General features: G+C 66.0%; 44 protein-coding genes and 3 tRNA genes (1 of these 47 only partly in view). 19 read left to right on the plus strand and 28 right to left on the minus strand.

Annotation, left to right across the window (positions count from 1 at the left end):
* Window positions 1-850, plus strand: the 3' portion of a protein-coding gene (gene mnmH, locus ABIB42_RS13675; protein WP_429248516.1) for a tRNA 2-selenouridine(34) synthase MnmH. Its footprint begins 206 nt before the window's first position; only the last 850 of its 1,056 coding nucleotides appear in the window; its start codon lies off the left edge, out of view; the stop codon is at window positions 848-850.
* Here the strand turns inward: mnmH and ABIB42_RS13680 are convergent, their stop codons facing one another.
* The 12 genes from ABIB42_RS13680 to ABIB42_RS13735 form a co-directional block, all read right to left on the minus strand.
* Window positions 851-1,246: a hypothetical protein gene (locus ABIB42_RS13680; RefSeq protein ID WP_314434854.1), complete on the minus strand. Its 396-nt coding sequence runs from the start codon at window positions 1,244-1,246 to the stop codon at window positions 851-853.
* Window positions 1,247-1,443: 197 nt separating this feature from the next.
* Window positions 1,444-3,363 (minus strand): SurA N-terminal domain-containing protein, encoded by a 1,920-nt coding sequence (locus tag ABIB42_RS13685; protein WP_429248492.1) that lies wholly within the window; start codon window positions 3,361-3,363, stop codon window positions 1,444-1,446.
* A gap of 272 nt (window positions 3,364-3,635) precedes the next feature.
* Window positions 3,636-3,712 (minus strand) — tRNA-Asp (locus ABIB42_RS13690).
* Between the two features lie 26 nt (window positions 3,713-3,738).
* Window positions 3,739-3,815, minus strand: a tRNA-Asp gene (locus tag ABIB42_RS13695).
* A gap of 82 nt (window positions 3,816-3,897) precedes the next feature.
* Window positions 3,898-4,209, minus strand: a complete 312-nt coding sequence (locus ABIB42_RS13700) for an HU family DNA-binding protein (RefSeq protein WP_162819654.1) — start codon at window positions 4,207-4,209, stop codon at window positions 3,898-3,900.
* 167 nt (window positions 4,210-4,376) lie between these two features.
* Complete coding sequence (lon, locus tag ABIB42_RS13705; RefSeq protein WP_005671142.1) at window positions 4,377-6,791, minus strand: endopeptidase La; 2,415 nt, start codon at window positions 6,789-6,791, stop codon at window positions 4,377-4,379.
* 272 nt (window positions 6,792-7,063) lie between these two features.
* A complete protein-coding gene (clpX, locus tag ABIB42_RS13710) occupies window positions 7,064-8,332 on the minus strand; it encodes an ATP-dependent Clp protease ATP-binding subunit ClpX (RefSeq protein WP_184236437.1) in 1,269 nt (422 codons plus the stop codon).
* 182 nt (window positions 8,333-8,514) lie between these two features.
* Window positions 8,515-9,138, minus strand: coding sequence for an ATP-dependent Clp endopeptidase proteolytic subunit ClpP (gene clpP, locus ABIB42_RS13715; protein WP_005671146.1), 624 nt, complete (start codon window positions 9,136-9,138; stop codon window positions 8,515-8,517).
* A gap of 70 nt (window positions 9,139-9,208) precedes the next feature.
* Window positions 9,209-10,549, minus strand: a complete 1,341-nt coding sequence (tig, locus tag ABIB42_RS13720; protein WP_005671148.1) for a trigger factor — start codon at window positions 10,547-10,549, stop codon at window positions 9,209-9,211.
* A gap of 31 nt (window positions 10,550-10,580) precedes the next feature.
* Window positions 10,581-10,667 (minus strand) — tRNA-Leu (locus tag ABIB42_RS13725).
* 242 nt (window positions 10,668-10,909) lie between these two features.
* The gene (locus ABIB42_RS13730) at window positions 10,910-13,999 is read right to left on the minus strand and encodes an efflux RND transporter permease subunit (protein WP_429248493.1); all 3,090 of its coding nucleotides are present in this window, start codon (window positions 13,997-13,999) and stop codon (window positions 10,910-10,912) included.
* Window positions 13,996-15,147, minus strand: a complete 1,152-nt coding sequence (locus tag ABIB42_RS13735; RefSeq protein WP_429248494.1) for an efflux RND transporter periplasmic adaptor subunit — start codon at window positions 15,145-15,147, stop codon at window positions 13,996-13,998. Before ABIB42_RS13735 ends, ABIB42_RS13730 begins: the two co-directional genes overlap by 4 nt.
* Before the next feature lie 142 nt (window positions 15,148-15,289).
* Between ABIB42_RS13735 and hpnC the strand changes: the two genes are divergently transcribed.
* The 6 genes from hpnC to ABIB42_RS13765 all read left to right on the plus strand — a co-directional run bounded on the left by hpnC (window position 15,290) and on the right by ABIB42_RS13765 (window position 20,253).
* On the plus strand, window positions 15,290-16,099 hold the full coding sequence (hpnC, locus tag ABIB42_RS13740; protein WP_273029554.1) for a squalene synthase HpnC: 810 nt from the start codon (window positions 15,290-15,292) through the stop codon (window positions 16,097-16,099).
* A gap of 108 nt (window positions 16,100-16,207) precedes the next feature.
* Entirely contained in the window at window positions 16,208-17,041 is an 834-nt protein-coding gene (gene hpnD, locus ABIB42_RS13745) for a presqualene diphosphate synthase HpnD (protein WP_429248495.1), read from the plus strand.
* Window positions 17,028-18,443: a hydroxysqualene dehydroxylase HpnE gene (gene hpnE / locus ABIB42_RS13750; RefSeq protein ID WP_429248496.1), complete on the plus strand. Its 1,416-nt coding sequence runs from the start codon at window positions 17,028-17,030 to the stop codon at window positions 18,441-18,443. Before hpnD ends, hpnE begins: the two co-directional genes overlap by 14 nt.
* Before the next feature lie 31 nt (window positions 18,444-18,474).
* Complete coding sequence (locus tag ABIB42_RS13755) at window positions 18,475-18,624, plus strand: hypothetical protein (protein WP_177185558.1); 150 nt, start codon at window positions 18,475-18,477, stop codon at window positions 18,622-18,624.
* A gap of 17 nt (window positions 18,625-18,641) precedes the next feature.
* Complete coding sequence (locus ABIB42_RS13760) at window positions 18,642-19,439, plus strand: DUF1700 domain-containing protein (protein ID WP_005671164.1); 798 nt, start codon at window positions 18,642-18,644, stop codon at window positions 19,437-19,439.
* A gap of 19 nt (window positions 19,440-19,458) precedes the next feature.
* Entirely contained in the window at window positions 19,459-20,253 is a 795-nt protein-coding gene (locus ABIB42_RS13765; RefSeq protein WP_273029556.1) for a GIN domain-containing protein, read from the plus strand.
* A 172-nt stretch (window positions 20,254-20,425) separates the two neighbouring features.
* On the opposite strand, the gene ABIB42_RS13770 is transcribed toward ABIB42_RS13765, so the two are convergent.
* Window positions 20,426-21,643, minus strand: coding sequence for a YeeE/YedE family protein (locus ABIB42_RS13770; RefSeq protein WP_429248497.1), 1,218 nt, complete (start codon window positions 21,641-21,643; stop codon window positions 20,426-20,428).
* A gap of 86 nt (window positions 21,644-21,729) precedes the next feature.
* Here ABIB42_RS13770 and arfB point away from each other — a divergent pair, with 86 nt between their 5' ends.
* Entirely contained in the window at window positions 21,730-22,125 is a 396-nt protein-coding gene (gene arfB / locus ABIB42_RS13775) for an alternative ribosome rescue aminoacyl-tRNA hydrolase ArfB (protein ID WP_429248498.1), read from the plus strand.
* Between the two features lie 9 nt (window positions 22,126-22,134).
* Here arfB and ABIB42_RS13780 read toward each other — a convergent pair whose 3' ends face one another.
* From ABIB42_RS13780 to ABIB42_RS13800, 5 genes are all read right to left on the minus strand, one after another.
* Window positions 22,135-22,464 (minus strand): hypothetical protein, encoded by a 330-nt coding sequence (locus tag ABIB42_RS13780; protein ID WP_429248499.1) that lies wholly within the window; start codon window positions 22,462-22,464, stop codon window positions 22,135-22,137.
* A gap of 54 nt (window positions 22,465-22,518) precedes the next feature.
* Window positions 22,519-23,700, minus strand: coding sequence for a tetratricopeptide repeat protein (locus ABIB42_RS13785; protein WP_429248500.1), 1,182 nt, complete (start codon window positions 23,698-23,700; stop codon window positions 22,519-22,521).
* A 70-nt stretch (window positions 23,701-23,770) separates the two neighbouring features.
* Complete coding sequence (locus ABIB42_RS13790; RefSeq protein WP_429248501.1) at window positions 23,771-24,886, minus strand: YsnF/AvaK domain-containing protein; 1,116 nt, start codon at window positions 24,884-24,886, stop codon at window positions 23,771-23,773.
* A 24-nt stretch (window positions 24,887-24,910) separates the two neighbouring features.
* Window positions 24,911-25,333 carry a YsnF/AvaK domain-containing protein gene (locus ABIB42_RS13795; protein WP_071363004.1) on the minus strand — a complete coding sequence of 141 codons (423 nt, stop codon included), beginning with the start codon at window positions 25,331-25,333 and terminating at the stop codon, window positions 24,911-24,913.
* Window positions 25,334-25,435: 102 nt separating this feature from the next.
* Complete coding sequence (locus ABIB42_RS13800; protein ID WP_005671182.1) at window positions 25,436-26,686, minus strand: TIGR03862 family flavoprotein; 1,251 nt, start codon at window positions 26,684-26,686, stop codon at window positions 25,436-25,438.
* 137 nt (window positions 26,687-26,823) lie between these two features.
* On the opposite strand from ABIB42_RS13800, the gene ABIB42_RS13805 reads away from it, so the two are divergent.
* From ABIB42_RS13805 to dctP, 5 genes are all read left to right on the plus strand, one after another.
* Window positions 26,824-27,222, plus strand: coding sequence for a hypothetical protein (locus ABIB42_RS13805; protein WP_005671184.1), 399 nt, complete (start codon window positions 26,824-26,826; stop codon window positions 27,220-27,222).
* Window positions 27,219-27,422, plus strand: a complete 204-nt coding sequence (locus ABIB42_RS13810) for a helix-turn-helix transcriptional regulator (protein ID WP_005671186.1) — start codon at window positions 27,219-27,221, stop codon at window positions 27,420-27,422. Before ABIB42_RS13805 ends, ABIB42_RS13810 begins: the two co-directional genes overlap by 4 nt.
* Entirely contained in the window at window positions 27,419-28,384 is a 966-nt protein-coding gene (locus ABIB42_RS13815; RefSeq protein WP_429248502.1) for an alpha/beta fold hydrolase, read from the plus strand. The genes ABIB42_RS13810 and ABIB42_RS13815 overlap by 4 nt, the downstream gene beginning before the upstream one ends.
* Window positions 28,385-28,397: 13 nt before the next feature.
* Window positions 28,398-28,616 (plus strand): hypothetical protein, encoded by a 219-nt coding sequence (locus tag ABIB42_RS13820; protein WP_005671190.1) that lies wholly within the window; start codon window positions 28,398-28,400, stop codon window positions 28,614-28,616.
* A gap of 230 nt (window positions 28,617-28,846) precedes the next feature.
* A complete protein-coding gene (gene dctP, locus ABIB42_RS13825) occupies window positions 28,847-29,887 on the plus strand; it encodes a TRAP transporter substrate-binding protein DctP (protein WP_005671192.1) in 1,041 nt (346 codons plus the stop codon).
* Window positions 29,888-29,918: 31 nt separating this feature from the next.
* Here dctP and moaD read toward each other — a convergent pair whose 3' ends face one another.
* The 6 genes from moaD to ABIB42_RS13855 form a co-directional block, all read right to left on the minus strand.
* Window positions 29,919-30,176, minus strand: coding sequence for a molybdopterin converting factor subunit 1 (moaD, locus tag ABIB42_RS13830; RefSeq protein WP_005671194.1), 258 nt, complete (start codon window positions 30,174-30,176; stop codon window positions 29,919-29,921).
* 7 nt (window positions 30,177-30,183) lie between these two features.
* The gene (locus ABIB42_RS13835) at window positions 30,184-31,443 is read right to left on the minus strand and encodes a molybdopterin molybdotransferase MoeA (protein ID WP_429248503.1); all 1,260 of its coding nucleotides are present in this window, start codon (window positions 31,441-31,443) and stop codon (window positions 30,184-30,186) included.
* Window positions 31,443-32,918 carry a threonine synthase gene (gene thrC, locus ABIB42_RS13840; protein WP_429248504.1) on the minus strand — a complete coding sequence of 492 codons (1,476 nt, stop codon included), beginning with the start codon at window positions 32,916-32,918 and terminating at the stop codon, window positions 31,443-31,445. The genes ABIB42_RS13835 and thrC overlap by 1 nt, the downstream gene beginning before the upstream one ends.
* 153 nt (window positions 32,919-33,071) lie before the next feature.
* Window positions 33,072-34,460 carry an L-serine ammonia-lyase gene (locus ABIB42_RS13845; protein WP_005671200.1) on the minus strand — a complete coding sequence of 463 codons (1,389 nt, stop codon included), beginning with the start codon at window positions 34,458-34,460 and terminating at the stop codon, window positions 33,072-33,074.
* A gap of 89 nt (window positions 34,461-34,549) precedes the next feature.
* Window positions 34,550-35,512, minus strand: coding sequence for an NAD-dependent epimerase/dehydratase family protein (locus ABIB42_RS13850; protein ID WP_184236496.1), 963 nt, complete (start codon window positions 35,510-35,512; stop codon window positions 34,550-34,552).
* A 35-nt stretch (window positions 35,513-35,547) separates the two neighbouring features.
* Entirely contained in the window at window positions 35,548-36,750 is a 1,203-nt protein-coding gene (locus ABIB42_RS13855) for a glycine C-acetyltransferase (RefSeq protein ID WP_005671204.1), read from the minus strand.
* A 236-nt stretch (window positions 36,751-36,986) separates the two neighbouring features.
* Between ABIB42_RS13855 and ABIB42_RS13860 the strand changes: the two genes are divergently transcribed.
* Window positions 36,987-37,562: a helix-turn-helix domain-containing protein gene (locus ABIB42_RS13860; RefSeq protein WP_005671205.1), complete on the plus strand. Its 576-nt coding sequence runs from the start codon at window positions 36,987-36,989 to the stop codon at window positions 37,560-37,562.
* Window positions 37,563-37,669: 107 nt separating this feature from the next.
* Here ABIB42_RS13860 and ABIB42_RS13865 read toward each other — a convergent pair whose 3' ends face one another.
* The 4 genes from ABIB42_RS13865 to ABIB42_RS13880 form a co-directional block, all read right to left on the minus strand.
* The gene (locus tag ABIB42_RS13865) at window positions 37,670-39,838 is read right to left on the minus strand and encodes a prolyl oligopeptidase family serine peptidase (RefSeq protein WP_429248505.1); all 2,169 of its coding nucleotides are present in this window, start codon (window positions 39,836-39,838) and stop codon (window positions 37,670-37,672) included.
* A 212-nt stretch (window positions 39,839-40,050) separates the two neighbouring features.
* The gene (locus ABIB42_RS13870) at window positions 40,051-41,475 is read right to left on the minus strand and encodes a tetratricopeptide repeat protein (RefSeq protein WP_429248506.1); all 1,425 of its coding nucleotides are present in this window, start codon (window positions 41,473-41,475) and stop codon (window positions 40,051-40,053) included.
* 124 nt (window positions 41,476-41,599) lie between these two features.
* A complete protein-coding gene (locus tag ABIB42_RS13875) occupies window positions 41,600-42,265 on the minus strand; it encodes a 3'-5' exonuclease (RefSeq protein ID WP_273029566.1) in 666 nt (221 codons plus the stop codon).
* Between the two features lie 41 nt (window positions 42,266-42,306).
* A complete protein-coding gene (locus ABIB42_RS13880) occupies window positions 42,307-43,572 on the minus strand; it encodes an Hsp70 family protein (RefSeq protein ID WP_429248507.1) in 1,266 nt (421 codons plus the stop codon).
* Between the two features lie 184 nt (window positions 43,573-43,756).
* Between ABIB42_RS13880 and ABIB42_RS13885 the strand changes: the two genes are divergently transcribed.
* The 5 genes from ABIB42_RS13885 (at window position 43,757) to ABIB42_RS13905 (ending at window position 49,043) form a co-directional block, all read left to right on the plus strand.
* Window positions 43,757-44,668, plus strand: a complete 912-nt coding sequence (locus ABIB42_RS13885; protein ID WP_429248508.1) for an isoaspartyl peptidase/L-asparaginase — start codon at window positions 43,757-43,759, stop codon at window positions 44,666-44,668.
* The gene (locus ABIB42_RS13890) at window positions 44,665-45,543 is read left to right on the plus strand and encodes a cyanophycinase (RefSeq protein WP_219863952.1); all 879 of its coding nucleotides are present in this window, start codon (window positions 44,665-44,667) and stop codon (window positions 45,541-45,543) included. Before ABIB42_RS13885 ends, ABIB42_RS13890 begins: the two co-directional genes overlap by 4 nt.
* The gene (gene cphA / locus ABIB42_RS13895; protein WP_429248509.1) at window positions 45,540-48,128 is read left to right on the plus strand and encodes a cyanophycin synthetase; all 2,589 of its coding nucleotides are present in this window, start codon (window positions 45,540-45,542) and stop codon (window positions 48,126-48,128) included. Before ABIB42_RS13890 ends, cphA begins: the two co-directional genes overlap by 4 nt.
* A 148-nt stretch (window positions 48,129-48,276) precedes the next feature.
* The gene (locus ABIB42_RS13900; protein ID WP_005671221.1) at window positions 48,277-48,594 is read left to right on the plus strand and encodes a transposase; all 318 of its coding nucleotides are present in this window, start codon (window positions 48,277-48,279) and stop codon (window positions 48,592-48,594) included.
* Window positions 48,595-48,650: 56 nt separating this feature from the next.
* Complete coding sequence (locus tag ABIB42_RS13905) at window positions 48,651-49,043, plus strand: IS3 family transposase (RefSeq protein WP_429248510.1); 393 nt, start codon at window positions 48,651-48,653, stop codon at window positions 49,041-49,043.
* Window positions 49,044-49,089: the final 46 nt, after the last annotated feature.

Here is a 49,089-nt window from a genome sequence, read left to right on the forward strand (position 1 = left end):
CGCGCCGATCGTCGCCCACAATATCGCGCGCCACATCGAAACGCTGTTCGCCGACAAACCGCGCGACTGGCGTCCGCTGGTGTATTGCTGGCGCGGCGGCAACCGCAGCGGCGCGATGGTGCATATCCTGGCGCGCATCGGCTGGCCGGTGGCGCAGCTCGAAGGCGGCTACAAGGCCTATCGCGCCCACGTGAGCACGGCGCTGGAGAATCCGCCCGAACTGAATTTTCGCGTCGTCTGCGGCACCACCGGCAGCGGCAAGAGCCGCTTGCTCGAAACGCTCGACGGCATCGGCGCCCAGGTGCTCGACCTTGAAAAGCTTGCCGCCCACCGCGGCTCGGTGCTGGGCCACCTGCCGAACGAACCGCAACCGACCCAGAAGATGTTCGAAAGCCTGGTGTGGGACAAGCTGCGCCGCTTCGACCCGAGCAAACCCGTGTTCGTCGAGTCCGAGAGCAAGAAGGTCGGCAACCTGCGCGTGCCGGGCTTGGTGATGGAGCGCATGCGCGCCTCGCCCTGTATCGCCGTCAACCTGTCGCGCCCGAACCGCGTGCGCCTGCTGATGGAAGACTACGAGCACTTCTGCGCCGATCCGTCGGCCCTCAACACCCAGCTCGATCACCTGGTGCAGCTCCACGGCCGCACGCAGATCGATGCCTGGCATGCGATGGCCAACGGCGGCGAAATGGCGGAACTGGTCGACCAGCTGCTGGCGCAGCACTACGATCCGGCCTACCTGCGCTCGATCGACCGCAACTTCGTGCGTTACCCGCAGGCCGACGTCCTGACGCTGGACGACATCGCACCGGACGACTTTCTGCAGGCGGCGCGCCGGCTGCACGCCGCCTAGCTAACTGGGTGCGCGACTGCGGTAGAAGTCGTCGCCGACGATCGCCCGCACCCGCTCGAGATTCCAGTACTCGGTGATGGCGTCGGCCGTGACGATCAATCCCTCGGGAGGGACCGCAGCGCCTGCCTCGCCCTGGAGCTCGAGCTGGATCATTACCTGCGCCCCGGGAGCGCCGGCCTGCCTGACGCAGCGCTGGATCGCCAGGGCGACTTCTGGTGTGAGAAAGGTCTGGGAAGACACGCAGAGCTTCTGGTTGTGGCATCCCCAGTCGTCGTCGACCACCCAGAAGTCAGCGCGCCCGAAAGCGTTTTCGTCGCCGAACCACTTGCAGGTGAGGACCAGGGCGTCATACAGGCGCTGCCAGCCCGGGTCGACCGAGTCCTCGTCGTCGTCCACGTATTTCTCCTTTCGGCGTCAAAGAGTTTGTCTCGTCATCATGGCGCAGCCAATCATGTTATTGACCTTCGACTTTTTGCAGAGTTCCTTCGTACACTATCGTTCGCTGTCAGGACGCGCCTGACCGGGACAGGCCGCCACAACGCAAAAAGCCCGGCTGCTCGCGCAGCCGGGCTTTTTGTCGTCCGACGATCTACTTACTGACTGTCGGTATTGGCGCCGAGTTCAGTCGGCTTGACGTTGATCTTCACCTTGGCCTTGGCCTTGAGCGCTTCGACGTAGTCATACATCTGCTGCTGGCCCACCAGGTTGCCGATCTGGTCGGATTCCTGCTTGCGGCGCGCCGTATCCGGCTGGGCCGGTTGCGACACCTTGCCGATGCGGTAGACGCCATACCCCTGGCCCGGCACCTCGACGCCGACATAGGCCGGCAGCTTGGTCACGTCGGCCTTCAGCACGGCGATCGCCGCGGTCTGGTTGATGGCCGGCTCCTTGGTACGCGACACGCTGACTGGCGCGCCGAAGCCGGTGGCGTCGCCAGACGCCTTGGCGGCATTCAGCTTCGCTTCGCCGGCGGCGCGCGCCAGGCGGCCCGCTTCTTCAAGGGTCACGCGCTGGCGGATCTGCGCTTCGACTTCAGCCAATGGACGCTTGGTGGCCGGACGGAACTCCACCACGCGGCCCGACACCAGCACGCTCGGCGCCACTTCGACCGCTTCGGTATTGCGCTTGTTCTTGATCGCGTCGGCGCTGAACAGGGCGGCCAGGAACTTGGCGTTGTTGATCGGCGAGTCGCCCAGCGCCGGATTCGGCGTGCGGGTCAGGTTGTCGGCGGTCTGGATCTGCAGCTTGAGCTTGTCGGCGACCGGCTTCAGGCTCTCGGACTGGTCATACGCGGTCTCGCTGAACACGCCGGCCAGTTCGGTGTACTTGGCCGCCATCTTCTGCTTCTTGAGGTCGGCGGCGATGTCGCCCTTGGCGTCGTCCAGCGAGCGCTGCGACGACGGCTTGACGCCGGTGACCTTGATGATGTGCCAGCCGAATTCCGACTGCACCAGGCCGCTCGTCTCGCCCTCTTTCAGCGCGTAGATCGAATCCTCGACCGACTTCACGAACAGGCCCTTCTCGACCACGCCCAGGTCGCCGCCCGACTGGGCCGAGCCCGGGTCTTGCGAATTGGCCTTGGCAATGGCGGCGAAGTTGTCCGGATTGGCGCGGACTTCGGCCAGCACCGATTCCGCCTTCTTCTTCGCGGCAGCCTGGTCGGCGGCGCTGGCGTCGCGCGACACCGTGATCAGGATGTGGCTCGCGCTGCGCTGCTCGGGCGTGGTGTAGTTCTTGAGGTTCTTGTTGTAGTAGTCGGTGACTTCGGCGTCGGTTACCTGCACCTGGTTCTCGACGGTCGACGCATCGAACACGACGTACTCGGCCTTTACCTGCTCAGGGATCTGGAACAGTTGCGCGTTCTTGTCGTAGTAGGCCTTGACCATCTCGTCGGTCACTTTCACCTGCGGCAGATAGGTCGACAGCGGGAACAGGACCTCTTGCACTTCGCGTTCCTGATCGTTGATGTCCGACAGGCGGTTGGCCACGGTGCGCGGCGCGAAGGCAGTTGCCTGGATCGAGCCCGACAGCTGCTGCACGGTCAGGTCACGGCGCAGGCGCTGGTCGAACATCTCAGGCGTCATGCCCTGCGCCGCCAGCGCGGCCTTGTAGCCTTCCATGTCGAAGCCACCGTCCGGCAGGCGGAACTGCTGGATGTCCATGATGGTCTTCTGCAGGGTCGCATCGCTCACGCTCATGTGCGCGCGGTTGATCTCGGCGTTGATGGCGCGCTCGGCCACCAGGTTGTTCAGGATCGCCTGCTTGGCTTCCGAGGTCTCGAACAGCTTCTGGTCGAACTGCGCACCCATCATCTGGCGCGCCTGGTCGATCTGGCGGCGCTGCGCGTCTTCCCATTCCTGCTGGGTGATCTTCTGGCCATCGACGGTGGCGACACCGGCGCCGCCATCGTTGCTCTGGTAACTTTCCATCCCCACGAACACGAACGAGGGAACGATCAAGAGCAGCAGGATCCCGTACATCCAGCGCTTGTGGGTCCGAATAAATTCAAACATGGTCAGCCATTCAAGGTTGAGAATGCATTATGAGCCGATCCCAGTAGGTGGGAGTCGCTCCTGGCGCGCCTGGCAAGCGTGGGCAGCGTTGCTCGTCGTTGCATGGCCCGCCATGCGGCCTCCTCGCGCCTTGCCCACGCGTGCCATGCATCGCCATGAGCTTCCCCCCACCTACTGGGATCGGCTCACGCACAAGTTAAAAAAAAAGGCGAACTTGCGTTCGCCCCTTCTTGCGGAGCTACCCTTCAGGGCACTCCATACTACTCGAATTCTGGCGGAGCGGACGGGGCTCGAACCCGCGACCCCCGGCGTGACAGGCCGGTATTCTAACCAACTGAACTACCGCTCCAGACTTTCGTCATCGCGTTTATTTGGTGGCGGAGCGGACGGGGCTCGAACCCGCGACCCCCGGCGTGACAGGCCGGTATTCTAACCAACTGAACTACCGCTCCAGCAAATAAACACTACAACAAGCATCAGGATGGATACGACGTTATCCTGTTGCTTTCTACGCTTGTCATCGCGAAGAAGGCATTAGTTTACAGCATCTTTCAGCGCTTTACCAGCCTTAAATTTCGGAACCTTCGCAGCCTTGATCTTGATGGGTTCCTTGGTGCGTGGATCGCGGCCGGTACGCGCTGCGCGCTCGCCCACGGTGAAGGTGCCGAAACCGACCAGCGTGACGCTGTCGTTCTTCTTCAGGCTTTCGGTGACCGCTTCGATCATGGCGTCGAGTGCACGCGTCGCCGAGGCCTTCGTAATGTCCGCGGACTTCGCGATTTCTTCGATCAGTTCTGTCTTGTTCACTCGTTTCCTCGTTTTCGTTCGTGACGCACACCGCGCCATTGCTGCAAAAGTGCAAGCGCATATTAAACAAGGGCAACATAGGGATGTCAAGCGAGGCGGGTCGAGGACGGCTTCGGTCGATCGGCAACGGCGCCCGTCAATACAGGCGGTGCGGGCAAAAAAACAGGCGCCGCATGGGCGCCTGATTCATGAACTACGCGACGTGCTTAGTGCTTGACCACTTCGCCCTGCCCTTCGCTCGGGGCCGGCGCCACGGCGACCGCAGGCACATCGGACAGCGCTTCCGGCTGGCGTTCCAGCGCCACCTCGAGGACCTTTTCGATCCAGCGCACCGGCACGATCTCGAGCTTGTTCTTGACGTTGTCCGGGATCTCGGCCAGGTCCTTCACGTTCTGCTCGGGGATCAGGACCGTCTTGATGCCGCCGCGATGCGCCGCCAGCAGCTTCTCTTTCAGGCCGCCGATCGGCAGCACCTCGCCGCGCAGCGTGATCTCGCCCGTCATCGCCACGTCGGCGCGCACCGGGATGCCGGTGAAGGCCGAGACCAGCGCGGTCGTCATGCCGATGCCGGCGGACGGACCGTCCTTCGGCGTCGCGCCTTCCGGCACGTGGATGTGGATGTCGGTCTTCTCGAACACTTCGTTCTTGATGCCGAAGCGCTGTGCGCGCGAACGCACCACGGTGCGGGCGGCCTCGATCGATTCCTTCATCACGTCGCCCAGCGTGCCGGTGCGGATGATGCCGCCTTTACCCGGGACGTTGACCGCTTCGATGGTCAACAGGTCGCCGCCGACTTCGGTCCAGGCCAGGCCGACCACCTGGCCGATCTGGTTGTCCTTCTCGGCCACGCCGAAGTCGTAGCGGCGCACGCCCAGGAATTTATCCAGGTTCTTGGCGCTCACGATCACGCGCTTCTCGGCCGCTGTCGAACCCTTCTTCAGCAGCAGCATCTTGACCACCTTGCGGCAGATCTTCGACACTTCGCGCTCGAGCGAACGCACGCCGGCTTCGCGGGTGTAATAGCGGATGATGTCGCGGATCGCCGACTCTTCGACCTTGATCTCGTCTTCCTTCAGGCCGTTGTTCTTCATCTGCTTCGGCAGCAGGTAGCGCTGGGCGATCGAGGTCTTCTCGTCTTCGGTGTAACCCGACAGGCGAATGACTTCCATCCGGTCCAGCAGCGCCGGCGGGATGTTGAACGAGTTCGAGGTCGCCACGAACATCACGTCCGACAGGTCGAAGTCGACTTCCAGGTAGTGGTCCGAGAAGGTGTGGTTCTGTTCCGGGTCCAGCACCTCGAGCAGGGCCGACGACGGGTCGCCACGGAAGTCCGCGCCCATCTTGTCGATCTCGTCGAGCAGGAACAGCGGATTGCGCACGCCGACCTTGGCCAGCGACTGCAGCACCTTGCCCGGCATCGAGCCGATATAGGTGCGGCGGTGGCCGCGGATCTCGGCTTCGTCGCGCACGCCGCCCAGCGCCATGCGCACGAACTTGCGGTTCGTGGCGCGGGCGATCGACTGACCCAAGGACGTCTTACCAACACCAGGAGGACCGACGAAGCACAGGATCGGCGCCTTCAGCTTGTCGACGCGCTGCTGCACCGCGAGGTATTCCAGGATGCGTTCCTTGATCTTGTCGAGGCCATAGTGGTCCTGCTCGAGCACGTTCTGGGCGTTCTCGAGGTCGGCGGTAACTTTCGACTTCTTCTTCCATGGCAGCGACACCAGGGTATCGATGTAGTTGCGCACCACGGTGGCTTCGGCCGACATCGGCGACATCAGCTTGAGCTTGCGAATCTCGGCCTGGGCTTTTTCCAGGGCTTCCTTCGGCATCTTGGCGGCGATGACTTTCTTTTCGAGCTCCTCGATGTCGGCGCCCTCTTCGCCTTCGCCCAACTCCTTCTGGATCGCCTTGACCTGTTCGTTCAGGTAGTACTCGCGCTGCGATTTTTCCATCTGGCGCTTGACGCGGCCACGGATGCGCTTCTCGACCTGCAGGATGTCCAGTTCGCCTTCCAGCTGGCCGAGCAGATGCTCCAGGCGCTTGGCGACGTTGAAGATCTCGAGGATCACCTGCTTTTGCTCGAGCTTGAGCGGCAGGTGGGCGGCGACGGTATCGGCCAGGCGGCCGGCGTCGTCGATGCCGGCCAGCGAAGCCAGGATCTCGGGCGGAATCTTTTTATTCAGTTTGACGTACTGGTCGAACTGCTGGACGATCGCACGGCGCATCGCTTCGACTTCGGAATCGTCGCCGATTTCCGAATTGAGCGGCGTGAGGTCGGCCACGAAATGGGTGGCGCCATCGGTAATATTATCGATGCGCGCGCGCTGGGAACCTTCCACCAGCACCTTCACGGTGCCGTCCGGGAGTTTCAGCATTTGCAGAATATTGGCCACGCAGCCGATCTCGTAGATGTCTGCGGCTGAGGGTTCGTCCTTGGCGGCGGCCTTCTGGGCAGCCAGCATGATGCTCTTGCCCTGCTCCATTGCGGCTTCGAGCGCCTTGATGGATTTTGGACGGCCGACGAACAGAGGTATCACCATATGCGGGAACACAACCACATCGCGCAACGGCAGAAGCGGCAGCGTCGTTTGCTCGGTTAATTTCGAAGTTGTCATGGCATACCTTATAGAAAGCGTGTTGCTGAACTTGGGCGCTGGGCAGTGAAAACACAAGGGCCACCCAGCGAAAATATTTTCTACAAGTAAAAAAGTTTCAACTTGCCGAAGAATATAGCCGTTCCAATAAAAGCGCCGTTAAAAACGAAAAAGCCACCGCGCGGCGCGCCGCGAGTGGCTTTTCGATTGAAGCCGAAGTCTTTTATTGAGATTGATTGTACCTAGTTAAGTCCGCACGGCAAGCCTTTTTGTAGCGTGCGTGCGGGCTTTTTTCAGTTCTCTCCCGATGCCTTCGCGGTTTCGCTATAAATCAGCAAAGGTTTCGCGCCATTCGTGATCGTATTTTCATCGATGACGACTTTCACGACATTCTGCTGGCTTGGCAATTCATACATCACGTCCAGCAGCGCGTGTTCGAGGATCGAACGCAGGCCGCGTGCGCCGGTCTTGCGCGCCAGCGCCTTCTTGGCGATCGCATGCAGGGCGGCGGGACGAATTTCCAGCTCGGCGCCTTCCATCTCGAGCAGCTTCGAATACTGCTTGATCAGCGCGTTCTTCGGCTCGACCAAGATCTGGATCAGCGCTTCTTCGGTCAGTTCCGACAGCGCGGCCACCACCGGCAGGCGGCCGACCAGCTCGGGGATGAGACCGAACTTGATCAGATCTTCCGGCTCGGCTTCGAGCAGGATCTCGGCGTTGTAGTCGTCGTTCTGGCTCTTGACCGTGGCGCCGAAACCGATGCCGCTCTTGATCGAACGGTTCTGGATCACCTTGGCCAGGCCATCGAAGGCGCCGCCGCAGATGAACATGATGTTGGTCGTGTCGATCTGCACGAAGTCCTGGTTCGGATGCTTGCGGCCACCCTGCGGCGGCACCGACGCCATCGTGCCCTCGATCAGCTTGAGCAGCGCCTGCTGCACGCCTTCGCCCGAGACGTCGCGGGTGATCGATGGGTTGTCGGACTTGCGCGAAATCTTGTCGATCTCGTCGATGTAGACGATGCCGCGCTGCGCCTTTTCGACTTCATAGTTGCAGCTCTGCAGCAGCTTCTGGATGATGTTCTCGACGTCCTCGCCGACATAACCGGCTTCGGTCAGCGTGGTCGCGTCGGCGATCACGAACGGCACGTTGAGCATGCGCGCCAGGGTCTGGGCCAGCAGGGTCTTGCCGGAGCCGGTCGGGCCCACGAGCAGAATATTGCTCTTGGCCAGTTCGACTTCGTCTTTCTTGCCCAGGTGCTTGAGGCGCTTGTAATGGTTGTACACCGCCACCGACAGGATACGCTTGGCCGTTTGCTGGCCGATCACGTACTGGTCGAGCAGTTCGGTGATTTCGTGTGGCGTCGGCAGGTCGGACTTGGCGCCCGCCACCGTTTCGACGTTCGACGTTTCATCGCGGATGATGTCGTTGCACAGGTCGATGCATTCATCGCAGATGAACACCGACGGTCCCGCGATCAGCTTCTTGACTTCGTGCTGGCTCTTTCCGCAGAAGGAGCAGTACAGAAGTTTTTCGCCGCTGGAGGATTTTTTGTCTGACATGGGGGCAGGACTCTATTGAATTGCTGTGAATATAACGCTTATACACGTACGCAACAAGTGCGAATGTTACACGCTGACGAGGCAGCGCAACTTGTGCACGTACGAACATGCTACCCGAAATAAAAAACAAACGCCCGAACGTGATCGCGTCCGGGCGTTTTTTTCCAACACCTCTAAGAGGTTCAGGCTTGGCCGCGGCTGGTCAGGACCTTGTCGATCATGCCATATTCGACGGATTCTTCCGCGGACATGAAGCGGTCGCGGTCGGTATCCTTGTGGATCTGCTCGATGCTCTGGCCGGTGTTGTCGGCCATGATGCGCGCCAGGCGCTCGCGCAGGTACAGGATTTCCTTGGCCTGAATTTCGATATCCGACGCCATGCCCTGCGATCCGCCCGATGGCTGGTGGATCATGACGCGCGAGTTCGGCAGCGAGAAGCGCTTGCCCTTGGCGCCGGCGGCCAGCAGGAAGGCGCCCATCGACGCGGCCAGACCCGTGCACAGGGTCGAGACGTCGGGCTTGATGAAGTTCATCGTGTCGAAGATCGCCAGGCCCGCCGAGACGGAACCGCCCGGGGAATTAATGTAGAGCGAAATATCCTTGTCAGGATTTTCACTTTCCAGGAACAGCATCTGGGCGACGATCAGGTTCGCCATCTGGTCGTTGACAGGACCGACCAGGAAGATCACGCGCTCCTTCAAGAGGCGCGAATAGATGTCATAGGCGCGCTCGCCGCGGCCACTCTGTTCGATCACCATCGGCACCATGCCGAGTGCTTGTGTATCCAATGCCGGATTACGAATCATACCTGTCTCGTTCCTTATAAAGAGGCCATTGAAAAAAATGCCGGCCCTGGAGGCCGGCAAGTTCGATTCTTCAGGCCTGTGGGACGCTGCCCATCAGTTCATCGAAAGCGATGGTCGTGGTCGACACTTTCGCCTTGCCGAGTACATAGTTGACGACGTTTTCTTCCAATACAAGAGCTTCGACTTCACCCAGGCGACGACGGTCGCTGAAGTAGTACTTCAGGACTTCTTTCGGATCTTCGTAGCTTTGCGAGAAGTCTTCGATCTGGGCCTTCACCTGCTCTTGGGTAGCTTGCAGGTTGTTGTCGGCGACCAGTTGCGACAGGATCAGGCCCAGGCGCACGCGGCGCTCTGCCTTGTCCTTGAACATCTCGGCCGGGAATGGCAGCTTGGACACGTCCATGCCGCGCTGCGCCATGTCCTGGCGGGTCATTTCGGCCAGGCGTTCCGAATCTTGCTCGATCATGACTTGCGGCACGTCCAGTTCGGTCGACTTGACCAGGGCGTCCATCACGGCTTCCTTGTTACGTGCTTTGACACGGGCGCGCACTTCGCGTTCCAGGTTGACCTTGATGTCTTCGCGCATTTTGTCGATCGAGCCGTCTTCGATGCCCAGCGATTGGGCGAATTCGGCGTCGACTTCCGGCAGGTGCGCCCACTCCAGGGCCTTCAGGGTGATGGTGAACTCGGCGGTTTTACCTGCCACGTCCTTGCCATGGTAATCCTCAGGGAAGGCCAGCGGGAAAGTCTTGCTTTCGCCGACTTTCAGGCCCACGGTCGCGGCTTCGAATTCCGGCAGCATGCGGCCTTCGCCCAGCACGAAGGCGTAGTCTTCAGCCTTGCCGCCAGCGAATTCGACGCCGTCCAGGGTGCCGACGAAGTCGACGGTCACGCGGTCGCCGTTGGCAGCCACGGCTTCGCCGCCGGTGCCGTGCTCGCCTGCCTCACCTTTGGTGTGGTAGTGCACGCGCTGCTTGCGCAGGATGTCGATGGTCTTGTCGATCTCGACGTCGCTGACGTCGGTCGAAACGGTTTCGACTTCGACGGCAGCCAGGTCGCCGATCACGACTTCCGGGTACACTTCGAAGGTGGCGTCGAAGGACAGGGTGCCTTCAGGCGCATCTTGCTTCGGTTCGATTTTCGGGAAACCGGCAACGCGCAGTTCGTTCTCGACGGCGGCGTCGTTGAAAGCGCGGCCGACCTTGTCGTTCAGCACGTCGGTTTCGATCTGGTAGCCGTACTGGGCAGCAACCATCTTCAGGGGCACTTTACCTGGACGGAAGCCCGGCGCGCGGGCCGTCTTGGCCTGCTGTTTCAGGCGCTTTTCGACTTCGGTACGGACGTCAGCGACCGGAAAAGAGATCGTCAAGCGACGCTCGAGTTTACCCAGGGTTTCGACTGCAGTTGCCATTGTAAAAATCGTCCAAAAAAATAATTATTCGTGGTGCGAGGAGGGGGACTCGAACCCCCACACCATTGCTGGCGTCAGGACCTAAACCTGGTGCGTCTACCAATTTCGCCATCCTCGCTCAGGATTGCATAATTGCCACAAAAACAAAGGACGACCGACAGTGAAACCGGCCGCCCTGCACTCCAATGTTTAGGGGCTACAACTTCAAACGATTATTTTACTGGAATTTCTGACACTATTGGGCATCATTTTTAGGAGTGCGGGGTATCGCGCAATGAATCTTGCAGCTCATTCGTATATCGGACGCGTGGACGGCGAACCTCCCACCCTGCCCCGTCCACCCTGCCCCGCCCACGCCAGTCACGACTCCGGCTTCTTGACGCGGAACCAGGTCGCATACAAGGCCGGCAAGAACAGCAAGGTCAACGCCGTGGCCACGATCAGGCCGCCCATGATCGCCACCGCCATCGGCCCCCAGAACGTCGACCTCGACAGCGGGATCATGGCCAGCGCCGCGGCGGCGGCCGTCAACAGGATCGGCCGGCAACGCCGCACCGCCGATTCCACGATCGCATCCCATGGATGGCTGCCATTCGCGATGTCGTGCTCGATCTGGTCGACCAGGATCACCGAGTTGCGGATGATCATCCCGAACAGCGCGATCACGCCAAGATTGGCGACGAAGCCGAACGGCCGATCCAGGATCAGGAGCGCCATCGCCGCACCCGCCACGCCCAGCGGACCGGTGAGGAACACCAGCAGCGAACGCGAGAAGCTGTGCAGCTGCAGCATCAGCAAGGTAAAGGTGATGAACAGCACCAGCGGCACATTGGCCATGATCGAGGCCTCCGCCTCGGAGCTGTCGGCTGCGGCGCCCTCCACCGTCACGCGGTAGCCGGCCGGCAACTTGGACCGGATATCGGCGAGTCTGGCGTCGACCTGGTCGGTCACGGTCGGCCCCTGGATGCCCTCCACCACGTCGGACTGCACCATGATCGCCCACTCGCGGCCCTCGCGCCAGACCACGCCCGGCTCCCACACGAACTGCACCCGCGCGACCTGGCTGATGGTGACGGCGCGTCCGCCGGCGGTCGGCACCAGGGCTTCCTGCAGGCGGGTGATGGTCGAACGCTCTTCCAGCGGCTGGCGCACCACCATGTCGATCAGGCGGTTCGATTCGCGGAACTGGCCGATCGGGGTGCCGCTCAGGGTGGTCTGCACCACGCGCCGCACCTGTTGCGAGGTCACGCCCAGCGCGCGCAGCTTGTCCTGGTCGAGGTCCAGGCGCAGCACCTTGACCGATTCGTTCCAGTTGTCGTTCACGCCCAGCGTGTTCGGGTTGGCGGCCATCACTTCCTTGACCTGGTCGGCGATGGTCCGCACCATGCCGATGTCCGGCCCCAGCACCTGGAACTGCACCGGGTACGGCACCGGCGGCCCGTTCGGCAGCAGTTTCACGCGACCGCGCACCTCGGGGAAGTCGGTCTTGAACACCTCGATGATCTTCATGCGCAGGCGCTCGCGCGCTTCCGCATCGACGGGCAGCACCACCAGCTGCGAGACGTTCGACTGCGCGAAGATCTGGTCCAGCGGCAGGTAGAAGCGCGGACTGCCGGTGCCGACGTAGCTCGTCACGCTCTGCACGCCCTCCTGCTTCGCCAGGAAGGCCTCGAAGCGCTTCACGACGGCTTCGTTGGCGGCGAAGCTGGTGCCTTCGGGCGACCACATCTCGACCATCAGCTCGGGCCGGCTCGAATCCGGGAAGAACTGCTTTTCGATGAAATTGAAGCCGAACACGCCCAGCGCGAACACGCCCAGGCTCAGCGCGATCGTGGTTTTTCTCCACTCGACGCAGCGGTGCACCAGGCGCCGGAAGCGCTGGTAGCCGGGCGTGTCGAACACGTCGTGATGACCGCCCTCGCCGGCGGCATGCGGCTTGACCTTCAGCAGCAGGAAGCCGATGTACGGGGTGAACGTCACCGCCACCACCCACGAGATCAGCAGCGCCAGCCCGTTCACCGAGAACATCGTAAACGTGTATTCGCCGGCCGCCGACTCGGCCAGGCCGATCGGCAGGAAGCCCGCCGCCGTGATCAGGGTCCCGGTCAGCATCGGCATCGCGGTCGAGGTATAGGCGAAGGTGGCCGCCTCGAAGCGCGACAGCCCCTCTTCCATCTTGCGCACCATCATCTCCACCGCGATGATGGCGTCGTCCACCAGGAGGCCCAGGGCGATGATCAGGGCGCCGAGCGAAATCTTGTGCAGCGAAATGTCCAGCATGCGCATGAACAGGAAGGTAATCGCCAGCACCAGCGGGATCGATAGCGCCACCACCAGGCCCGGATACACGTCCACGCGCCACTTCGGCTTGGTATGCAGGCCCAGGGCCAGGAAGGAGACGATCAGCACGATCACCACCGCCTCGATCAGCACCTTGACGAATTCGCCGACCGAAGCCGTCACCGCCTGCGGCTGGTCGGCCACCCGTTCGAGCTCGATGCCGACCGGCAGCTGCGAACGGATGCGGTCCACCGTTTCGGTCAAGCCTTCACCCATGGTGATGATGTTGCCGCCCTTTTGCATCGACACGCCGAGGCCGATCACTTCCTTGCCATTGAAGCGCATCTTCTCCGCCGGCGGGTCCTGGTAGCCGCGCTTGACGGTGGCGAAGTCGCCCAGGCGGAAGGTGGTGCCGCCGGCGCGCAATTGCAGGTCCTCGATCTGGCCCAGCGTGCGCAGCGCGCCCGTCACCCGCACCTGCAGGTTGTCGCTCGGCGTCACCAGCACGCCGCTGGCTTCGATCTCGTTCTGGGTCGCGATCTGGTTGACGATCTGCTCGAACGGCACGCCCAGCTGGGCGAACTTCTTGCTCGAAAATTCGATGTACACCTTCTCGTCCTGCACCCCGAACTGCTCGACCTTGGCCACCAGCGGCACGCGCAGCAGTTGCTGGCGCACGAAGTCGGCATAGTCGCGCATCTCGGCGTAGGTGAAGCCGTCGCCCGACAGCGCGAAGATGGAGCCGTAGGTGTCGCCGAATTCATCGTTGAAGAACGGTCCGATCACGCCCTGCGGCAGGGTGCCGGCGATATCGCCGATCTTCTTGCGCACCTGGTACCACGCCGGCGAGGTTTCGGACGGCGGCGTCGATTCGCGCAGCTCGAGGATGATGGTGGTCTCGCCCGGCTTGGAAAAGCTGCGGATCGTGTGGATATAGGGCGTCTCCTGGAGCTTGCGTTCCAGCGGGTCGGTCACCTGCTCGGCCATCTGCAGCGCGGTGGCGCCCGGCCACACGGCGCGCACCACCATCGCGCGGAAGGTGAAGGGCGGATCCTCGTCCTGGCCCAGCTCGAAGTAACTGAGGATCCCGAACAGCATGCAGGCGGCGATCAGGAAACGCGTGAGCGGAATGTGCTCCAGCGCCCAGCGCGACAGGTTGAAGCCCTTCATTTGCGGCCCTCGCCGGATACGAGCGCTTCGGTGTCGGCGCGGCGCGAGACGTCAGCGGTCAGGATGCGCACCTTCTGGCCATTCTTCAGCAGGTTGACGCCGGCGGTGACGACTTTCTGGCCGGCGCTGATTTGCCCACCGAGCTGGCCCGTCACCAGCACGTCATTGCGCACCTGCCCGACCACCTGCACCGGCACCAGCTTGACGGCGCCGTTCTCGACGATCCAGACGGCGCTGGCGCCCTTCTGCTGCACCAGCGCGGTCAAGGGCAGGCGCAGGCCGGCCGCGCCATTGCCGCTCGTCGCCAGTTCGACGGTCGCGGTCATGCCCAGCCGTACTTCGGCGCTCTCGGGAATCGCCACTTTCACCGTATAGGTACGGGTGGCAGGATCGGCCACCGGCGACACCTCGCGGATCTTGCCGGGGATCGCCACGGCCTCGTTGGCCCACAGGCGCACGGTGACGTCGCTGGCCGCGCGCAGCTGACCGACCTTGTCTTCGGGGATGCCGATCACCACTTCCTTCTCGACCGTGCGCGCCACGCGCACCACCGGGCTGCCCGGTTGCACCACCTGCCCCACTTCGGCCTCGATGGCGGTCACCACGCCGTCGGCGTCGGCCGTCAGGCTCGTATAGTTGGACTGGTTGGCCTGGCCGCGCAGGCCGGCGCGGGCGGCGTCGACATTGGCCTGGGCCGCCTTCAGGGCGCTCTGCTTGGTGTCGAGCACGGCCTGGCTGACGAAATTCTGGGCGCGCAGGTCGACGTGGCGCTTGTAGTCGGCGCGCGCCAGATCGCGCTCGGTCTCGGCCGCGCGCAGGGTGGCCCTGGCCTGGGTTTCGGCCAGGCGCAGGTCTTGCGGGTCGAGCCGCATCAGCACGTCGCCGCGCTTGACCGTGGCGCCGACGTCCACCTTGCGCTCGACGATCTTGCCGCCGACCCGGAAACCGAGCTGCGACTCGTAGCGTGGGCGCACGTCGCCGGAGAACTCCAGGCGCTCACCCGCGCTATCGACGGCCAGGGTGGTCACGCGCACCGGACGCACGTCTTCGGGCGGCGGGGCGGGCTTGGAACAGGCGAGGAGCGCGGCGGCGGCAAGCGGCGCCAGCACGGCCGCGCGCAGGGCGGAAGAAGAAAATCGGGAAAACACAGTGGCAATCCTTTGGCTGATCTTGCGGCGTCTCGGGCCGGAGCTGGCTGCGCATGAGGGGTACATAAGCGCCAGTTTGTATTCCAGCAATTATAATCATGCAAATAGATAAATCAGATGACTTTAGAGTCATCCGTCCAAAATGGCCGTAGACCACTACGAAAACTTTCCTGTCGCCTCGATCCTGCTGCCGCGCCGCCTGGTGCCGGCGGTCGAGGCGATCTATGCCTTCGCACGCAGCGCCGACGACCTGGCCGACGAAGGCCATGCCACGCCGGATGAGCGGCTGGCCGCCCTTGAAGCCTACGAACGTGAATTGGACCTGATCGACGTCGGCGCGAAGTCGTCGAATCCGATGTTCGCCCGTCTGGCCGGCGTCGTCGCCCAGTATCGCCTGCCGCTGGACCCGATGCGCGACCTGCTGTCGGCCTTCAAGCAGGACGTCGTCACCCAGCGCTATGCCGACTATGCCGGCCTGCTCGATTACTGCCGCCGCTCCGCCGATCCGGTCGGGCGCCTGATGCTGGCGCTGTATGGCGCCGACGACGCCGATAACGTGCGCGACGCCGACGCCATCTGCAGCGCGCTGCAGCTGACGAACTTCTTGCAGGACGTGGCGATCGACCTCGAGAAGGGCCGCATTTATCTTCCGCTGGAGGACCTGGCGCGCTTCAAGGTGAGCGAGGCGGCGCTGCGCGCCGGCACGGTCGACGCCCCGTTCCAGGCCCTGATGCGCTTCGAGGTCGAGCGCACCCGCGCGCTGATGCTGTCCGGCGCTCCGCTGGCCAAGCGCCTGCCGGGCCGGATCGGCTGGGAGCTGCGGATGGTGGTCCAGGGCGGCCTGCGCATCCTCGACCGCATCGAACAGGCCGGCTACGACGTGTTCCGGCGCCGTCCGGTGCTGTCGGCGCCCGACTGGTTCATGGTCGGCTGGGGCGCATTACGTATGTAATAACCCTTCGGGCAACCCCGATTTCACGCTCATCGGATAAGATAGCGGATTGACAGCGCGCCGGGACCCGATCCGGCCGCGCCCCGACCAGCATTTCACGACGATTTCATGTCTCCAGACGAATACTGCCAGCAAAAGACCGTCCAGAGCGGATCCAGTTTCTACTACAGCTTCCTGTTTCTTCCGCCCGAGCGCCGGCGCGCGATCACGGCGCTGTACGCCTTCTGCCGCGAAGTCGACGACACCGTCGACGAGGCCACCGACGGCTCGGTGGCGCGCATCAAGCTGGCCTGGTGGCGCACCGAGGTCTCGAAGATGTATTTGGGCACCCCGACCCACCCGGTGATGCTGGCCCTGCAGCCGCACGTCGCCACCTATCAACTGGAAGAAAAACACCTGCTGGCCATCGTCGACGGCATGGAGATGGACCTCGACCAGAGCCGCTACCTCGACTACCCCGGCCTGCAGCGCTATTGCTGGCACGTGGCGGGCGTGGTCGGCATCCTGTCGGCCAGCATCTTCGGCTACACCAATCCGCAGACCCTGGCGTATGCCGAAAAGCTCGGCCTGGCGTTCCAGCTGACGAACATCATCCGCGACGTCGGCGACGATGCGCGCAAGGGCCGCATCTACCTGCCGGTCAACGACCTGCAGCAGTTCGGCGTCACCGCCAACGGGCTGCTCAAGCTGCAGCACAGCGACAAGTTCGAAGCGCTGATGCGCTTCCAGGCCGAGCGCGCGCAAACCATCTACGACGAGGCCCTGGCCCTGCTGCCGAAGGAAGACCGGCGCGCCCAGCGTCCCGGCCTGATGATGGCCGCCATCTACCGCACCCTGCTGGACGAGATCCAGCGCGACGGTTTCCACGTGCTCAACCAGCGCATCTCGCTCACGCCGCTGCGCAAACTGTGGCTGGCGTGGAAGACCTATGTCCGCACCTAGCATGCGGGTTGCGGTTGCCGGCGGCGGCTGGGCCGGCTGCGCGGCGGCGGTCGAGCTGGCGCGCCAGGGCTGCCAGGTGACCTTGTACGAGGCTGCCCGCAGCCTGGGCGGGCGCGCGCGCGGCGTCGAAGTGCGCGGCGTGGAACTGGACAATGGCCAGCACATCCTGCTGGGCGCCTACCGCGCATCGCTGCGCCTGATGAAACAGGTGGGCGTCGACGAAAAGACCGCATTCCTGCGCCTGCCGGTCCAGATGCGCTATCCCGCGGGGGGCGACGGCATGGACTTCGCCGCGCCGCGCCTGCCGGCGCCGCTGCACCTGGCGTTCGCCCTGCTGCGCGCCAAGGGCCTCGAGCGCGCCGACAAGCTGGCCCTGGCCCGCTTCAACAGCGCCGGGCGCTGGATGGGCTGGCAGCTGAACGACGACTGCACGGTGCTCGAGCTGCTCGAGCGTTTCGACCAGACCGAACGACTGACACGCTTGATGTGGCGCCCGCTGTGCATCGCGGCCCTGAACACGCCGCCGGAACGCGCCTCGGCCAATGTGTTCCTGGCGGTGCTGCGCGACAGCCTGGGCGCCAGCCGGCGCGCGGCCTCCGACATGCTGCTGCCGCGCCTGCCGATGGGGGCGCTGTTCCCGGAACCGGCCGGCGCCTGGCTCGAACGCCAGGGTCGAGGTCATTCTGTGCGCCTGGGAGTGAAGGTCGCGGGCATCAAGCGCGAGGGCGACGGCTGGCAGGTGGAGCCCGGCGGCGACCTGCCGGCCGAGCGCTTCGACGCCGTGGTGCTGGCCACGCCGGCGCCGGTGAGCGCCGCGCTGCTGGCGGGGCTCACCGAAGCCGCCGAGGTGGCCGGCCTGCTCGCGGCCTTCACCCACGAACCGATCGCCACCTGCTACCTGCAATACGCGCCCGGCACCCGGCTCGCGCTGCCGTTCTACGCGCTGCTGGACGACCCTGCGGCACACCGCTGGGGCCAGTTCGTGTTCGACCGCGCCCAGCTGGATGCGGCCCAGGACGGCCTGCTGGCGGTGGTGGTCAGCGCCGCCGGCGACGCGGCGACCCTGCCGCGCGAGCAGCTGGCAGCAGCCATCGCCTCTCAACTGGCCCAGGATTTCGGACGGCCGGAACTGGCGAATCCGACCTGGACCCAGCTGATCACCGAGAAACGCGCGACCTTCAGCTGCACACCCGGACTAGTGCGGCCAGGCAACACCACTGCCCTGCCCGGTCTGGTGCTGGCCGGCGACTACACGGCCAGCGACTACCCGGCCACCCTGGAAACGGCGGTGCGCAGCGGCCAGGCGGCGGCGACGGCCATCCGTGCCTACGGCGCCCTGCCCCGCGAAAAGCGCAGCCTGTCGCACACCCATGGCGCCGCATCAGGCGATTCCGTAAGGTAGCAGCATCAAAAACCGTCTTATGGAAATGACTATGAAACCCCGTCTCGGCCTGCACGCCGTTGCCATCCTTGCCATCGTGGCGCTGAGCACCCTGGTGCTGGTCAAGCCAGAACTGATCGGCGGCTCGGCGCATGCGACCGTCCTGGCGATCGGCTCGATCCCGGCCCTCGGCCACCATTGACGGAGCGCCGCAACGACATGGGCAAGCTGGAATACCTCGACGCGCTCAAGCGGGCCCTGATGGGCCTGCCACCGGAAACCCAGGCCAGAACCCTGGCCTGGTACGAGCAGCGTTTCGTCGACGGGAGCGCCGCCGGCCGGCCGGAACACGAGGTGGCCGCCGAGCTGGGCGATCCGCGCCAGGTCGCGGTGACCCTGCGCACCAGCGCCCACCTGGCCGACCTCAAGGATGGCAATAAAGACAAGAAACCATCTGGCAATGTCGCGCGCACCGTCGTCTCGGGCATCGGCCTGTTGATTTTTAATCTGTTCATGCTGATCCCGGCCGCGGTGTTCGCGTCGCTCTTGATGTCGCTCTACCTGTCCGCCTTCGGCGTCTACGTCTCGGGCATCGCCGTGACCGCCAGCGGACTGGCCGGCTCGAACGAACTGATCCTGAGCGCCCCGCTGACGCGCATGGTGATCAGCGACGATGGCGAGCCGGTCGAGTCGCAGACCCGGGTCACGATCGGCGCCAACGGCATCCATGTGTTCGACGAACCGGCGCCTGCTCTTGAAGAGGACAACCCCGAGACGCGCACCGAGCGCGACGACCGCAACTCGCGCTTCATGCGCGGGGCCGAGGCGGTGGCGGAGCGCAAGATCCAGATCACGACCGAGATGGACCCCGGCTCGCGCAGCACGCAAGTGGCCTTCGGCTGCGCGCTGATCCTGGGCGGCATCGCGCTGTTCCTGCTGTCGATCGTCCTCACCAAATACACGCTGCTGGGCATCCGCCGCTACGTGAACATGAACCTGTCGCTGCTGAAGGGATAAGGACACCATGCGCGCCTTGATGAAAATCGGACTCGCCCTGCTGCTGCTGGCCGCCGTGCTGGTGGCGCTGAGCTACAGCATGCTGCGCGCCAACGGCACCACCAGCATCACGGAGCGCCGCGCTGTGTCGCAGGACACCCGCAGCGTGCCTTCCGGCGTCGAGGTCGTCGAACTCGACGGCCCGATCGACCTGAACCTGCGCTACGGCGCCACGCCTGCGCTGCAAGTGAGCGGCGAGCAGCGCATGCTGGGCAATGTCGAGGTGACGGGCGACGGCAACGTGCTGCGCATCGGCATCCGCGGCATGGTGCTGCGCCACCGCGAACCGCTGGTGGTCGACCTGACCTTGCCGGCCCTGAGTTCGGTCCGGATCGACGGCAGCGGCGACAGCAGCATCAACGGCTTCTCGGGCGACGAGATCGAGGTGCAGTTGAATGGATCGGGCAGCGTGCGCTTCAACGGACGCTTCCGCACCGCCAAGGTGGGCCTGACCGGCAGCGGCGACCTGGACGTGAATGGCGGCGCCGCCATGGACCGGGTCGAGACACGCCTGATGGGATCGGGCCGGATCACCGTGGTCGGCACCGCGCGCGAGCTCGACGCCAGCACCACCGGCTCGGGGCACCTCGACGCCGAGCACCTGCGCGCCGAGGAGGTCACGGTGAGCCAGAGCGGCTCGGGCGACAGTGCGGTGCAGGCGCGCAGCAAGGTGAAGGTGTCGCTCAGTGGCAGCGGCGATGTCGAGGTGTATGGGGATCCGGGTGAGCGCAGCATCAGCCGGGCGGGTAGCGGGAGCGTCAGTTATCACGATTAGCCGGTCTGGACGGCGCTGAACCGAGGCGACCGCCAAATGGTCGCGAAAGTCAGAATGCTGCAACGGCATCCGCTACCTGGACGAACAGGGCAAGGAGACCGAGATCCAGGACGGGTTTATCGGTCTTTCTTCGGTCGGGCCGCGATGCACATCCAATGTGCATCGCTGTCTTTCAGCAACCGCCCAGCTTCACCCGCTCCACTTCCAGCCCGAACAACGGCCGCAAGCGCGTGCCGACCACGTTGCCAACAAACGCCACCACCAGCCACAACCAGCCATGCAGGCTGCCCGAGATGATGCCGCTGAAATAGGCGCCGATATTGCAGCCATAGGCCAGGCGCGCGCCGTAGCCGAGCAGCAGGCCGCCGACCACCGCCGCGACCAGCGAACGCAGTGGCAGCTTCCACACCGGCGCATAGCGGCCGGCCAGCGCCGCCGCCAGCATCGCGCCGAGCACGATGCCGATGTCCATCACCGAAGTCACATCCTTCCACACCGGCGCGGCCAGCGCGGCGGCGTTGGCGCCGCTCGACCAGTAGGTCCAGCTGGCGACGTCGATGCCAGCAAGGGCTGCCGCCTTGGCGCCCCACAGCGCGAAGGCCGAGGTCACGCCCCACGGCCGGCCCGACAGGGCCAGGGTGGCGAAGTTGAGCACCACCAGCGCCAGCGCGCCGGCCACCAGCGGCCACGGACCGCGCAGCCAGCGCGCGCCGCCGGTCGGTTGCGACTGCGCCGCGACCAGCCGGCCGTGGCGGCGCTTCTCGACCACGACCGTGACGGCCGCGATCAGGGCGAACACGAGCAGGTTCAGCGCCAGCGCCGGGGCCAGGCCCAGTTCCTTCACCGCCGACAGCGGCGGCAGTTGCGGCATCGCGGTCCAGAACGGCATGTGGGCGGTGCCGATCAGCGAGCCGACGATGAAGAACAACAGCGTGACGATCATGCGCGTGCTGCCGCCACCGACCGTGTACAGCGTGCCCGAGGCGCAACCGCCGCCCAGCTGCATGCCGATGCCGAAGATGAAGGCGCCGACGATGACGGACGTGCCGGCCGGCTGCACCAGACCGGTGACCGGGTTGCCGAACAGCGTGCCGCCGGCGAGCGCCGGGAAGAACAGCACGACGCCGACGGCCAGCATCAGCATTTGCGCGCGCAGGCCCTCGCCGCGGCCGTCGGCGATGAACACGCGCCAGGCCGAGGTGAAGCCGAAGGCCGCGTGGTACAGGGCGACGCCGAGCAGCGCGCCGACGATGTAGAGCGCGGCCTGGCGCGGACCGACGACCTGCGTCAGGTACCAGGCGCCAAGCACGATGAGCAGGAATGCGACGCCGAAGGGCCGCAGGTTGATGTCGGCGCGTCGTGCGCCGGACAAGGATGCAGAATTGGTCATGAGCGACGAAGAAGTTGAGACGGAACCCTCTATTCTCTAATATCTTCACTTTGTTTGCAGGCCGCCGGCCGGTTTACAATGACGCCATGGCCGTCATCAATCCTCTCGAAGTCGAGTTCAGCGCAATCCGGGCCCAGGGTCCGGGAGGCCAGAACGTCAACAAGGTCTCGTGCGCCGTGCATGCGCGGTTCGACATCGGCGCCTCGTCGCTGCCGAAACACGTCAAGGATCGCCTGCTTGCCACGAGCGACGCGCGCATCACGCAGGAAGGCGTGCTGGTGCTCAAGGCGCAGCAGTCGCGCAGCCTGGAACAGAACAAGGAGGACGCCCTGCGCCGCCTGCAGGAGCTGGTCGACAAGGCCGCGGTCGTGCCGCTGACGCGCCGCCCGACCCGGCCGACGCGTGGGTCGCAATTGCGGCGCCTGGACGCCAAGGCGCGCAGCAGCCAGACCAAGGCCTTGCGCGGCAAGGTCAGCGACTGATCTTCGCCTTCAGGCCTGGAGCGACGCGAACCACGCTGCGTAAGGCGTATTCGCCACCATCCGCCGATTGAGATCCGGCGCGTCATCGGTCCACCATACCGGCCCACGCTCTCCCAGGGCGCGCTTGGCTGCGTCGACCGCCTGGCGCGCGGCCCGCTCGGCATTGCCGTCGCGCGCCTTCAGGGCGGCGCCGACGTCCCGGCGAGCCTTCATGAGCTGGTCGACCAGCTGCTGGCGCTCGTCCGGCGCAAGGCCGGGATTGCTGGCTCGCCACAAGCGGCCCGAGACGACGAAGTACCTTCCGTCGGGCGTAGTGGGATGTTTGTCAGGTGAAGGCATGGCCGCACTATACCCAAAGGCGACATGCGCGGCCGTTCGCTTCCTGCGAATCGATCAAGGCTGCAGGCCGTAGCGGTCGATGAACCCTTTGACGCCGCCTGGATTGGCGGCCAGCCAGGCGTTCAGCGCCGGCCGATACGACTGGCGGAACATCAGCAGCAGGATCGCCGGCTCCAGCTGCCCATCCTTCGCCAGCGCCTGCATCTGCAGCAAGGCGGGGTCGGTCACGCGCTGGTCGCCGAGCGCCCTGGTCTCGTCCATCACCTTCAGGGCGGTGCGCCACGCGCCCAGTTCGATCTCGTACGGCGATTTGTCGGCGGCGCTCTCCGACTGGCGCTGGTTGGATTCGCTCATGCCGAGCAGCAGCCGCATCGCGTAGTTCGGGGTATCGGCCTGGCCGGCGGCCGACTCGTCGATATGGACCGTGAACTTGCCGTCCGCCTCCTGCGCCACGCGCACGCCACGCCTGAACGCCAGCGGCTTCAATGGCAGGCCGGCGGCGGCGCGCAGCCTGGCCAGCTTGCCCCAGCTCGGACGTTGCGACGGATCGGCCGCGATCGACGCATACAGGGCTGATTCGGCCTGGGTGCGCTGGCCCTGCGCCAGCAAGGCGTCGGACAGGAAGCGCCACGCCTGCGCATTTTGCGGTTCGATCTCGGTGGCGCGCCGGAACAGCGCCTCGGCGCGCGGCCAGTCGCCCTGCATGAAGTGGCAATCCGCCGCGCCCACCCAGGCGCTCGACGCCTTGGGGTCGGCCTCCATCGCCGCTTCGTACTTGAGCAGGGCTTCCTTCGGCTTGCGCTGCGCGAACAGGGCCGAGCCTTCGGCCAGCAGCTTCGCAGCGCGCGGATTCGGCGTATGCAGGGGCGACGGGCCGTCGTCGTCCAGCATGCGCAAGACCTCGTGCGCGATCGGATCGTCGGCGGCGAGCGTGGTCGCGCGCTCGGCCAGGGCGCGCGCCGTCTGGCGCACCTGCGCCGCCTTGTCCTTCGGGGCCACGCTGGACAGTTTGAGCATCAGGCCGGCCTGCAGCGACACCGGCAGCGAGGCGTTGGGGTCGGCCTGCTGGGCGGCCTTGTACTTGTCCAGCGCTTCCTGGTATTTGCCCTGCCCCTCGAGCACGTGGGCGTCGCGCACCAGGGTGTGGCATGGCTCGCCGCATTGCATGGCGGCCGACGCCGCGGTGGTGAAGAACGCCAGCAGCGCAGGCAATAGCAATGCACGGAGGGATGTCATGGGCGGCCAGGCGACAAAATACCCATGTTACCGCGCCGCCCGCCTCCCGTTATTCACCGAATGTCACGGCTCATGCGTCGTATTTGCCCGTCATGCGGTCCCACCCGTGTCGTACGGCCGACTTCATCCTTTCCCAGGTCGAGGCGCCGCCCGGGCGCGCTTCCCAGTCGGTGCGCAGCTCGGGTTCGATCTCGTCCCATTGACGGCCCGTGTACCTGCCGCTGCCCGCCACCTGCGAACCGTAGAGATAGGCCGGCGCATAGTCGTCGTACGCCCCGCCGCTGGCGCCATAGGTGAGCTTGAAATGCTCGCGATAGTAGCGCTCGTCGTCGGACATGCCCGCGCCAAGCCGCTCGACGTCGACCTCGGTGTGGCGCACCGTGTCGTCGATCTGCTGCTGGCGTTCGCTGACCTGCTTGCCGATCGAGACTTCCTCGGTGATGCGGGCGGATTTCTCGACCACGGCTTCCTCGGCGCTCTCGCGCATCTCGATGGTCTGCTCCTTGAAAGCCGCCGCGTCGCTCGGGCTGATCGGCTGGTCCACCTTGCGCCGCTGGACGTCGACGTGTTCCTCGCGCAGGCCAATGGTTTCGTGCACCGGGACCTCGACGATGCGCGAGAAGATGCGCATGCCGCCGCGCTGGACTTCGCGCTTGCCGACCCGCAGCTGCTCTTCGACCACCGGGATGGTCGCGCTGGCCGCGCTGGTCGATACGTCGCGCTGCAGCGAGGCGCTGCCCGATGCGCCCTGCAACTGGCCGGATGCCGACTGGCTCAATGCCGCCGCACCCGGCGTCGCCCCTTGCCGCGGCCCGGCCCCCGTGAGCAACGCCCCGGCAGTGCCGACGCCATCCGAATGTTCGTCGATGTCCACCGGCCCGAAGGCTTCGACGACGTCGGCGGCGCGCTCGACGTCGGGCAGCGTCTCGGCGCTGAGCGTCACCACGTGCTGGCCCCGCGCGAGCGCGCCCTCGTAGCGGCTCGCGTGGTGCTTGTCCTCGTCGCCGAACAGGTCCTGGAAGAAGTGCTTGACGCTGCTGCCGATGCCTTCGGCGGTGCTGGCGCCGCCAGCACTGGCCTCGGACAGCCGCACGCTCTCGCGGCTGAAACCGGAAGACAGCAGCTGGTCGTACGCGCTTTGCGCGTCGGTACGGTTGTCGAAAACCGCGACTAGCGTATGGTGCATGATGAGCCTCCTTGGGTGATGACGTCAGGCGCCCGGATCGCCGGCCTCGTCGAAGCGCTCGACCTCGACCCGTTCCGCCTTGAGCGAAACGGTATCAAGGTGACGCTCCTCGTGCCGGACCCGGGTGATGTGCAGTTCTTCCTTGATGCGGACCTTGCGCTCGACCACCAGCACTTCCTCGAGCACGGGAATGACCAGGGTGTCGCCTTCATGGCGGTGACCGGGCGCCTCGTCGGCGCCGACGATGCGATCCACCGGGACATGTTCGACGCGCAGCTCCTCGCGCAGCAGGCGTTCGTCGATGGCGACGGGATGTTCGGTGACGGTCTTGTGGATGCGTACGCCGCGGCCGGTGTCGACCATGCGGGTGCCGACCGCGAGCTGCTCCTCGACGACAGGAATGCGCACTGGCTCCTGTTCGCTCGGCTCGATAGGCGTGCTGGACATGCTCCGCTCCTGGACAAGGCTGCGAGAAGAACGATCCAGCCTACGCCAATCCACGAACGGCATGCGCACCGTTGGCGTTCACGTTGGCGTTCAATTACCCGCTCAGGCGCCGGCGCGCTCCAGCCAGGCCAGCGCATCGCGCCCTGCGGCGCGGCCGCTGGCGAAGCAGGCGGTGAGCAGATAACCGCCGGTCGGCGCCTCCCAGTCGACCATCTCGCCCGCCACGAAAGTGCCCGGCAGCGCGGCCAGCATTGCGGTGTCATCCGCCAGCGCATCGAAGCGCACGCCGCCCGCGCTGCTGATCGCCTCGTCGATCGGGCGCGCGCGCAGCAGCTTGACCGGCAGGCGCTTGATGCCGGCGGCCAGGCGAACGGGGTCGGCGTATTCTTCGCGCGACAGGCATTCGTGCAGCAGCCCGGCCTTGACGCCCTTGATGCCGAGCCGGCTTTGCAGGTGGCTGGACATCGAGCGCGACCCGCGCGGGCGCGTCACTTCGTCGAACACGCGCCCGGCATCGTGGTCGGGCGCCAGGTCGAGCCAGAGGGTGGCGCCGCCAATACGCGCGATCTGGTCGCGCAGCGGCGCCGACAGCGCGTACACCAGGCTGCCCTCGACGCCGCCCCCGGTGATGACGAACTGGCCCTTGCGCCAGGCGATGGCGCCATCCTGGTCATCGCAACCGGCGGCCACCGTAAGCAGCGGCGCGCCGGCGTAGCGGCTGCTGAAATGCTCGCTCCAGCCGACATCGAAACCGCAGTTGGCGGGCGCCAGCGGGGACAGCGCGACCCCGCGCTCGGCCAGCAGCGGCTGCCAGGCGCCGTCCGAGCCGAGCCGCGCCCAGCTGGCGCCGCCCAGCGCCAGGATCGTGGCCTCGGCCTCGACCAGCAACTCCCCTTCCGGCATGGCAAGGCGCAGCCGGCCATCCTGCCAGCCCAGCCAGCGGTGGCGCATGTGAAAGCGCACGCCGGACTCGCGCAGGCGGTGCAGCCAGGCGCGCAGCAGCGGCGCCGCCTTCATCTCGCGCGGGAAGACCCGGCCCGAGGTGCCGACGAAGGTCTCGATGCCGAGCTCGTGGATCCAGGCGCGCACCGCACCGGCGTCGAATCCTTCCAGCCAGCGCGCCACCTCGTCCTGGCGCGCGCCATAGCGCCGCACGAAATCGGGATAGGGTTCGGAATGCGTGATATTCATGCCGCCCTTCCCCGCCAGCAGGAACTTGCGGCCCACGCTGGCCATCGCATCGTAGACGTCGACCTGCGCGCCGCCTTGCGCCAGCACCTCGGCCGCCATCAGCCCGGCGGGGCCGCCGCCGATCACGGCGACACGCTTGGAGGAAAGGGAAGACTGGGTCATGACGGTGCGGGGGACGGAAAAGATGGACCCGCATTGTAGTCGAGTTCGGGCAGCCAAAGACGATGTAAAGGTTGCTTGACATAGCGTCCCGGCAAGCCTACGATGTAAAGTATCCCTTACTACTCGAGGGCGAGACGATGACAGCAAACACGCATGAACGACGGGTCGGCAAGGCTTATCTGAGGGAGCTGGGCATCTCCTTCGCGGTGTATGTGATCCTGCTGGTGGCGTCGATCCTCTACGGCCGGCCGATGGCAGAAGGCGTGCCGCGCACCGTGGTCCTGCTGTCGCCGATGCTGGGATTCTGTCTGATGCTGTGGGCCATCGCGCGCCACCTGGACCGGGTCGACGAATACCTGCGCCGCTACCTGCTCGAATCGTTCGCGCTGGCCGCCGCGCTCACCGCCGGGCTCACCTTCAGCTATGGCTTCCTCGAGACCGCCGGCTATCCGCGCCTGTCGATGTTCGCGGTCTGGGTGGTGTTGTGCGCGGCCACCGTCCTGGTCTGCACGGTGCGGGCGCTGCGCCGGCGATGAAGAACCGCATTCGCGCGCTGCGCGCCGAACACGGCTGGAGCCAGGCCGACCTGGCCGAACGCCTCGACGTCTCGCGCCAGAGCATCAACGCGATCGAGACCGGGCGCTACGACCCCAGCCTGCCGCTCGCCTTCGCCATATCACGGTTGTTCGGCCTGCCGGTCGAAGCCATCTTTTCACCCGATCAGGAGACCGCATGAAGAAAGCTTCCCTGTTGTTCGCACTCGCCGCACTGGCTGCCAGCGCCGCTTCCATCGCCCAGGCCCAGGCGCAGGCCGCGCCTCCAGCGGCGCCAATCGTCAACCGTTTCGCCGCCACCATCGAACCGGCCGAGCGCTTCGAATCCGGCGGCCTGCTGGTCGAGCGCCACGGCAGCCGCGGCCGGCCGGTGATCCTGGTCCCTGGCCTGGCCAGCGGTCCCTGGGTATGGCAGGAGACGATCCGCCAGTTCAAGGACGAGTTCACCCTGTACGTGGTCACCCTGCCCGGCTTCGATGGCCGCCCGGCGCCAGGCGCAACGTCCGACTGGGCGCCGTTCGAAGGCGCGCGCGCCGCCCTGCGCGGCCTGATCGCCGAGCGCAAGCTGGACAAGCCGGTCATCGTCGGCCACAGCCTGGGCGGCACGCTGGCCTATGCCGTGGCGCAGGACCTCGGCAACGGCATCGGCGGCGTGGTGGCGCTGGACGGCCTGCCGGTCTTCCCCGGCACCGAGAACATGCCGCCGCAGCAGCGCCCGCAGGCCGCGATCAACGTGCGCAACCGCATGGCGGCCAGCCGGCCGGATGCCTACGCCGCCGAGCAGCGCCAGTACATGCGCGGCCAGGCCGTGCTCGACATCGGCAAGGCCGACGACATCACGCCGCTGCTGCTGCGCAGCGACCGCGAGGCGGTCGGCGCCTACGTGGCCGACCTGCTGGCGCTCGACCTGCGCCCGGGGCTGTCGAAGATCAGCGCCCCGGTGCTGGTCGTGGCGCCGTTTTACCAGTACGATGCGGCTCAGGATGCGCTGACGGTGACCGACAAGGTCGAGCATTACCGGATGCTGGTCGAAGGGATTCCCTCGGTCGAGGTGGTCCCGATCGCGCCGTCGCGCCACTTCCTGATGATCGACCAGCCGCTGGCGCTGGCCGGCATCCTGCGCCGTTATCTCGACCGCCGTTGAAAGGAGTCATTCCATGCGTCCTGGGTCACAGTCATACCTCCACTGGATCGGCCAATACCTGCTGGCCGCCGGCACCATGTTCCTGCTGCTGTGCGCAATCGACCTGATGCGCGGCGACAGCCTGGCCCACACCTGGGGCCCGACCCTGCTGTGGTCGCTGGCCGCGGCCGCCATCTTCGTCGCCGCGCGCTGGCGCTCGGCCAGCCAGGCCATTACCGACAAGGCCCGCTGACGCGGCTATTCTCCAGGATGGATCAAGGCCGGTTCCACCAGCGTGCGCGATACTGCCGCGTTGGCGCCGGTCTACGTTAACCGCATGCCTTTGTCATAGCTGCAATATTCCGCTTGACATGCGGTGTGGCAGGAATATTCTTGTACACGCCAGCGTGAACGATGGCGCCCGCTCGACGAGGTCAGCCACGATTCGCCCGGCAGTCCGTTAAAACATCTTGGAGGATGTATATGTCGGTAATCAACCGGTCGTTTACGACCCGCAGGGCAATGCTGGGCGCGATCGCGACCAGTCCCCTATGGATGCAGTCCGCCTGGGCCCAGGCCAGCAATCTCAGGATCTCGCACCAGTTCCCCGGCGGCAGCATCGCCCAGGGCGATTTTCGCGACCGCCTGTGCCGCATGTTCGCGGCCGAGGTCGAGAAGCGCACGCGCGGCAGCCTGAAGTTCTCGATCCACCCGGGGTCGAGCCTGATGCAGCCGAACGCCCAGTTCGGCGCGCTGCGCAGCGGTTCGCTCGACATGGCCCTGGTGCCGCTGTCGTATGCGGGCAGCGAAGCGCCGGAAGCGAATATCGGGCTGATGCCGGCGCTGGTCACGTCCTACGATCAGGGCTATGGCTGGAAGAACGCCCCGGTCGGGCGCGAGCTGGCGCGCATCCTCGGCGAACAGGGCCTGGTGATCGTCAGCTGGATCTGGCAAGCCGGCGGGGTCGCCTCGCGCGGCGCTCCGATCCTCAACCCCGGGGACGTGCGCGGCCTGAAGGTGCGTGGCGGCTCGCGCGAGATGGACATGCTGCTGCAGGACGCCGGCGCGACCGTCGTCAGCCTGCCGTCCAACGAGATCCACGCCGCCATGCGCAGCGGCGCACTGGATGCGGCCCTGACCTCGTCGACGTCCCTCATTTCCTTCCGCCTGCAAGAGACGGCCCGCTCGCTGACCACGGCGCGCGGCGGCTCGTACTGGTTCATGTTCGAGCCGCTCCTGATGTCGCGCACCGTGTTCGAGCGCTTGCCCAAGCCGCAGCAGGAAGCCATCCTCAAGGTCGGCGCCGACCTGGAGCAATTCGCGATGAAGATGGCGCGCGTCGACGATGCCGAGGTAGTGTCGGTCTACCGCGGCGCCGGCGCGCGCGTGGTCGACCTCACTCCGGAAGCCCTGCGCGGCTGGCAGGCGGTGGCGCGCAATACGGCGTGGAAGGATTTCGCGGCGCGTAACAGCAATTGCGCGAAATTGATGGCGTTGGCGGAGCAGTCGATCGCGGCCTTGTGATGGAACAGCCGGCCGCGGCGGCCGGCCGCTGTCAACCGCCGGTCACCGGCGGGAAGAATGCCACTTCGGCGCCTTCGCCGATTGGCGTATCGGCGCCGCACATGACCTGGTTGCACGCCATGCGCACCGCACGTTCCGGCGCCAGGGCCTCGGCCCACACGCCGCCGCGTGCGCGCAGCAGTTCGCGCACGCCGCCCACCGTCGCGACATCCGGCGGCAGGTCCAGTTGCTCCTGCGCGGCGCCCACGGCTTCGCGCAGCGCGGCGAAGTATTTCAAACTGATCTTCATGTCTTTCCTAATACTGTAATTCGGCGAACGGAATGAAGCGCACCAGGTCGCCCGCGGCGATGCGGTTGCCCGCCGGGTTGTCGACCAGGCCGTCGCCCCACACCGTCGAGGTGAGCACGCCCGAACTCTGGTTCGGGAACAGGTCCAGTCCCCCGGCCGCGTTCAGGCGCGCGCGCAGGAATTCGTTGCGGCGGTCGCCCTTGGGCAGGTCGAAGTCGGCGCGCACCGTATATCCCTTTGGCTCGACCTGGCCCGTCACGCCCTGCAGGCGCAGCAGGAAAGGCCGCACGAACAGCAGGAAGGTGACGAAGCTCGACACCGGATTGCCGGGCAGGCCCAAAAAGAACGCGGAGCCACCGTCGTCGCCATTACTGCGGCGCACCTCGCCGAACGCCAATGGTTTACCCGGCTTGACCGCGATCTGCCACATCGACAGGCGTCCTTCCGCTTCCACGGCAGGCTTGATGTGGTCTTCCTCGCCGACCGAGACGCCGCCCGAGGTGATGATCAGGTCGTTCTCGCGCGCCGCCTCGCGCAAGGTGGCGCGGGTCGCCTCCAGCGAATCGGGGACGATGCCGAAGTCGCTGATCTCGCAGCCGAAGTTCTCCAGCAGCCCGCGAAGCGTAAAACGGTTCGAGTTGTAGATGGCGCCCGGTTTCAATCCCTCGGGCGGCACGTCGCCCGGCATGGTCAGCTCGTCGCCGGTGAAGAACACCGCCACGCGCAGGCGCCGCCGCACCGGCAGGCTGGCCAGGCCGACGGATGCCGCCAGCCCCAGTTCCTGGCTGCGCAGGCGGCTGCCGGCCGGCAGGATCACGGCGCCGGCGCTGATGTCCTCGCCCTTGCGGCGGATCCACTCGCCGGCGCGCGGCGCGTGGTGAATGGTGACGCTGTCGCCGACCGCCTCGGCCTGCTCCTGCATCACGACCGCATCGGCGCCCGGCGGGATCAGGGCGCCGGTGAAGATGCGCGCCGCGGTGCCGGGCTCCAGTTCATGGCCGACGCTGCCGGCCGGGATGCGCTGGCTGACCTTGAGGGTGGCGCTGCCGCCCGCGCAATCCGCCGCGCGCACGGCATAACCGTCCATCTGCGTATTGTCGGCCGACGGCACGTCGATCGTCGCCAGCTGGTCCGCGGCCAGCACGCGGCCGTTGGCCTCGAGGGTCGGGATCGTTTCCACCTGCTCGACGGGCCGCGCGGCTTCCAGCAGGAAGTCGAGCGCTTCGCGCACCGACAGCATGGGGGCTTTCTGTACCGGTGCGTTCATCACAGGCCCGTGTGCTCAGCGATGTAGGCCTTCATGCGGCCGACGTCGGCCGGCATGACCACGAAACGCTGCGGCAGCGACTCGATGTTCTCGAAGCCGGCGGGACGCTCGGCGTCCTGGCCCAGCGCTTCGAGGATGGTTTCGTTGAACTTGGCCGCCAGCGCGGTCTCGAGCACGATCATCGGCACGCCCGGCTGCAGGTGTTCGCGCGCGACCTTGATGCCGTCGGCGGTATGGGTGTCGATCGTGATGCCGTAGTCGTCGGCGACGTCGCGGATCGTGGCCAGGCGATCAAGATGGGTCGAGCGGCCCGACAGGAAGCCGAACTTCGCCACATCCTTGAATTCGTCGCCATCGCTGCCCGGCGCGCCGGACAGGTCGAAGCCGCCATGGGTGTCGACCTTGCGGAACAGCGCATGCGTGCGCTCGGCGTCGCGGCCCACCAGTTCATACACGAAGCGCTCGAAGTTCGATGCCTTGGAGATGTCCATCGACGGGCTGCTGGTGTGGAAGGTCTCGGCAGGTTTACGCACGCGGTAAACGCCGGTGCGGAAGAATTCGTCCAGCACGTCGTTCTCGTTGGTGGCGGCCACCAGCTTGTCGATCGGCAGGCCCATCATGCGGGCGATGTGGCCGGCGCAGATATTGCCGAAGTTCCCCGACGGGACGGTGAACGACACTTTCTGGGAGTTAGCGGTGGTGGCCGCCAGGTAGCCGCGGAAGTAGTACACGACCTGGGCCACGACACGCGCCCAGTTGATCGAATTGACGGTGCCGATCTTCTGGCGCGCCTTGAATTCGAGGTCGTTCGAGACCGCCTTGACCAGGTCCTGGCAATCGTCGAACACGCCTTCCACCGCGATATTGAAGATGTTCGGGTCCTGCAGGCTGAACATCTGGGCGGTCTGGAAGGCGCTCATCTTCTTGTGCGGCGACAGCATGAACACGCGCACGCCGCGCTTGCCGCGCATCGCGTACTCGGCGGCGCTGCCGGTGTCGCCCGAGGTGGCGCCGAAGATGTTCAATTCATCGTCGTTCCTGGCCAGCGCGTACTCGAACAGATTGCCCAGCAACTGCATCGCCATGTCCTTGAAGGCCAGGGTCGGGCCGTTCGACAGCGCCTGCAGCACCAGCTTGCCCTGCGCGCCGTCTTCCAGCACGCGCAGCGGGGTGATGTCCGCGCTCGATTCGTCGGCGCGGGCGTTGCGGTAGACCTCCGGCGTGTAGGTACGCGCGGTCAGCGCCTTCAGGTCGGCGTCCGGGATGTCGGTGGCAAACTTGCGCAGGATTTCATAGGCCAGTTCGGCGTACGAAAGCTTGCGCCAGGCATCGAGCTCGGCGCCAGTCACCTGCGGGTAGTCGGCCGGCAGGTAGAGGCCGCCGTCCGGGGCCAGGCCACCTAACAGGATGTCGGAGAATTGCTGGGGATTGCGTGCTGCGGACGCGCTCGTCGCGCGGGTGGACACATAATGCATACAGTTTGAAGATCCGGTTGGCTCACATTGAAACTTTATTATAGTGGGAGCGGGCGGAAATGTATGCTGTGCTGCAAAAAACGGGGTTGTGGCGCATACGCCACTACCCCGCCCCCGCGCAGGCGGGGGGCCAAGTTTGTACGAACGGCCGTATCAGCAGGCCGCGTGATTGACCGTCACCACATGAATCGCCAACCCGCCCAGCGAGGTCTCCTTGTACTTGACCTGCATGTCGGCGCCAGTCTGGCGCATCGTCTCGATCGCGCTGTCCAGGCTCACGAAATGGGTGCCGTCGCCCTTCATCGCCAGCGAGGCGGCGGTGATCGCCTTGATCGCGCCCATGCCGTTGCGCTCGATGCATGGAATCTGCACCAGGCCGCCGATCGGGTCGCAGGTCATGCCCAGGTGGTGCTCGATGCCGATCTCGGCCGCGTTCTCGATCTGTTCGTTGCTGCCGCCCAGCGCGGCCACCAGGCCGGCCGCCGCCATCGCGCAAGCCACGCCCACCTCGCCCTGGCAGCCGACTTCGGCGCCCGAGATCGAGGCGTTCTTCTTGCACAGCATGCCGATCGCGCTCGACGCCAGCAGGAAATCGCGCACGCCCCGCACTGGATCGATCGGCCGGCAGTCCTCGGCGTAATAGCGCAGCACTGCGGGAATGATGCCGGCGGCGCCGTTGGTCGGCGCGGTGACGACCCGGCCGCCGGCCGCGTTTTCTTCGTTGACCGCCATGGCGTACAGGCTCACCTGCTGCACCGCGTCATGCGGCAAGGCGTTCAGTGGTTGCTGTTGCGCTTGCTGTGCCTGCTTCCACAGGCCGGCCGCGCGGCGGCGCACGTCCAGGCCGCCCGGCAGGCGGCCCTCGGTTACCAGGCCGTGGCAGATGCACTCGCGCATCACGCGCCAGATATTGTCCAGGCCCGCATCCAGTTCTTCGTCGCTCATGCGCGTGCGCTCGTTGGCGCGCAGCATGTCCGGGATGCTCAGGCCGTGGCGGCGGCCATGCTCGAGCAGCTGGGCCATCGTGTCGAACGGGTATGGGACCGGCGCCGCGTCCGTTTCAGGCGCGCGCGCCTGGCTCTCGCCGGCCGCGGTGATGAAGCCGCCGCCGACCGAATAATAAATGCGCTCGATGATGCTGCCGTCCTGCAGATGGAGCACGAAGCGCATGCCGTTCGGGTGCTCCGGCAGGGTCGAGGCCTTGTGCCAGACCAGGTTCGTCCTTGCGCTGAACGGCACCGGTTTGGCGCCCAGCAGGTGCAGCACGCCGTCGAATTCCGCTTCCGCCAGCTTGTCCTCGACCGCGCTCGGGTCGACGTCCTGCGGGGTCTCGCCCATCAGGCCGAGGATCACGGCCTTGTCGGTCGCGTGGCCGACGCCGGTCAGCGCCAGCGAGCCATACAGGTGGGCTTCGACGCCGACCGCCTGTTCCAGCATCCCGCTCTCGAGCAGGAAGCGGCGCGCCGCCACCATCGGGCCCACGGTGTGGGAGCTCGAGGGGCCGATGCCGATCTTGAACAGGTCGAAAACACTCATGTCCATGCTTGTCTCACTTTTCGGTTCTTATAATGATTGCGGCCTGGCGCGTCGAGGCGGCAGGCCGTTGGATGCGTGTCCTGGCAAGGCGGGGCTTACGCCGCCACGCCCAGGCCCACGTCGATATTCTTCAGCATCGAATCGACCATCTCGTCGACGCCAATGCGCGATTTCCAGCCCCAGTCGGCGGTGGCGCGGCTGTCGTCGAGGCTCTTCGGCCAGGAGTCGGCGATCTGCTGGCGGCTGTCCGGCTTGTAGTCGATGCGGAAAGCCGGCAGCGCCTTCGAGATCGCGGCGGCCAGTTCGCGCGGGTTGAACGACACGCCCGCCACGTTGTACGACGAACGGATCGCGACTTGCTCGGCTGGGGCTTCCATCAGCTCGATGGTGGCGCGGATCGCGTCCGGCATGTAGATCATCGGCAGGGTCGTTTCCGGCCCCAGGAAGCACTCATAGGTTTCGCCGCGCAGGGCCGCGTGGAAGATCGCGATCGCATAATCCGTGGTGCCGCCGCCCGGAGGCGATTTGTAGCTGATGATGCCGGGGTAGCGGATGCTGCGCACATCGACGCCATACTTGCTGTGATAGTACTCGCACAGGCGCTCGCCGGCCAGCTTGCTGATGCCGTAGATCGTGGTCGGATCCATGATCGTGAACTGCGGCGTGTTCTCGCTCGGGGTGGTCGGACCGAAGGCGGCAATTGAGGATGGCCAGAACACCTTCAGCGGCTTGCCCGCTTCGCCCCGTTCGCGCGCGATCTCGAGGATGTTCAGCAGGCCGTCCATGTTCAGCGACCAGGCCTTCAGCGGGGCCTTTTCGCCGGTGGCCGACAGCATGGCGGCCAGCTGGTAGACCTGGGTGATGCCCTCATCCGCGACCAGGCGCGCCAGGCTGTCCTTGTCCAGCACATTGAGCACGGTATAGCGCGCGGCGCCGTACAGGTTCTTGTCGCCGATGTCCGAGGCGATCACGTTCTGCGCGCCGTGCTTGTCGGCCAGCGCGCTGACCAGTTCACTGCCGATCTGGCCGTTGGCGCCGATGATGAGGATGCGTTCCATGCTGTCTTCCTTGCTTCTATGTATATTGGTCTTGCTTAGTTCTTGATGATGCCCAGCTCTTTGCCGGCTTGCTCGAAGGCCTTCAGCACGGTGTCGAGCTGCTCGCGGGTATGGGCCGCGGACAGCTGCACGCGCACGCGCGCCTGCCCCATCGGCACCACCGGATAGAAGAAGCCCGACAGCAGCACGCCCAGCTCGAACATGCGCGCCGCGAATTTCTGCGCGACCGGCGCCTCGAACAGCATCACCGGCACCACCGGGTGGGTGCCCGGCTTGATGGTGAAGCCGATGCGCTCGATCTCCTGGCGGAAGTAGGCGGTGTTCTCGTGCAGGCGGTCGCGCAGCTCGGTCGACTTGGAGATGCGCTCCAGCACCGCCAGCGAGGCGCCGGCGATCATCGGCGCCAGCGTGTTCGAGAACAGGTAGGGACGCGACTTCTGGCGCAGGGTTTCGATGACTTCTTTTTTCCCCGACGTGAAACCGCCCATCGCGCCGCCCAGGGCCTTGCCCAGGGTGCCGGTGATGATGTCGATCTTGCCGATCACGCCGCAATGCTCGTGGGTGCCGCGGCCTGTCGCGCCCATGAAGCCGGAGGCGTGCGATTCGTCGATCATGGTCAGGGCGCCGTACTTTTCCGCCAGCGCGACGATCTTGTCCAGCTGGGCGATGGTGCCGTCCATCGAGAACACGCCGTCGGTGACGATGATCTTGTGGCGCTTGCCGGCGTCAAGGGCGGCGATCAGCTGCTTCTCGAGGTCGGCCATGTCGTTGTTGGCATAGCGGTAGCGCGCGGCCTTGCACAGGCGTACGCCGTCGATGATCGAAGCGTGGTTGAGGGCGTCCGAGATGATGGCGTCGTTCTCGTCGAACAGCGGCTCGAACACGCCTCCATTGGCGTCGAAGGCGGCCGCGTACAGGATCGTGTCTTCGGTGCCCAGGAAGTTCGAGAGTGCCTGCTCCAGCTCCTTGTGCACGGTCTGGGTGCCGCAGATGAAGCGCACCGACGACAGGCCATAACCGTACTTCTCGAGGGCGGCGGCGGCGGCGTTCTGGGTCTCGACGTCGCCCGACAGGCCCAGGTAGTTATTGGCGCACATATTGATCAGGGTACGGCCATCCTGCGCCACCACCTCGGCGCCCTGGCGCGAGGCCAGCACGCGCTCGGGCTTGAACAGGCCATCAATCTTCAAGGTCGCGAGTTTTTGCTGCAGGCTGCTGTAGAAAGCTTGATCGCTCATGGTGTTCCCCTGTTCCCTGTTTGATGTGGCTGAACTCGTGGCAAGACCGGCGGCTTGACCGGCGGTCGGCGGATGTTGTACCGTTGGTTCGTTCGATGTAGAGAACTAGTTCGCTATCTCGAACAGAAATTCGATATATTGAATCTTACGCCCAGCCAATGAACTTGGCAAGCGGCTTCCCATATACTTATTAGCAATTTGCATTAGGCAATACCCAGACAGGCAGCCAACGGAAAATGAGTACCACTCTAACAAACAATGCCCCGCCAGAAGTTGGCGCCACACTACAACGCCTGCGGCTGGCGCGTGGCCTGACGCTCGAGGACCTGTCGCGTATCGCCGGCGTGTCGAAGTCGATGCTGTCGCAGATCGAGCGCGAAAAGGCGAATCCGACCATCGCCATCACCTGGCGCCTGGCCAATGCGCTGGGCGTTCAGATCGGCGAACTGCTGTCGTCCGAGGTGAGGACGAGCGACCTGATCCGGGTGGTCGACGCCCACGAGATCCCCACCCTGCCCGGCGCCCACGCCGGCTATTCGCTGCGCATCCTGGGGCCGATGGACCTGGCGGGCAAGTATGAATGGTATGAGCTGACCCTGGCGCCTGGCGGAGAGCTGGCCTCGCAGGCGCACGATCCGGGCACTGGCGAGCACCTGACGGTGATCACCGGCACGGTCGAGCTGGAAGTGGGGAACGAAAAGCGCAAGGTGCGGCATGGCGCGACGGCGCGGTATCCAGCCGATCAGAACCATGTGATCCGCAATACCGGCAAGACCGAGGCGAAGGCCGTATTGGTGGTGGTCCACCGGTAGGCCTGCAAATCAGGCACGAAAATCAGGCATGAAAATCAGCGGCCGCCGGGTTGCCCTGGCGGCCGTTGTCTTGTTCACCCGGCGCAGCACCGGCTGATCGTTACCACCTAGTGCGAGCCGCCAACCGTCTTGGCCGCATCCTGCATGTGCAGCTCACGCGACAGGAAACCCCAGCGATCGGCGACTTCCTCGATCTGCTTGCCGGTCGGCTTGCCGGCGCCATGGCCGGCCTTGGTGTCGATGCGGATCAGGATCGGCGCCGAACCGGCCTGGGCAGCCTGGGCCGCGGCCGCGTACTTGAAGCTGTGCGCCGGCACCACGCGGTCGTCGTGATCGGCCGTGGTGACCATGGTTGCTGGATAGCAGGTGCCCGCCTTCAGGTTGTGCAGCGGCGAGTATTTGACCAGGGCCTTGAACTCGTCAGGATTTTCCGACGAGCCGTAGTCCGAAGTCCATGCCCAGCCGATGGTGAACTTGTGGAAGCGCAGCATGTCCATCACGCCCACGCTCGGAATCGCCGCCGCGAACAGGTCCGGACGCTGGGTGGTGGCCGCGCCGACCAGCAGGCCGCCGTTGCTGCCGCCGCCGATCGCCAGTTTCTTCGGCGAGGTGACCTTGTTCTGCACCAGCCACTCGGCCGCGCCGATGAAGTCGTCGAACACGTTCTGCTTTTGCAGCTTGGTGCCGGCCTGGTGCCAGGCTTCGCCGTATTCTCCGCCGCCGCGCAGGTTGGCCACTACATAGACGCCGCCCATTTCCATCCAGGCCAGGTTGGCCGGCGAGAAGCTCGGGGTCAGCGCGATATTGAAGCCGCCATAGCCGTACAGATAGGTCGGGTTCGAGCCGTCCAGCTTGAGGCCCTTTTTGGACACGATGAACATCGGCACCTTGGTGCCGTCGCGGCTCGTGTAGAACTGCTGGCGGGTCTCGTAGTCGGCCGGGTTGAAGGCGACCTTCGGCTGGCGGAACACGGTGCTCTCGCCGGTCTTGAGGTTCAGGCGGTAGATCGTGGTCGGATTGGTGAAGCCGGTGAACGAATAGAAGGTCTCGGCGTCCTGGCGCTTGCCCGTGAGGCCACCGACGGTGCCGATGCCCGGCAGCGCGATCTCGCGCACCGGCTTGCCTTCGAGCGACACCACGCGCACCACGCTCTTGGCGTCTTTCAGGTACTCGAGCACGAGCTGGTTGTTGATGATGTCGGCGCCGGCCAGGGTGTCGGCGGTTTCGGCGGCGATCTCTTTCCAGTTATTCTCCGACGGCTTGCTGATGTCGATCGCGACGATGCGCTTCTTGGGCGCGTTGCGGTCGGTGCTGAAGTAGAACACGGTGCCGACGTTGTCGATGAAGTCGTAGCCGGCGTCGAAGTTGTCGATCAGGTCGACCACCTTGGCATCGGGCTTGGACAGGTCCTTGTACGAAACGCGGTTCTTCGGCGCGGTGCCCTTGGTGGTGGTGATGATCAGGTAACGGCCATCGTCGGTGGTCTGGCCGCCGAACCCCCATTCCTTCTGATCGGCGCGGTCGTACACCAGGGTGTCGGCGCTTTGCGGCGTGCCGATGCGGTGGAAGTACAGCTTCTGGAAGTAGTTGACGTCGGCCAGCTTGGTCGCTTCTTTCGGCTCGTCGTAGCGGCTGTAGAAGAAGCCCTTGCCATCCTTGGTCCAGGCGGTGCTCGAGAACTTGACCCACTTGATGTGGTCAGGCAGGTCCTTGCCGGTGTCGATGTCGCGCACCTTGATCTCGTTCCAGTCGGAGCCGGACGCGGCGATGCTGTAGGCCAGCAGCTTGCCGTCGGGGCTGACCTCGGCGCCGGCCAGGGCGACGGTGCCATCAAGCGCCAGCGTGTTCGGGTCGAGCAGCATGCGCGGCTGGTCGTTCAGGTTCTTCAGGGTGTACAGCACGGCCTGGTTTTGCAAGCCATCGTTGCGCGTGTAGAAGTAGCGGCCGCCTTCCTTGCCCGGCACGCTGTAGCGCTCGTAGTTCCAGAGCTGGGTCAGGCGCTGGCGGATCGCCTCGCGCTGCGGGATCTGCGCCAGGTAGGCCTGGGTGACCTTGTTCTGGGCGTCGACCCAGGACTTGGTGTCGGCGCTGTTCGCGTCCTCGAGCCAGCGGTAGGGGTCGGCCACCACGGTGCCGTGGTAGTTGTCGGTCTGGTCGACTTTCTTCGACACGGGATAGGTCAGCGAAGGGCCGGCAGGCGAGCAGCTCTGCCCCATCGCTGGCGCGGCGAAAGCAGCGGCCAGGACGGCGGCGAGCGTGGCGAGTCTCATGTGCATATTCTTCTCGGGCTGTTGAATGATGGTGTGGGCTTGTGGCCGCAGGGCATCATAGCGCGAAATGACATGCTTGAGTATGGCGTAGCTGCCCGGGCAGCCGCTCGCGGCCGGACGCGTATTGACGATGCATGCCACGCGCATGCCAGGATGCGGCGAGTCTAAGGAAAACCTCGCGAAACCCCGGCGGAACACGCAGCGCCGTGAGAACACGCTCATGCGCCGGTGCGCCCGAGCAGCCGGCGTGGACTCGTCTTCGAGGCCAGCCAGCGCTCGACCAGGGTCCGCGCCCGGCGCCGCTCGGCCGGGCTCAGCAAGGCGGTAAAGTCGTTGGCCGCCGTGCTGGCGGCCAGCGCGACGTCGGCCGGCGCCGCCTTGTCGAGGCCGCGGCCCTGGCGCGCCAGCCAGGCCCACATGCAGGCCCGCACCGGATTCTTCGCGACGCCGCGCCCGGCGGCGTACAGCCCGCCCAGGTTGTGCTGGGCCGGCGGGTGGTCCTGGCGCGCCGCGAGGCGGTACCAGTGGGCGGCCAGATTGTCGTCGCGCGGCACGCCTTCGCCGCAGGCATACATGGCGCCCAGGTTGTTCTGGGCGCTGGCGTCGCCCTGCTGGGCGGCGCGCCGGTACCAGGCCGCGGCCAGGGCCAGGTCGCGCGGCACGCCCTGGCCCTTGGCGTACAGCAGGCCCAGCGCGAACTGGGCATTGGCGGCGCCGCCCTCGGCGGCCTGCAGGTAGAACTCGAGCGCGCGCGCCGGATCGCGCTGCACGCCGCAACCGCCGGCCAGCATGCGCGCCACCCGGTACTGGGCCTGCACGTGGCCCCGGGCCGCCGCCTGCATGTAGCAGCGCAGCGCGCGTGCGCTGTCGCGCGGCATGCCGCCGCCCGAGAGCAGCCCGCCCAGCACGTACAGCGCCTCGCGTTCGCCGCCGGCCGCCGCGCGTTCGAGCCACTGGATGGCCAGGGCTGGATCGGGGCCGGCGCCGCGGCCTTCGGCATAGGCCACGCCGAGCTGGCGCTGGGCGGTGGGGTCGCCCGCCCCGGCCGCGTGGCGGAACCAGTACAGGGCCTGGGCCGGACTGGGCGCCACGCCCTGCCCGCGCGCATACATTTGCGCCAGTTGCACCTGCGCCGGCACGTGCCCCTGCATCGCGGCCTTGCGGAACCATGCCATCGCCAGCGGGTGGCTGACGTTGACGCCGAGGCCGTGCAGATAACCCTGGGCGAGCTGGGTCTGGGCGCGCGCCATGCCTTGTTCGGCGGCCCGATAGAACCAGCCGATCGCCGCCTTGTGCGAGCGCGGCACGCCGCGGCCCTTGCGGTACAGGAGACCCAGATTGTGCTGGGCCGAGCGGTCGCCCTGCTCCGCGGCGCGCTGGAACCAGTGCGCCGCCCGCGTGTGATCGCGGCACACGCCGCGGCCGTTGTAGTACATGGCGCCCAGATGGTTCTGGGCAAAGGCCAGCCCCTGCTGGGCGGCGCGCGCCAGCCAGGCGGCCGCCTTGGCCTCGTCGCGCGCGACGCCGTCGCCACGCAGGTACAGCTGGGCCAGGTTGAACTGAGCGTAGGGATTGCCGCCGCTGGCGGCGCGGTGGAACCACTCGTAGGTGGCGGTGCCCTGTCGGGCGGCATCCTCGCTCATCGAAGTCCTCTCGGCGTTCTCAATCCCGTTGTTAAAATTTTAAGGAGAGCGAGGGATTCGGGATTTGCGACCGCACAATCGGACGGTCAGCGGCGCGCGCGCCGCCACGGTTGGGTCAGAAAGCTCAGGCAGCGACGGCGGCCGAGGCAGCGCGGCGCTCGCGCACGGTGGCCGCGTACTTGTCGAGGAAGGCGGGAATCTTGGCGGCCGCGACCTTGTTGATCGAGACCAGCAGCGCCGGCTCGACCTGCTCGATGCCGCAGGTGCGGCCGAGGTGGCGCGCGGCGTGCAGCAGCACGTCGGCGGCCACCTGGGCGTCGGCCTCGGCCCGGTGGGCGGTACCGCGGAACTCGATGCCGAGCTGGCGCGAGAGCAGGCCCAGCTTGTAGCTGGCCAGGCCCGGGAACAGGCGGCGCGACAGCTTCAGCGAGCACACCAGGCCGGCGTGCGAAGTGGCGCGGCCGAATCGCGCGCCTTCGGCCTTGAGGAACTTCTCGTCGAAGCTGGCATTGTGGGCCGACAGCACGTCGCCGCCGATGAAGTCGAGCAGTTCCGGCACCACCTGGTGCGCCGGCGGCGCGCCGTCGACCATCGCTTGCGTGATCCCGGTCAGCTGGGTGATGAAGGATGGGATCCGCACGCCGCAGTTCACCAGCGAGACGTAGCGCTCCTTCACTTCGCCGCCGACGATGCGCAGCGCCGCCACTTCGGTGATGCGGTCGCCCATCTCGGGCGACAGGCCGGTGGTCTCGAAGTCGAGCATCACCAGCGGTCGATCATAAACACTCATCGTTCCATCCTCTATTGTATGTGCGCGGTCGGGCCGGGCCTTCAGCCGAACCGGCGCAGCGCGTCCAGCGCCAGGCCGGTGCCGATGCTGCCGAACAGGTCGCCCTCCACGCGGCGCGCGCCCGGCACCATGGCGCCGATGCGCTCGCGCAGCAGGCCGACGCCGCTCGAACCGCCCGTGAAGAATACCGTATCCACGTCCTCCGGCTTCACCCCGGCATCCGCGAACAGTTTGCTCACCGTGGTCGCCACCTGGTCGACCAGGCCAGCAATGGCCGCCTCGAACTGCGCGCGGGCGACGTCGAGCGTCTCGGGCGGCGCCAGGCGATCGAGCTGCAGGCGCACCGTGTCGGCGTCGGACAGCGCGATCTTGGCGCCCTCCACCTGGATCGCCAGCCAGTGGCCGGCGCGCTCGTCGATCAGGTTCTGCAGGCGCGCGATCTTGCCTGGCTCGGCCGCATCGCGCGCCAGGTCGGCCAGCTGCGTCACGCTCTTGCGCGTGTAGGCCTGGTTGATCGTATGCCAGGTCGCCAGGTTGAAGTAATAGCTGGACGGGATCGCCGCGCCCGAGCGCAGGCTGCTGCCGTAACCGAGCAGCGGCATCACGCTGGCCAGGCTCAGGTACTTGTCGAAATCGGTGCCGCCGATGTGCACGCCGCCATTGGCCAGGATGTCGTCGCGCCGGTCGCTGCGCGCGGCGCGCTGCGGGCCGAGGCGCAGCAGCGAAAAGTCCGAGGTGCCGCCGCCGATGTCGGCGATCAGGACCAGTTCCTCGCGCTTGATCCGCGCCTCGTAGTCGAAGGCGGCGGCGATCGGCTCGTACTGGAAACCGATCTCCTTGAAGCCGACCGCCTGCGCCACCTCGCGCAGCGTGTCCTCGGCCAACTGGTCGGCCTGCGGGTCGTCGTCGATGAAGAAGACCGGACGGCCGAACACCGCGCGCTCGAACGGCACGCCGGCCTGGCTTTCGGCGCGGCGCTTCACCTCACCGATGAATTGCGACAGCAGCGCGCGGAACGGCAACGCGCGGCCGGCGACCTCGGTCTGGCCGTCGATCAGGCTGGTGCCGAGCAGGCTCTTGAGCGAGCGCATGAGACGGCCCTCGTAACCCTCGAGGTATTCGGCCAGCGCCGCGCGACCATAGCTGACCCGCTCGTCGTCGGCATTGAAGAACACCACCGACGGCAAGGTGGGCTTGCCATCCTCGAGCGTCAGGAGCGCCGTGGGGGCGGAGTGGGTCGTGCCTGGCCGGAGCCAGCCGACAGTGGAGTTGGACGTGCCGAAGTCAACGCCGCAAGCGTGCGCCATAGGAACCTTTATATCGAAGGGGCGGTATGTTACCAGATTTGGATTGCCCTGTAAGCGGCCTCTTACATACACACGGCGGCGCTACCGATATGGTTCAGACGGTTGCTTTTGCATAATGTCTGCTGGTCGCACACGGAGCTGCGCGACCGGTCAAGATAACAATAATGCAAAAGGATTGGACGAGATGAGCAAGCCTCAACAAGCTGGCGCCGTCGTGGTACACGGTGGCGCCGGCGCGTCGCGCGAGAACGAAGATGGCTGCGTTCTCGCCGCGCGCCGCGCATTGGCGCAGCTGGAAGTCAACGGCGAGGCGCTGGACGCCGCCATCGCCGCAGTCAGCGCCCTCGAAGACGATGGCCGCTTCAACGCCGGCAGCGGTTCGGTGCTGTGCCTCGACGGCGCCACCGTCGAAATGGATGCCTCGATCATGGATACCCGCGGCCGCCTTGGCGCGATCGCCTGCGTGCAATCGGTGAAGAACCCGGTGCAGCTGGCGCGCGCGGTGGCCGACACGCCGCACTGGCTGCTGGCCGGCGACGGCGCCACGCGCTTCGCGCGCGCGATCGGCATGCCGGAGAGCGCTCCGGTGTCGGAGCGCCAGCGGGCCGACCATCGCAAGATCATGACGCAGCTGGCCGGCTCGGTGCCGGCCATGCCGGGACTGAACATCCGGCTGTTCGACCGGTTCTGGAACTACAACACCCCGTTGAACCTGCCCGAAGGCGTCGCCTGCGACACGGTCGGCGCCGTGGTGCGCGGCGCCGACGGCCACTTCGCGGTGGCCTGCTCCACCGGCGGCTCGGCGCCGTCGCTGCTCGGGCGCGTCGGCGACACCCCGATCATCGGCAGCGGCTTCTATGCCGGGCCGGAAGGCGCGGTGGCAGCGACCGGCATCGGCGAACACATCGTGCGCCACCTGCTGGCGCGCACGGTCTATGGCTGGATCGCAGACGGCATGCCGCTCGACCGGGCGCTGCAACGCGGAATCGACCTGTTCGCGCCGGAGATCAAGGTCGGGCTGATCGCGGTCAGCCGTCATGACGCCGGCGCCTGCAGCAACAGCGACATGCCTTACTCGAAAATGGTGCAACGATGAGCGAACAAGCGAAACAGAAGAACGGCCACCTGGTCATCATCGGCGGCGGCGAAGACCGCAAGCACGACATGGAAATCCTGTCGCGCTTCGTCGAACTGTCGGGCGGCGCCAGCGCGCGCATCGTGGTGATCACGGCGGCCAGCCAGATCGCCGATGAAATGTGGCAGATCTACGACGGCGTGTTCGGCACACTGGGCGTGAAGGAACGCGCCCACTGCGAGATCACCAGCCGCGAAGACGCCAACAGCGAAGACTTCGTGCGCAAGGTGGGCGAGGCCGACGGCATCTTCATGACCGGCGGCGACCAGAAACGCCTGCTGGCCCTGATCGGCGGCACCGCCATGGACGCCGAGATGCACAACGCCCTCAAGGTGCGCGGCGCCACCATCGGCGGCACCAGCGCCGGGGCCTCGGCCATGTCGGGTCACATGCTGGCGCAAGGCCGCACCGACCTGCTGCCCGAGAAAGGCTCGGTGAGCCTGGGCGCGGGTCTCGGATTCCTGCACCGCGTGGTGGTCGACCAGCACTTCTCGGAACGCCAGCGCCTGTCGCGCCTGTTGTCGGTGGTGGCCCAGAACCCCTATCTGCAGGGGATCGGCATCGACGAAGACACGGCCCTGATCGTCGAGCGCGGGGTCGGCATCGAGGTGGTGGGCGAAGGCGCGGTGACCGTGGTCGACGGTCGCTCGATGAGCACCAATGTGGCCGAGATCAAGGACCGCGCCACGCCGGAGCTGATCGACGTGCGCCTGCACCTGCTGCCGGCCGGCAGCAAATATGCACTGCCCGATGGCCAGGAGCAGACCGGCAAGCGCGTGCCGCCCCAGCTGCTGGACTTCCTGGAAAACGTCACCAAACGGACGACACTGTCATGAGAATCAAGGAAAAACGCCTGCTGCGCGGGCCCAATCTGTACGCCGCCAGTCCGTGCCTGATGGCGCTGGTGGACAACGGCGGCGCCAAGGGCCGCGGCTTTTCCGCGCGCCTGCTCGCACTGCTGCCGGCGCTGCCGCTCGAGGCCGCGGTGCGCCTCGCCGACGACGCGCTGCTGGTCGACGCGCTCGAACCGGTGGTCATGGAGTTGCAGCGCCTGGCCGGCGCCCCGGGTGAGCACAGCGCCACCCTGCCGGTCCTGGGACAGCCCGAGCGCCGCCGCGTGGTATGCGGCTACGCGATCGAGCAAGTGGCCGAGGAAGCGCTGCGCACCGCGATCGCCCTGCTCGACGCGCTGGCGCTCGACCAGGCCTTCGACCTGGACGCCGCCGTCGCCGAATTGCGCGACACCGCCGAGCACCATGCGATCGGCACCAGCACCGGCGCCGTCGTCAACGCCGCCCTGCGGCGCGGCATCCCGGCCCTGCGCCTGCTTGATTCGGCAAACCTGTTCCAGCTGGGCTGGGGCAGCCGCCAGAAGCGGCTGCAGGCGACCATCACCGGCGCCACCAACTCGATCGCGGTGGGCATCGCCAGCGACAAGCAACTGACCAAGGCGCTGCTCGACGGGGCCGGCGTGCCGGTGCCGGAAGGCGACGTCGTCACCACGGTCGAAGCGGCCCAGCGCATCGCGCGCCGGCTCGGGCGGCCGGTGGCGATCAAGCCGCTGGACGCCAACCAGGGCAAGGGCGTGACCGTCGACTGCGTCGGCCTTGACGCCGTGGCGCGCGCCTTCGAGTTCGCGCGCAAGCATGGCCGGCGCGTGATCGTCGAGGAATACCTGCGCGGCCGCGACTACCGCGTGCTGGTCACGGGCGGCAAGATCGCGGCCGCCTCCTGGCGCCGTCCGCCGCACGTGACGGGCGACGGCAAGTCGACCATCCGCGAGCTGGTCGAGCTTGAAAACCGCAACCCGGCGCGCGGCGATGGCCACACCAACATCCTCACCAAAATTCCGCTCGACGCCCTGGCCGACGAGACGCTGGCCCGGCAGGGATATGACCTCGACACGGTCCTGCACGATGGCGTGAGCGCCGACCTGCGCGGCAACGCCAACCTGTCGACCGGCGGCACCGCCGAGGACGTGACCGACCTGCTGCCGGAAGAGACGCGCGACATCTGCATCCGCGCCGCGCGCACCATCGGCCTGGACGTGGCGGGCATCGACATCATCTGCGAAGACATCGCGCTGCCGCTGCGCGCCCAACGTGGCGGCGTCATCGAGGTCAACGCGGCGCCGGGCATCCGCATGCACCAGTACCCGAGCCGCGGCACGCCGCGCGACGCCGGCGACGCCATCGTCGAGGCGCTGTTCGGCGGCTGCAACGGACGCATCCCCCTGGTGGCCGTCACCGGCACCAACGGCAAGACCACCACCAGCCTCTTGATCGAGCACACGGTGCGCATGGCGGGCCTGCGCACCGGCGTGACCACCACCAGCGGCGTCTACCTGAACGGCCAGCTGGCCTATGAAGGCGACTGCACCGGCTACCATTCGGCGCGCAGCGTGCTGGGCGCGCCGGACGTCGACTTCGCGGTGCTGGAAACGGCGCGCGGCGGCATCCTCAAGCGCGGCCTGGCGTACGACCGCTGCGACGTGGCGGTGGTGCTGAACGTCTCGGCCGACCATCTGGGGCTGGACGGGATCGACACCATCGACGACCTGGCGAGGGTGAAGGCGGTGGTGGCCAAGCGCGCCTCGCGCGCGGTGGTGCTCAATGCCGAGGACACGTATTGCGTGCGGATGGCGGCCGAGCTGGCCGACGGCGTCGAGATCATCTATTTCGCGCTGGACGCCGAGGATCCGGTGCTGCTGCGCCATGTGGAGCACGGCGGGCGCGGGGTCTACCTGCAGGATTCGACGATCGTGATCGCGAGCGGCCTGCGCCACGAAGCGCTGATGGACGTGCGCGAGATGCCCTCTTCGCTGGGCGGGCGCGCGCGCTACAACATCGCCAACGCGATGGCGGCGGCGGCGGCCTTGATCGCCTGCGGCTTCGCCAACCACGAGATCGCCGACGGCCTGCGCGGCTTCGTCTCGGACAGCAAGCACAATCCGCTGCGTTCGAACCTGTTCGACGTGGACGGCGTGACGGTGGTGGTCGACTACGCCCACAACTGCGCGGCCTACGCCGCCCTGGCCGAGATGGCGCGCGCGATGACGCCGGGCCGCCTGGTCGGGGTGGTCGCCGCCCCTGGCGACCGCCGCGACGCCGACCTGGTCGACATCGGCCGAACCTGCGCCGCCGGCTTCGACGAACTGGTGATCTACGAAACCGAGAACCGCGGCCGCCCCGCCGGCGAAACCGCCACCCTGCTGGCGCGCGGCGCCAAGCTCGGCAAGATCGACGCCGAGCAACTGCAGGTGGAACTGGACGTGCACCGCGCGATCCGCCTGGGCCTGTCGATGTGCCGTCCGGGCGACGTGCTGGTCTTCGGCTGCGGCTCCTCGATCTCCGAACTGACCGAGGCCCTGCGCCCCACCCGCCCCGACCTCGCGCGCCGCATCGACGCCGCCACGATCTGACCCAACGGCCCTCCCGGGCCGTTTTCTTTCCCCATCTCCAATTAGGGTCAGTGTCGAATTGTTTGACAACGTTTGCTGATGAGCCGTTAAATCGACTCTGAGGTAGCCCGGGTTTGGTGGACATCCAGAATAGGAGACAATGGAGCCTATGGATGACACTAAGACCCCAGCTGCAAAGCGCACCATTCACACCAGCGACTTCAAGAAGCGTGCCGTCGCCAGACTCAAGCAGGAAGGTAACGCAACGGCGCTCGCTCTTGAGCTTGGAGTGCCGCGCAATCAGCTGTACAAGTGGGCCAAACGGCTCGAGGAAGCTGGTACTGACAAGGCATTTAAGGGCCCTGGTCGCCCGGCCGGAGTGGAAGAAGATGAACTTGCTAAGCTGCGTCGTGAAAATGAGCGCCTCAAGCTGGAGAACACCATCTTAAAAAAAGCGGAAGCGTACTTTGCGCGACGCAAGCCGTAAAGTACGCATTCATTCATGAGCACATTGGGGTACATCCGGTGGCCATGATGTGCCGCTTGTTGAAGGTCAGCCGTAGCGGTTGCTATGCATCGCGCGAGCGCCCGGAAAGCAAGCGTAGCAGCCAGGATGCGGCGCTGCGTTCACGCATCGAGGAACTGCACGAAGCCCACCGCCATGCTCCTGGCACGATCAAGATGTGGCATCTGCTACAAGCCGAAGGACTACCTTGCGGCCGTAATCGCGTGGCCAAGTTGCGTCGTATCGCAGGCATTGAGACGCGTCGCAGCGCGCGCTTTAGAAAAATGCGCACCTACCAAAAACTCGAACCGCCAGCAGATGACTTGGTCAAGCGTGCATTCGACAGGAAGGCGCCAAACAAGGTGTGGGTAGGCGACATGACGGACCTGTCAGAAATTCTGTGTGCGGGGCCAGAATTCGTAGTTAGATAATCGCGTTCGTGAAGCGCTCGCCGAACATGATGGCGAACTGGTTGGC

Origin of the sequence: Massilia sp. UYP32 (assembly GCF_050434365.1) — a bacterium.
Taxonomy (GTDB): Bacteria; Pseudomonadota; Gammaproteobacteria; order Burkholderiales; family Burkholderiaceae_D; genus Telluria; species Telluria timonae.

Excerpts from the sequence above, each read along its gene's own strand:
- ABIB42_RS13685 (WP_429248492.1), bottom strand. The coding sequence starts at position 3,363 with ATGTTTGAATTTATTCGGACCCACAAGCGCTGGATGTACGGGATCCTG.
- ABIB42_RS13700 (WP_162819654.1), bottom strand. The coding sequence starts at position 4,209 with ATGGCGCGGTGTGCGTCACGAACGAAAACGAGGAAACGAGTGAACAAG.
- lon (WP_005671142.1), bottom strand. The coding sequence starts at position 6,791 with ATGACAACTTCGAAATTAACCGAGCAAACGACGCTGCCGCTTCTGCCG.
- clpX (WP_184236437.1), bottom strand. The coding sequence starts at position 8,332 with ATGTCAGACAAAAAATCCTCCAGCGGCGAAAAACTTCTGTACTGCTCC.
- clpP (WP_005671146.1), bottom strand. The coding sequence starts at position 9,138 with ATGATTCGTAATCCGGCATTGGATACACAAGCACTCGGCATGGTGCCG.
- tig (WP_005671148.1), bottom strand. The coding sequence starts at position 10,549 with ATGGCAACTGCAGTCGAAACCCTGGGTAAACTCGAGCGTCGCTTGACG.
- ABIB42_RS13730 (WP_429248493.1), bottom strand. The coding sequence starts at position 13,999 with ATGAAGGGCTTCAACCTGTCGCGCTGGGCGCTGGAGCACATTCCGCTC.
- hpnC (WP_273029554.1), top strand. The coding sequence starts at position 15,290 with ATGGCCGTAGACCACTACGAAAACTTTCCTGTCGCCTCGATCCTGCTG.
- hpnD (WP_429248495.1), top strand. The coding sequence starts at position 16,208 with ATGTCTCCAGACGAATACTGCCAGCAAAAGACCGTCCAGAGCGGATCC.
- hpnE (WP_429248496.1), top strand. The coding sequence starts at position 17,028 with ATGTCCGCACCTAGCATGCGGGTTGCGGTTGCCGGCGGCGGCTGGGCC.
- ABIB42_RS13755 (WP_177185558.1), top strand. The coding sequence starts at position 18,475 with ATGAAACCCCGTCTCGGCCTGCACGCCGTTGCCATCCTTGCCATCGTG.
- ABIB42_RS13760 (WP_005671164.1), top strand. The coding sequence starts at position 18,642 with ATGGGCAAGCTGGAATACCTCGACGCGCTCAAGCGGGCCCTGATGGGC.
- ABIB42_RS13765 (WP_273029556.1), top strand. The coding sequence starts at position 19,459 with ATGAAAATCGGACTCGCCCTGCTGCTGCTGGCCGCCGTGCTGGTGGCG.
- ABIB42_RS13770 (WP_429248497.1), bottom strand. The coding sequence starts at position 21,643 with ATGACCAATTCTGCATCCTTGTCCGGCGCACGACGCGCCGACATCAAC.
- arfB (WP_429248498.1), top strand. The coding sequence starts at position 21,730 with ATGGCCGTCATCAATCCTCTCGAAGTCGAGTTCAGCGCAATCCGGGCC.
- ABIB42_RS13780 (WP_429248499.1), bottom strand. The coding sequence starts at position 22,464 with ATGCCTTCACCTGACAAACATCCCACTACGCCCGACGGAAGGTACTTC.
- ABIB42_RS13785 (WP_429248500.1), bottom strand. The coding sequence starts at position 23,700 with ATGACATCCCTCCGTGCATTGCTATTGCCTGCGCTGCTGGCGTTCTTC.
- ABIB42_RS13790 (WP_429248501.1), bottom strand. The coding sequence starts at position 24,886 with ATGCACCATACGCTAGTCGCGGTTTTCGACAACCGTACCGACGCGCAA.
- ABIB42_RS13795 (WP_071363004.1), bottom strand. The coding sequence starts at position 25,333 with ATGTCCAGCACGCCTATCGAGCCGAGCGAACAGGAGCCAGTGCGCATT.
- ABIB42_RS13800 (WP_005671182.1), bottom strand. The coding sequence starts at position 26,686 with ATGACCCAGTCTTCCCTTTCCTCCAAGCGTGTCGCCGTGATCGGCGGC.
- ABIB42_RS13805 (WP_005671184.1), top strand. The coding sequence starts at position 26,824 with ATGACAGCAAACACGCATGAACGACGGGTCGGCAAGGCTTATCTGAGG.
- ABIB42_RS13810 (WP_005671186.1), top strand. The coding sequence starts at position 27,219 with ATGAAGAACCGCATTCGCGCGCTGCGCGCCGAACACGGCTGGAGCCAG.
- ABIB42_RS13815 (WP_429248502.1), top strand. The coding sequence starts at position 27,419 with ATGAAGAAAGCTTCCCTGTTGTTCGCACTCGCCGCACTGGCTGCCAGC.
- ABIB42_RS13820 (WP_005671190.1), top strand. The coding sequence starts at position 28,398 with ATGCGTCCTGGGTCACAGTCATACCTCCACTGGATCGGCCAATACCTG.
- dctP (WP_005671192.1), top strand. The coding sequence starts at position 28,847 with ATGTCGGTAATCAACCGGTCGTTTACGACCCGCAGGGCAATGCTGGGC.
- moaD (WP_005671194.1), bottom strand. The coding sequence starts at position 30,176 with ATGAAGATCAGTTTGAAATACTTCGCCGCGCTGCGCGAAGCCGTGGGC.
- ABIB42_RS13835 (WP_429248503.1), bottom strand. The coding sequence starts at position 31,443 with ATGAACGCACCGGTACAGAAAGCCCCCATGCTGTCGGTGCGCGAAGCG.
- thrC (WP_429248504.1), bottom strand. The coding sequence starts at position 32,918 with ATGCATTATGTGTCCACCCGCGCGACGAGCGCGTCCGCAGCACGCAAT.
- ABIB42_RS13845 (WP_005671200.1), bottom strand. The coding sequence starts at position 34,460 with ATGGACATGAGTGTTTTCGACCTGTTCAAGATCGGCATCGGCCCCTCG.
- ABIB42_RS13850 (WP_184236496.1), bottom strand. The coding sequence starts at position 35,512 with ATGGAACGCATCCTCATCATCGGCGCCAACGGCCAGATCGGCAGTGAA.
- ABIB42_RS13855 (WP_005671204.1), bottom strand. The coding sequence starts at position 36,750 with ATGAGCGATCAAGCTTTCTACAGCAGCCTGCAGCAAAAACTCGCGACC.
- ABIB42_RS13860 (WP_005671205.1), top strand. The coding sequence starts at position 36,987 with ATGAGTACCACTCTAACAAACAATGCCCCGCCAGAAGTTGGCGCCACA.
- ABIB42_RS13865 (WP_429248505.1), bottom strand. The coding sequence starts at position 39,838 with ATGCACATGAGACTCGCCACGCTCGCCGCCGTCCTGGCCGCTGCTTTC.
- ABIB42_RS13870 (WP_429248506.1), bottom strand. The coding sequence starts at position 41,475 with ATGAGCGAGGATGCCGCCCGACAGGGCACCGCCACCTACGAGTGGTTC.
- ABIB42_RS13875 (WP_273029566.1), bottom strand. The coding sequence starts at position 42,265 with ATGAGTGTTTATGATCGACCGCTGGTGATGCTCGACTTCGAGACCACC.
- ABIB42_RS13880 (WP_429248507.1), bottom strand. The coding sequence starts at position 43,572 with ATGGCGCACGCTTGCGGCGTTGACTTCGGCACGTCCAACTCCACTGTC.
- ABIB42_RS13885 (WP_429248508.1), top strand. The coding sequence starts at position 43,757 with ATGAGCAAGCCTCAACAAGCTGGCGCCGTCGTGGTACACGGTGGCGCC.
- ABIB42_RS13890 (WP_219863952.1), top strand. The coding sequence starts at position 44,665 with ATGAGCGAACAAGCGAAACAGAAGAACGGCCACCTGGTCATCATCGGC.
- cphA (WP_429248509.1), top strand. The coding sequence starts at position 45,540 with ATGAGAATCAAGGAAAAACGCCTGCTGCGCGGGCCCAATCTGTACGCC.
- ABIB42_RS13900 (WP_005671221.1), top strand. The coding sequence starts at position 48,277 with ATGGATGACACTAAGACCCCAGCTGCAAAGCGCACCATTCACACCAGC.